This is a genomic window from Pseudomonas sp. c313, from assembly GCF_055407145.1.
In genome coordinates, this window is sequence record NZ_JBUZRD010000005.1 from 1 (window position 1) to 57,671 (window position 57,671).

Sequence of the window (57,671 nt, forward strand, 5' to 3'; positions counted from 1 at the left end):
ACGCATCGTGTGTAGCGGTGAAGCGCTGGCGGTGGATATCCAGCAACAGGTGTTCGCCAAGCTGCCGAATGCCGGCCTGTACAACCTGTACGGCCCGACTGAAGCGGCCATCGACGTGACCTACTGGACTTGCACCGACGAAGGCCGCGACAGCGTGCCCATCGGCCAACCCATTGCCAACCTGACCACCTACATCCTCGACAGCAGCCTTGAACCGCTGCCAGTCGGTGTCGTGGGTGAGCTTTACCTGGGCGGCATCGGCCTGGCGCGGGGTTACCACCGCCGCCCAAGCCTGACCGCCGAACGTTTTATCGCCAGCCCATTTGTGGCCGGTGAGCGCCTGTATCGCAGCGGCGACCTGGCCCGCTACCGCGCCGATGGCGTGATCGAATACGTCGGGCGTATCGACCATCAAGTGAAGATCCGCGGCCTGCGTATCGAGCTGGGGGAAATCGAAGCGCGGCTGCTGGAACACGAGGCGGTGCGCGAAGCCGTGGTGCTGGCCCGCGACGGCAAGCAACTGGTGGGTTACGTGGTACTGGAACCATCGGTTGACGCTGATTGGCGTCAAATCCTCACCGAGCATCTGCACGCCTGCCTGCCTGACTACATGGTGCCGAGCCAATGGGTAGCGCTGGAGCATCTGCCGCTGTCGGCCAATGGCAAGCTGGATCGCAAGGCCTTGCCGGCACCAGATCAGGTCCAGGAGGCCTATGTAGCGCCGAGTACCGCTGCCGAGCAGGCGCTGGCGGCTATCTGGCAAGCCGTGCTGGGTCTGGAAAAAGTGGGTGTCACCGATAACTTCTTCGCCTTGGGCGGTGATTCGATTGTGTCGATTCAGGTGGTCAGCCGCGCCCGGGAAGTGGGTCTGGGCTTGAGCCCGAAGGATTTGTTCCAGCACCCGAATATTCGGACTTTGGCCCTGCGGGTGGTGAGTCTGGACGGCGCCGAGTCCGCGCACGTTACGAGTCAGGTACTGCACAGCCTCAGCCCCGAGCAGGTGCAGGCGTTGCCAATCCCGATGGCACAGGTGCAAAGCCTTTACCCGCTGTCGCCGATGCAGCAGGGCATGCTGTTCCTGGGCCTCAATGCCCCGGATGCCGAACTGTACGTCAACCAACTGAGCCTGCCGGTCAAGGGCTTGCAGGTGGAGCGCTTCAAGCGGGCCTGGGAAGTGGCGTTCGCCCGCCATCCAATCCTGCGCACCGGCTTCGTCTGGCAAGACCTTGAGCAGCCGCTGCAATTTGTCATGGATCATCTGGACGTGCCGCTGCGCGAGCTCGACTGGCGCGACGAAGTTGAGCCTGAGCGACGTGTGCAGGCATTGGCTGCGAGTGAACGAGTCCAGGGTTTTGACCTCAATCAGCCACCGCTGCAACGGATTATCCTGGTGCGCCTGGACGACCAGCGCCATCAGTTGATCTGGACCTATCATCACATCCTCATCGATGGCTGGAGCATCTCCCAGTTGATCGGTGAAGTGCTGGCCGAGTATTCCGGGCAGGCATTGGCACCGGCATTGCCGTACGAAAACTACATCAGCTGGCTGCAACGCCAGGATGCCCAGGCGGGCGAGCAGTTCTGGCGCCAACAGTTGGCGGTGCTGGATCAGCCGACCTACCTGGCCGATACGGTTGCGGCGGTTCGTCAGGGCAAGGGCCACAAGGCGCTTTACAGCCGTTTCGACAGCGCCACCACCGAAGGCTTCAAGGGCTTTGCCCAAAGCCAGCAAGTGACGTTGAACACTCTGGTGCAGGCGGCCTGGTTATTGCTGTTGAGCCGTTACAGTGGTCAGCGCAGCGTGGCATTTGGTGCCACGGTGTCAGGGCGGGCGGCCAGCCTGCCGGGTTCCGAGCGAATTTTGGGGCTGTTCATCAATACCTTGCCCGTGATCCAGGAAATCACCCCGCACCACAGCGTCGGTGATTGGCTGCGCCAGTTGCAGGCCTACAACCTGGACATGCGCGAGCGCGAATACACCCCGCTGGCCGATATCCAGCGTTGGGCTGGCAAGGCCGGGCAGGCGTTGTTCGACAGCATTATCGTCTTCGAGAACCAGCCAATCGACCAGGCCCTGCGCCAATGGCAGGACGACAGCCTGGAGTTCGGCGACAGCGCCAGTGCCGGGTTGACGGACTTCCCGATGGACTTGATGGTCACCCTCGAAGACGGTCTGGTGATCGAATACATGTACCTGCAGGAACACTTCAGTGATGCCGTGGTGGAAGGCATTCGCGCCAATATGGAAGGACTGATCCAGCGCCTGGCCAGCGACGCCGGGCAACGTCTGGGCGCCATCGGCCTGCCTGCCACACCGTCAGCGGTGCAGGCTGCGGCAGCGGTGCGTGAGTCGGGCTGGGTGCATGAACAGATCAGCCAGTTGGCGGCGGCCCAGGGCGATGCCCCGGCGGTGCTGTTTGCCGAGCGGCGCCTGTCATTTGCCGCGCTGGAAACCCGCGCTAACCGTTTGGCCCGGGCCCTGATCGCCGAAGGCGTGGGTCCGGATGTACGGGTCGGCGTGGCCTTGCCGCGCAGCGAAACCATGATCGTCGCGCTGTTGGCGGTGCTCAAGGCCGGTGGCGCGTATGTGCCGCTGGATGCCAGTTATCCACGCGAACGCCTGGCCTACATGATGCAGGACTCGGGGATTGCGCTGCTGTTGACCGACAGCTTGTTACGTGGGCAGTTGCCGATTCCGGCCAACGTTCATGTACTGGAACTCGACCAACTGACACTCGATGGTTTGCCAGCTACCGCGCCTGCGGTGACGGTGCACGGGGAAAATCTTGCGTACGTGATCTACACCTCCGGTTCCACCGGGCAGCCCAAGGGTGTGGCGGTCAGTCACGGTCCGCTGGCCATGCACTGCCAGGCCATCGGCGAACGCTATGAGATGAGCCCGGATGACTGTGAGTTGCACTTTATGTCGTTCGCCTTCGACGGTGCTCACGAGCGCTGGCTGACCACCTTGACCCATGGTGGGCGGCTGTTGATTCGCGATGACAGCCTGTGGACCCCGGAGCAGACCTACGCGGCCATGCATGAGCATGGCGTGACGGTGGCGGCGTTCCCTCCGGTGTACCTGCAACAGCTGGCCGAACAGGCCGAGCGCGATGGCAACCCGCCGCCGGTGCGCATCTACTGCTTCGGTGGCGATGCGGTGCCCCAGGCCAGTTTCGACCTGGCCCAGCGCGCCTTGCGCCCGCAGTTCATCATCAATGGCTATGGCCCGACGGAGACGGTGGTGACGCCGTTGATCTGGAAAGCCGGGCCACAGGACGTTTGCGGCGCCGCCTATGCGCCGATTGGCAGCCATATCGGCAATCGCAGCGCCCATGTGCTGGACATGGACCTCAACCTGTTGCCGAGCGGTCTTGCCGGTGAGTTGTATCTGGGGGGCGAGGGGCTGGCCCGAGGGTATCTGAACCGGCCGGCGATGACCGCCGAGCGCTTTGTTCCCGATCCTTACAGCCTCGACGGCGCACGCCTGTACCGTTCCGGCGACCTGGTTCGCCAGCGGGCAGACGGTACGACCGATTACCTGGGGCGTATTGACCAGCAAGTGAAGATCCGTGGCTTCCGTATCGAGTTGGGCGAAGTCGAGGCACGCCTCAAAGACAGCGCCGAGGTGCGTGAAGCAGTGGTCATTGCCCGTGACGCGGGTAGTGGCAAGCAATTGCTGGGTTATGTGATTGCCGCCGACAGCGCGGTTGATCAAGGCCTCGTCCAGCGCCTGCGGGAGCAGTTGCAGCAGACGCTTCCCGACTACATGGTGCCGACCCACTTGATCCGCCTGGAGCAGTTGCCACTGACACCGAACGGCAAGCTGGATCGCAAGGCGTTGCCGGAGCCGTCCGCCAATCTCGCCACCGGCGGCTACGTCGCGCCGGTGACCGAGGTGCAAAAGGCCCTGGCGCAACTGTGGCAGACCTTGCTCAAGGTGGAGCGTGTCGGCTTGGATGACAACTTCTTCGAACTGGGCGGCGACTCGATTCTCAGCCTGCAACTGGTGGCCCGCTCCCGTGTGCTGAAAAACCAGGGGTTCAGCCTCAAGCTGCGGGACCTGATGCAGAAGCCGACCATTGGCGAGTTGACCGCCGATGCCTCAGCCGCTGTGCAACGTTCACCGCTGCTGGCCCTCAGCCCTGCGGTGGCCGGGCGCTCGCCGCTGTTCTGTGTACATGCGGGCTTTGGCACGGTGTTCGATTACGAGCCGCTGGCACGGGCACTGTCCGGCCAGCGACAGGTGATCGCCATTCAGTCGCGGATGCTGCTTGATCCGCTCTGGCAGGACGAGTCGCTGCACAGCATGGCCCGCGACTACGTCGATTATCTGCGTCAGCAGCAAGCCGAGGGGCCTTACCACCTGATCGGCTGGTCCTTGGGCGGCACGCTGGCGTCGTTGATGAGCGCAGAGTTGCAACGCCAGGGCCAGACAGTGGAACTGCTGGGCTTGCTGGATGCGTATGTGCCTGGCGAGCCGTCGGTGCCGGTGGATGACTGGCAGGCGGATCTGCGCGAGTTCATCGAAGTGACTCGCTTCGACCTTTCCCGACACCTGCAGCTGTCTGGCACTGAAACTGCGCAAAACCTGCGCCAGCTGTTGGCCGACGCCCTGGCCCGGGAGGGTAGCGATGCGACCCGCCCAGGCTTCGGCGCCGACGAGTTGGCCCAGGTGTTCACCGTGGCACGACACCTCAAGCAGCGCTCGCTGCAACTGGCAGCGTGCGAGCCGCTTAAGGTTCGTCCCCAGTGTTGGTGGACGGCAGGTCGCGGTGAAGAGGCGATACGCTTGGCCGGGCAGCTTGAACAGCCCACCGCCGGTTATCTGCTCGATTGTGGTCACTTTGAAGTGCCGCGCTCCGAACAATTGTTGGCGTGGCTGGTGGACGCCCTGGCGGAACCGGTCGCAGTCCTTTGAAACCCTGAATACACACCGGGCGAGACCTCCGGTCCGCCCGGCACTACAGAGTGCCTTGTATGTCATTGAATCCTGATATTGCTGCCTTTCTTGAACTGGTGGGCAGCGGCCGGGCCACGGGGAAAAACCTGGCCATGCATCAATTGTCGCCGCAGCAGGCTCGCGAACAATTTGACCTGTCGTCGCAAATGATGGACGCCGGCGCCGCCGACCTGGAACAGGTGGACAGCCTCGATATCCTGAGCCGCGACGGCCAGCCACTGCCGGCCCGTCTGTACAGCGCCAGCCGCCTTGATCTTGCCGCGCCGGCCCCGGCGTTGTTGTACTTGCATGGCGGCGGCTATGTGGTGGGCAGCCTCAACTCCCATGATTCGTTGTGCCGGGCCTTGGCCGAAAGTGCCGGCTGCGCGGTGTTGTCGGTGGCGTATCGACTGGCGCCGCAGTGGCGTTTTCCCACGGCGGCCGAGGACGCCGAAGATGCCTGGCACTGGCTGGTGGAAGAGGGCACCGGGCTGGGTATCGATACGCAGCGATTGGCGCTGGCTGGCGACAGCGTGGGCGGCAGCCTGGTGGCAGTGTTGGCGGCGCAACTGGCCCGTAATAGTGCGCCGGTTCAGCCGCGTTTGCAGGTGCTGATCTATCCGGTGACGGATGCCAGCCGCAGCACTGCTTCCCTGAAGCGGTATGCCACCGGGTATTTGCTGGAGAAGGACACTTTGGAATGGTTCTACGGGTTGTATCAGCGGGAGCTGGCTGACCGTCAGGACCCTCGTTTTTCGCCGCTGTTGGGCGCGGTGCCCGAGGGGCTGGCGCCGACCTTGATGATCCTTGGCGAATGCGATCCCTTGCATGACGAGTGTTTGGCGTATGTGGTGCATTTGCGTGAGGCGGGGACGACGGTGAACGTAACGGTTTACCCCGGCATGACCCATGACTTTTTGCGCATGGGCGCGATCATTGATGAGGCTGAAGAGGCTCAGCAGGAGATTGGAGGGGCTTTGCGCCGGGTGTTTGGTTTGGTTTGACTTTTGGCGGCCGTTTAGCACAAACAAAAAAAGCGCATCAGCCAGGCTGATGCGCTTTTTTCATGGGCGCTCGTTCCACAAGGAACGAGGCCCGAGGATGGATCAGTAGGTGTACTTGAACGATGTCATGAAGTTACGCGGAGCGCCCCAGACGCCACCGGTGGTGGTAGTGGAATACTCTTGGTCGAACACGTTGTTCAGGTTTACCGAGGCCGACAGGTTTTCCGAGATGTCGTAGCGCGCCATCAGGTTGGCGACGGTGTAGGGCTTCTGCTCGTTGGTTTTGAGGTCAAAGCCCGCTTTGCTCTGCCAGTTGAAACCACCACCGACTGTGACCTTGTCCAGAGGCCCTGTCAGGCGGTAGCTGGTGAATGCCTTGAGGCTGTGACGCGGGATCTGGGTGGCAATCCGCTTGTCATCCTGATCGGTGCTGACGCTATAGGTATAGCCACCCGCCGCTTGCCAACCTTGGGCGAGTTCGCCGTTGAACTCCCATTCCACGCCCTGGGAGGTCGTGCCCTTGGTGGCTTTGTAGGCTTGCGAGTTGGAAGGCGTCAAGTTGGTGCCGTCGTAGACACCCAGGTTGTCCTGCTCAACCTTGAACAAGGCGAGGCTGGTATTGAGCTTGCCGTCGTTGAGGGCCGCCTTGACCCCGGCTTCGTAGCCAGTGCCTTCCAGAGGGTCCAGGTAGGCGCCGCTGACCGACTCCAGGGACTGTGGGTTGAAAATCTTGGTGTAGCTGGCATACACCGACCAGATTTCGCTCAGGTCATACACCAGGCCGGCGTAGGGAATCACGACCCCGGTTTCCGTGCGCTTGTTCTGGCTGACGTCGCCGGAGTAATAGCGGGTTTCATCGTCCTGCTTCCAGTCGATCACCCGGCCGCCGACGATCAGGGTGGTATCGTCGTTGAGGTGAAAGCGCGAGGTCATGTAGGCCGCGTACTGGTTTTCCTTGAAGTTCTGCTCGCCTTGCTTGACGAAGTCCGGCTTGGCGACGTTGCCGTTCCAGTCGTTGATCGGGCCAATGGTCCCGTTGTAGCCGGCAGAGTTGCCGGGGCGTATCCAGCCGCCGTAGTCCGGGGCATCTTCGTTACGGATCTGCGACAGGGTGACGCCAGTAATCAGCTCGTGTTCGCGACCAAACAACTGGAAAGGACCGGTGAGGTACGCGTCGACGGCGTTCTGTACAGGGTTGCCCTTGAACTTGTTCGGCATCACGTAGCCACCCAGGCCGGTGTTCTGGTCGATGCTGCCGGCGAGGAAGACGATCTCCGAGTCGTACTTGTTTTCGTTGCGGCTGTATTCGGCCTTGCCGCTCCAACCGTTATCGAACTGTTGTTCGATGGAGGTGAAGAAGGTGGTCTGTTCGTGATCGAAGTAGGACCAATCGGCAGAGGTGTTGAAGGCGCGTTTGAGGTCGGTTTTGTTACCGTTGCTGTAGGTCAGTGGGAAGCCGCTGCGCGGAGGCTGGTTGGAGTGTACGGTCAGGTAGCTGAAGCCTGCGGTGAGCAGGGTGCTTTCGCTCAGGTCGAACTCGGTGATGCCGTAGACCAGGTTGCGGTCCTGCTTGAAACGGTCGACCCAGGCGCCCTGGGTCTTGTAGTCCATGACCAGGCGGCCGCGGATGTTACCGGTTTCGGTCAGCGGGCCAGACACGTCGACGCTGGTGCCGTAGCGATCCCAACTACCGGCTTCACCGCCGATGACCAGTTGCGGGGTAAAAGTGGGGCGTTTGCGGATCATGTTGATGGTCGCGGACGGATCGCCCATGCCGCTGATCAAGCCGGTAGAGCCACGGACCACTTCAATGCGGTCATACATGGCGGTGTTCTGGGTGTAGTTATCCAGGCGCGAGGAAGTAGGCACACCGTCGATTTCATAGTTGTTGATCTGGAAGCCGCGGGAGTAGTAGGCGTCCGAGTCGGCACCCAGGCCTTCACGCACCACGGTGATGCCCGAGACGGCCTCAAGGGTATCGGTGAGGTTGGTCAGGTGCTGATCCTGGATTCGTTGCTGGGTAATGACCGTGATCGACTGTGGCGTTTCCTTCAGGGGGATATTCAGCCGCGTCGAACTGCTGGACGAGTCCGTGGTGTAGGAACCGGTGCCTTCGGTGGTCGAACCGGGAGCTTTGCCGGAGATGCTGATGGCGTTCAGTTGCAGCGCTGCGTCGGTGCTGGCCGGGGTCAGCGAAATGGTATTACCCGTCTGCGAATAGTTGATGCCGCTGCCCTGCAACAGGGTTTCCAGTGCCTGTGCTGGCTCCAGCGTGCCATTCACCGGTTTGGATTGAAGCCCGATAACCGTGTCCTGCCCGTACAGAATCTGCACGTTGGCTTGCTGACCCAGTGACTGCAAGGCGCTGGACAGCGGTTGTGCAGGGATATTCAACGGCACTGGAGCGGCCTGGGACTGGGTAGCGGCCATGGCCATGCTCAGTACGGCGCAGGACAGCAGGGTCCGCTTGAAGATCGGGCTCCGGGCTTGGGTCGCCAGGACGGGACGGCGCAGGATTGAGGTGTTCATCGCGTGAAGGGGCTCCAGAGAAGTGTGGTCAGAATTTTTGTTAATAAGAATTATTATTAGACGCATCGCGGGCGCAAAACCGGATGGAAAGTTCTCCAAAAAAAAACAAAGCAGGGGATAAATGTTGAAAGCCGCGGGTGAAGGCGCCGGTATGTTTCTGTGCTGCTGTAAAGACGAACCGGGCCTTCAGCAATTTAGTCGGCACATAAAAAAGCCCCTGGAACACTTGTTTTCAGGGGCTTCGGTCGATCCGCAGGGCTGGGGTCAGGCCACTTCTGCCTCGACCATGACGCGCCCGGATTCCATTCTTACCAGTTGGTCCGCGACGTCGAAGTAACGGTCATCGTGAGAAATGACGATGATGGTCTTGCCCAGGCGCTTGAGGTCCGGCAACAACTCGGTATAGAAAATCCGCCGGAAGGTCGGGTCCTGGTCCGCCGCCCATTCATCGAACACCAGCACCGGGCGCTCTTCCAGCCAGGCGTTGACCAGGGCGAGGCGTTTACGCTGGCCGGTGGACAGGTCGGTGGTGGTGAAATTGCCGTCCTTGACGCTGACCTTGTGGGCGATCTCCAGGCGTTCCAGGTATTTATTGGCGTCTTCGGGAATCTGCTGGTCACCCTGGACCACGTCATCGAACAGGTAGTAGTCGGCAAATACCGTGGTGAACAGTTGGCGGTAGTCGTCGCGGTTCGCGGCGTCGATGGCCTGGCCGTTGAGGCGGATTTCCCCCTGCTGCGGCGCATACAGCCCCAATAGCAACTTGATAAGGGTGGTTTTGCCACAACCGTTTTCACCGACGATGAACACGATATCGCCCTGACGAATGCTCAGGTTGACCGGCCCCAGGCGGAATGGATCGCTGCCCGGTACTTCAGGGAACGCATAACTGACGTTGTTCAGCTCCAGGCTATGCACCGGGCTGGCCTTGTCGCCCTGGTCGTTGAGCAGCAGGTGCGGCTCCGGCGAGGAAAACTGTTCTGACAGCTCGGCGATGCGGCGAAAGGCAATCTGCGCACGACTGACAATGGGCAGGGTGCCGATCAGGTGCTCCAGCGGGCCTTTCATGTACAGCAGCACCAGCACGAAACCGCTCATCACGCTTTTATCAGCGCTGGGCCAGAGAGTTTGCAGGGCCAGGGCCAGGCCGATGACCACGAAGAACAGCATCGAGCCGAAGGTCTTGGCGATGACAAAGGTGTTGATCGAGCGCACCTGGGTCTTGCAGATGAAGTCGGCGGTGGACTGGATGCCCGAGACAAACATGCGCTGGCGACGTGGGCGGTGGATGCGCAGTTCCTTGGCGCCTTCGGCTATGGCGTTGTAGTGCTTTTGCAGATCGTCTTCGGCATCCCGCGCCGCCATGAAACCCTTGATTCCCGCGCCTTGTGCCAGGTACTGAACCACGGTGCCGATGACGATGGCCACCACCATCAGCAGGAACATTGGCCACGACAACATCGCCAGATAGCCCATGCAGCCGAGGGTGACCGTCAGGGAAATGGCCAGCGGTGCGAAGGCAAAGGCGAAGTCGCTGATGGTGTCGACGTCGTGGGTCAGCACCGGGATCAACCGGTGGCTGCGATAGCGTTCGATCTGTTCGATGGGCGCCGACAGCACTTTCTCGCCCAGCTCTTTGCGCAGCTTGGCGATGATGTGCTGGCCGACGTAGTTGGTGCCGATGTCCGAGCAGATCGCGCTGATCAAGGCCAGTACGCACAGGCTGACAAACAGTGCCACGACCCCTTGGGTCAGGCCTGTTTGTGAGTGCAGGGCGTTGTTGATCGTTGCCAGCAGCACCGTCACGCTCAGGCCGCCGACCATGCCCAGCGCGATGGACAGGGCAACCACCAGTCGAAAGGGTTTCAGAAGGGTGAACAATTCATGAATTGCACCGCGCTTGGGCTGGGTCATGAGAGGTGAGTTCCTTGGGGATCGAGGCAGATACCCAGTAGAACGTCTGGCCAGGGATTTAATTTAACCGGCCGCCGACGGGTGGCGACCGGTTTTTCCAAAGCCTGCGGGGGCGTTTCAGAGATCGCGCACGACGCGAAAACCGATCCAGTCGCCACGGGTTTGCGGGTAGATGTTGTTGCGGTTGCCGGAGCGAGAAAAGATCGGTGCTTCGCCCCAGTCATTGCCGCGAATCTGCAGGGACTCGCAGCCCGGCTCTACCCAGGCGCTGCCGTCGGTGGGGGCGCCGATGTAGTTGGGATGTTCGCAGTCGGCTACCCACTCGTAGACGTTGCCGTGCATGTCGTACATGCCGAATGCATTGGGCGGGTAGCTGCCCACGGGCGCGCTGTAGCTGTAGCCATCTGCCGGGCCGTAGGTGTTGGCATGTTTGGCGATGCTGTATTCCTTGCCTTCATCGAACGGGAATGGAAACGGCCCGGTGGAGCCCGCGCGGGCGGCGTATTCGCGCTGGGCCTCGCTGACCAGGTGGTAGCGTTGCCCGGTGGTTTTCGACAGCCAGGTGACGTAGTTCTTCACGTCGTCAAAGTCCATGCACACCGCCGGCTGGCGCGGGCCTTGAGGGTAGCGTGGCTTGCTGGCGATGCATTCGCGGCCGGGACGCTCATCGCCATTGGCGATCTTGACCCCGGTCTGGCGCACATAACTGTCCCACTCGGCAGCGGTGATCTGGAACCGGCTCATGGCGAAGGGCTTGGCGAAGGTCACCTCGTGCATCGGTCCTTCATCGGGCTCGCGGCCGACTTCATCTTCCGGCGTGCCCATGGTGAAGGTGCCGGCCGGCAGCACGACCATTTCCGGGCAATCCTTGCAGTCCTTGAACACCTTGCCCGGTGCCGGGGTGGCGGCCTGGGCGATACCGGGCAGCAGCGCGCCGCACAGCGCAGTCAGGGCCAGGGCTGCCAGTGGTTTAAGGCGTTGGCGATGGAGGCTTGGGATATCACTGTTCATGGGAGATCTCGATCAATTGAAAAAGGGCAGGCGTCAACGATTGGCCACTGGCTTGGCGGCTTTCTGCACCTGGTCCCAGACCCGCAGGAAGTTGGCGCCCCACAGCTTGGCGATGTCCGCTTCGGAGTAGCCGCGCTGGATCAACTCGGCGGTCACGTTGCGCACCTCGCTGACGTTTTCCCAGCCCTTGACGCCGCCGCCTTCGTTGAAGTCCGAGGCGATGCCGACGTGGTCGATACCGATTTTGCCCACGGTGTAGTCGATAGCGTCGCCCAGGTCCTTGAGGGTGGCCTTGGGTTCTTCTTCGAGAATGGCGTAGAGCCCTTGGGCGTATTGGCCGAACTTCTGTTCGGGCCAGGCCGCAATGATCGGGTCGCCAGGCATCAACGCCATGGCCAGGTTGGGCAGTGGTGGCAGATCAAAGCGGGCGCGCAGGGCGTTGAGCTTGTCCTGAGTAGGCTGGCTGAGGGGTCTCAGATAGGCCGGGAAACCCACCACCTGGACCACGCCGCCACTGTTTTTGATCAGTTGCATTTCCTTGTCGCTGAGATTACGCGGGATGTCCACGGCGGCGCGCGGTGCCGAGTGGGAGGCGACCATCGGTGTGCGGCTCAGGTGTGCGACCTGTTCCAGGGCCTTGGTCGACATTTGTGAAACATCGATAATCACCCCCAGGTCATTGAGGCGATGAACTGCCTGTTTGCCGATGTCCGAGAGCCCGTCGAGAGCGTCCGGCGAGTCATTGAAAAACGGCAGTGGGCGCGATGAGTCCGACCAGGCGTTGTTGCCGATATAGCTGAAGCCGAACATGCGCATGCCCCGCGCCGTCCACAGGTCCAGCAGGTTCAGGTCATTGCCCAGCGGGTAGGCGTTGAGCATGCTGATAAAGACCGCGAACTTGCCTTCGCCATGCAGGCGCCGAAAGTCATCCGGGGTGTAGGCAATACCGACCTGATTGGGGAAGTCGCGGACCATGCCGGAGATGATCTGGTAGCGAACCTCCTGCTGATGGCGCGCTTCTTCGACAAAACCTTCGGTGGGTTTGTGCGGGGCGTTGGGGCCGTTCCACATTTCCGGCCAGCCGAAGATGGTCAGTGCCGCCCCGGAGAGGCGTCCGCGGTTGGCCTTGGCCAGGTCAAACTGGCCGCTGCCATCCTTGTCGGCTTCATTGCCCGCGGTACCGAAGTCCAGGGGCACGGTGATATGGCTGTCGAAAGACAGCAGCCGATCGTGCAGTTCATCCGCCTGCTTGATTACTTCCAACGGATACCCGGCGTTGCCCTTGAACCAGTAATCCCAGACCAGAAAACCTGCCCCGGCGCCAATGGCCAGGGCCAGCGGCAGGCCGATATATATAGCCTTTTTCGAACGTGGTTTTGTCATTGCCATCTCAGTCGGTTCGCTGTCGAGGTGCAGGCACAAGGGCCCTTTGCTATCTGGGAAGAACGAGCGGTGGGCTTGGAAATTTAGGCGGGCCGCCAAGGCTAATGCCGATCAGTTAAGCGAACGAGCCCCCCTGTAGGAGCGAGCTTGCTCGCGATGGTCGTTAACGATGACGCGGGTTTCCTGGATGAATGCGGTGCCCTCAGGTTCTTCGCGAGCAAGAACTAGGCGTCCCCCTCGCTCCTACAGTAGTTGGCTTAACTGATCGGCATTAGGCACCAGGGCTGGTAAATTTCCCGTCGATGCAAACGTTCTAGCTTGGATAAAGCCTGCTTCAGGGCTGACACAGGTAGGACAATGACGATTTCTCGACGAGGGTTCATCGCAGGCCTGGCGCTGACGGGCGCCGCAGTGCCCGCAGCCTTTTATGCCCATCGCGAGTTGACGCGTGAAGAGTTCCCGATCACTCCGGGGGAGGCCACGGTGGATCTGGCGGACACCGCCGGCCAGCAATTGGCCGATACCCTGCGTGGCGTCTGGAGCCTGCATTTGGAAGGGCGCGACGCCGGCCTGAAAGGCCTGCCCGTCAATGGCCTGGAGTTGTTTCTCGATATTGCCCCGCGGGGTCGAGGCTTGCGCGGTTACCTGGACACCGCCGAGCAACTGCGCTCTGACGGTGAGCCGCGTTATCAGGTATTGGGTGATCTGGCGCCGGGCAATGCGGCCCTGCTGTATTGGCGCCTGATTGACCGGGAGTCGCCAGATGGCTCGCCCACCTACGAATTCAAGATGACCCTCGATGAGGTCTGGGCTGAATTTGGCAACGCCGGCAGTGGCACCCTCAGCGGGCAAATCCTGCCACTGGACCGGCCACTGGCCTTGCCCGAGCGGGACAGTCGTTTTATCGCCACCAAGCAACTGTTTCCCGAGGCTCGGGAACGTATCGGCTTGAACTCGACGTTGCTGGCCTGGCTGATTTCACCCGAACACCGCCTGTTTCATCAGCTCTGGCACGCCTCGCGGGACCAGTGGCACAACCTGTCCGAAGACAAGCGCAACGCGTTGCGAGGGATCGGCTGGCAGCCCGGCCCGCGGGACGAAGAGCGCGATGCCCGTGGCCCGCGCAAGGATCGCAACGGCTCGGGGATCGACTTTTTCTTCATGCACCGGCACATGCTCGGCGCGGCGCGCTCGATGCAGGACCTGCCATCCTGGCCGCGCTTCCCCGAGCCCCAGCCCACCCTTGAGCGTGACCGCCGGGGATTTGCCCGGTATTTCGACAACCACGACGGTTTCGCCTTGCCGCCGACCTGGCTGGCTGCCGATGACAGCGAATACACGCAGTGGGTCAGTGACATCAAGGCGGCCGAGACTTATCACGGCAACTTTCAAGTCTGGGAGTCGCAGTACCGCGACCCGCGTTATTTGGCCCGGTTGACCTTGGGGCAGTTTGGTTCAGAGGTTGAGTTGGGTCTGCATGACTGGCTGCACATGCGCTGGGCGTCGGTGCCGCGAGATCCATCCAATGGCGCGCCGGTGCCTTTCGCCCGTGATCCGGCGGACTTTGCCGCGCGTTGGTATACGGCGCAGAACGACTTTCTCGGTGATCCGTTTTCTTCCCATGTAAATCCGGTGTTCTGGCATTTTCATGGCTGGATTGATGATCGGCTTGAGGATTGGTTTCGGGCTCATGAACGGTTTCATCCGGGGGAGGTGAGTCGTCTTGAGCTCAACGGGGTGCAGTGGTTTGCACCGGGACGTTGGGTCGAGGTGGGGGACCCCTGGCTGGGGCCGGTGACTCATGGTTGCAGTACTACGCCGGGGTTGCAGATGGGCAAGTCGGTGGAGATGGACCCGGAGACTATGAAGTTGGCGTTGCGGATTACCTTTGGGGCTGAGGATAAGCTTGAGGATTTGTTTCGCAAGGTGCCCAAACGGCCTTGGTATGCGCGGCATTTGAAGGTTAAGGAACGGGTGCCTTGATGGCTGGGGTGTTGGCTACCAGGCCGCCAATGTTCCACATTCAACCCTCCCGCCACCCCCCGCCCAGCGCCTTATACAACGCAATACTCGCCCCAATCCGCGCCTGGCGCAGTTGCACATTGAGGTCCTGCGCCGCATACAGCGTGCGCTGGGTTTCCAACACGGTAAGCAAGTCTTCAGCCCCCGCCTCATAGCGACTCTGGGCGATCTGGAACGCGGTTTGCGCCTGCGTCAATTCCTCATGCTGCCACTGACGCTGTTCATCCAGGCGCCGAATGCTGCTCAGGGCTTTTTCCACATCGGCAAAACCATTGATGATCGCCCCGCGATAGGTTTGCAGTAGCTCTTCCTGACGTGCCGTGGCCTTGTCCCGCTCGGCACTGAGGCGTCCGTTATTGAAGATTGGCGCGATCAGCCCGCCTGTGAGGTTGTAGAACGGGCTGCGCAGGATGTCCGAAGCCTGGTTGGCGCCAGACCCCAGGTTCGCGGTCAACGTGACGCTGGGCAGCATGGCTGCGCGCGCGACGATGATGTCGGCCTGGGCAGCGGCCAGTTGCGCTTCGACACTGGCGATGTCCGGGCGGCGGCTGAGCAGGTTGCTGGGAATGCCGGCGGCGATGTTCGCAAAGCGCAGTTCATCGAACGACTGCGGGCTCAGGCGCAGTGCCTGTACTGGTTGGCCGAGCAGGGCGGCCAGGGTGATCAGGGCTTCTTCGGCCCGTTGCTGGACTTCAGGTAATTGTCGTTGTTGGGCCGCCACCAGGCTTTTCTGTTGCGCCAGTTCCAGGCGGGTGGCCGACCCTGCGTCGTGACGAGTCTGTACCAGCTTGAGGACGCTTTGGGCATTGGCCAGGTTCAGCTCGGCAATGCGCTGCTGTTCGCCCAGGGACAGCCGTTGGGTATAGGCCGTCGCCACGCCGCTGAGCAGGGTAAGTTCCACGGTCGCCTGGTCGAACTCACTGGCGCGAACCGCTTGTTCGGCGCTGTCCCGCGCCGCCTGTTTGCCACCCCAGAAATCGATTTCGTAAGTGGCGGTCAGGCTCGCATCGAAATAGTCCACCGCCTTGTTGTCGCTGTCAGCATCCAGTTGGCTGTAGCCGTTGCCCCGCAGCAGTTTCTGGCGGTTGGCGTTGAGCCCTCCCTTGAGTTCAGGCAGCAACGGTGCGCCGGCGATGATGGCACTGGCCTGGGCCTGGCGTACCCGGGCGACCGCACTGGCCAGGTCGTAACTGCCACTGCGGGCCTGCTCGATCAGGTGGTTGAGCTGCGGGCTGGCAAAGGTCGTCCACCATTGCTGGTTGTCCTGCAGGGCGCCGGCTTTGCTTGACATCTGCCAGGCGGGTGGCGCTTGCAGGCCGCTGTCCGGGCGCGGAGGGGGGCTGGCGCAGGCGGCCAGCAGCAGACTGGCGGCGAGGAGGGTCAGGTGCGCTTTCATAGGGCGATCATTCACTGGTAAGGGCCGTGACGGGGTCGAGCCGGGCAGCTTTTCGGGCGGGCATGAAGCCGAAGATGACTCCGGTGACGAGGGCGCAGGCAAAGGCACCGATAGCCGCCGACAACGAGAAGGCCACTGCGACGCTGCTGAGGATCAGCGCGCCGCCCACCAGCAGCGCCAGGGCGATCCCGGTGATTCCGCCGACCACCGAGAGCATCACCGCTTCGGTCAGGAACTGACGCAGGATGTCCCGCTGACGTGCGCCGGTGGCCATGCGGATGCCGATTTCCCGAGTGCGTTCGCGCACTGTCATCAGCATGATGTTCATCACGCCAATACCGCCCACCAGCAGTGAGATCGCGGCGATGGAACCGAGCATCAGCGACAGGGTGTTCTGGGTCCGGGCTTCGGCCTGTATCATCGCGGCGTTGTTGGTCAGCTCATAGTCGCGCTTGCCGTTGTGCAGGCGCAGCAGCAACTGGTCGATGGCCTGTTCGGCATCGTGCACCTTGCTCGCATCGGCGGCGGCGATCACCACGTATTCGGGGTTGTAGTTGCCGAACAGGCGAATGCTGGCGGCGTTGTAGGGGATGGCAATGCGGTTGTCGCTGTCCTTGTCGCCGGAGCTGGCGCCTTTTTCCGCCAGCACGCCGATCACCTGGAAGGGTACGTTTTCGATCAGGATGTATTGGCCGATGGGGTTGGGAATGTCTTTGAACAACTTGTCGCGAATCTTTTTGCCGATCACTGCCACGGTGGCGCCAGCACGCTCATCGGCTTCGGTGAAGTAACTGCCTTCGACCACTGGCCAATTGAAGATCGTCGGGAAATTGGTGTCGTTGCCACCGACATAGGCGGTGTGGTCGACGTTGCCGAAGCGTATGCCAGCATCGGCGCCATTGACCGGCATGATGCGCTTGACCTGGGGCAGGGCGGCGATGGCGGCGACATCGCTGAGGGTGATCACACCAGGAGGTGTGCGCGGGTTGGGCGCCGACCCGCTGACGTAGAGGATATTGGAGCCAAAGGCGCCCATTTGTGCCATCACCTGGCGCTTGCTGCCTTCGCCCACGGCGAGCATGACCACCACCGAGGCGACGCCGATGATGATCCCCAGCAGGGTCAGCGCGGTACGGAAACGGTTGATCCACATGACCCGCCAGGCAGCTTGCACGGCGTCCAGCAGTTCGGCCTTCCAGGCGCCGTTGTGTTCGGCGCCGTCGGCCAGCCGCTGGCGCAGGTCCACGGCTTGCAAGGCTCCTGGATTGGCGTTGGTGAGTGTTTTACCGGCGGTGTTGGGTGTGTCGCTGATGATCAGGCCGTCGCGGATTTCGATGATGCGCTTGGCCCGCGCCGCCACTTCCCGGTCATGGGTGATCAGGATCACCACATGGCCCTGGCTCGCCAGCTCGTCCAGCAGGCTCATCACCTCGGTACCGCTGTGGCTGTCGAGGGCGCCGGTGGGTTCGTCGGCGAGGATGATGTGGCCGCCGTTCATCAATGCACGGGCAATCGACACCCTTTGTTGCTGGCCGCCGGAAAGCTGGTGGGGGCGGTTTTCGGTGCGTCCGGCCAGCCCCAGGCGAGTAAGCAGGGCGGCGGCGCGGGCGTGGCGCTCGACGGCGGGCGTGCCGGCGTAGATCGCCGGCATCTCGACGTTTTCCTGGGCCGAGCCGGACGGGATCAGGTGATAGCCCTGGAACACGAAACCAAAGGCCTCGCGCCGCAGCCAGGCGAGTTCGTCGCTGTCCAGCTGGGCAACGTTTTCCCCGGCGAATAGGTACTCGCCCATCGTCGGGCGGTCGAGGCAGCCCAGAATGTTCATTAGGGTGGACTTGCCGGAGCCGGAGGCACCGACGATCGCCACGAATTCGCCCGCGTGGATCGACAGGTCGATGCCCCGCAGCACATCGACTTGCGGTGTATCACCGCCGCCGTAGGATTTGCGAATGTCCTTGAGTTCGATCAGCGGGGTCAACATTCAACCTCCGCTGCCGTCGGCCGGGCCAATGAGCAGGTGATCGCCTTCATTGAGGCCATCGAGGACCTGGACCCGCAGGCGGTCACTGATACCGACCCGTACTTCGCGGTCTTCGATGCGGCCGTCCTGGGTCACAACCCTGGCAATCTGGGTGTCGGCGCGGTTGCTGCCTTGCAAGGCTGCAACCGGAGCCGTCAGTACACCGGTGACCTGGTTGGCGACAAAAAACACTTGGGCGGTCATTTCTGCCATCAGTGCGTTGTCGGCGTTATCCACGTCCAGCAGCACGGTGTAGAGCACCACGCGGCCGCTGCCGCTCTTGCCGGAACTGCTGGGGCTACCGCCGCCCTGGCTGGCTTCGTTGAGGGGCTTGGGCGGTACCGGCAGGATCTGGCGTACGGTGCTGGTCCAGCGCCGATTGCCGCCGCTGAGGGTGGTGAAATAGGCCTGCATGCCGGGTTTGACGTGGCCGATATCAGCTTCCGAGACTTCCGCCCAAACGGTCATCGGCGACAGATTGGCGATGCGCAGGATCAGCGGCGTCTGTTGTTGGGTGTTGAGGGTCTGGCCTTCACGGGCGTCGAGGGCGACCACGGTGCCGGAGATGGGCGCATAGATGCGCGTGTAGCCCAGTTCGGCCTGGTCAACCCGCAGGCTGGCCTGGGCCTGGCTGATCTGGGCCTTGAACATGTCGATGCGGGCCTGTGTGGCGTCCAGTTCGGCGTGGGCCGTTTGTACGTCTTCGTCACGGGTGGCGCCGCCGGCAGCCAGGCGTTGCTGACGCTGGTATTTCTGCCGGGCCAACTGGTTCTGCGCACGTTGCTCCTGCAGTTGGGCTTGCAGGTTGGCGATGGAAAAACGCGTGGCGTCGAGCTTGGCCTGTTGGGTGGAAGGGTCGATCTCCACCAGCAGGTCGCCTTCCTTGACCTGGTCGCCCGCTTCGACATGGATCTTGCGGATCTGCCCGGAGGCTTGTGAGCCCACGTCGACGTAACGCCGCGGTTGCAGGGTGCCGAGCGCGGTAACGCTGCTTTCTATATCGCCTCGCTGCACTTGCAGGGTGGCAAATTTATCCCGTCCTGGGGGGATGAGCTGCCAGGCCGCGAAGGCTGCAACGGGGATCAGGCAAAGTGCTGCAAGCAGGGCGCGACGGGTGTGTCGAGGACGTTTCATGCACGGGTTCCAGCCAGGGAAGATCGGGCCGCGGCTCAAACGGGTAGATTTGAGTGCTGTCGAGAGGGCGACAGGCGCGGGAAGCTGTCAGGTAAACGAGAAATTCGCCCTGAAATTTAGTTGCTTACATATGCAGTTACAGCTCTGGGGAAACAATTTTGACTGTTAGTGCAAGTCTTCTTTAAATCTATATGAGAATTACTATAAATTACGCATGTTCAAACTGCCATCACTGCATTGCATTGACAGTGGTCTTCACGCTTAAAGGGTCATAAGCCGCCATCAATGCGGTCGGGAGTCATGTTGGAAAGCTACTATCGCGAGCTGATATGTTTCCTCAACGCCAAGCTGGGCAACCGTCAGGTGGCCGAGGATGTGGTGCATGACGCCTATGTCCGGGTACTTGAGCGCGCCAGCGATACACCGATCGAGCAACCCCGCGCCTTCCTTTATCGCACCGCCCTGAACCTGGTGATCGACGGCCATCGGCGCAACACCCTGCGCCAGGCAGAGCCTTTGGAGGTGCTGGACAGTGACGAGCGCTTTTTCAGCCCCTCTCCACAAGTCAGCCTCGACCACCGTCAACGCCTGGACATGCTCGGCAGCGCCCTGGCCGAGTTGTCGCCGCCGTGTCGCGACAGCTTCCTTTTGCGCAAGCTTGAGGGCTTGTCCCATCTGCAAATCGCCGAACGCCTCAACCTTTCCCGCAGCGTGGTGGAAAAACATATCGTCAACGCCATGAAGCATTGCCGGGTACGGATGCGCGAGTGGGACAGCCACTGAACCGTCGCTGTTAAATTTCTTTTCATTGTCCTCGTTTCCTATCAACACACGACCTGTTGTTCTGCCTACAGGTCTCTGAGGTTTTCCCGCCCCACTGCTCCGGGGCTTATCCAGAGGACACTGGAATGACACAGGCAATTGCATCGCCCGCGGTTCACGACCTGATCGGTATCGGTTTTGGCCCTTCGAACCTGGCGCTGGCCATCGCCCTGCAAGAGCGAGAGAAGGCCCAGGGCAAGCTGGACGTGCTGTTTCTCGACAAGCAGGCCGACTACCGCTGGCACGGCAATACCCTGGTAAGCCAGAGTGAACTGCAGATTTCCTTCCTCAAGGACTTGGTCACCCTGCGCAATCCCACCAGCCCCTATTCCTTCGTCAACTACCTCAAGGCTCACGGCCGCTTGGTGGACTTTATCAACCTGGGCACGTTTTACCCATGCCGCATGGAGTACAACGACTACCTGCGCTGGGTCTCCGGGCAGTTTGGCGAACAAAGCCGCTATGGCGAGGAAGTGCTGGCCATCGAGCCGATCCTGCACCAACAGCAGGTTGAAGCACTGCGAGTGATCTCCCGTGATGCCCAGGGCGAACAGCTGGTTCGCACCGCTCGCTCGGTGGTGGTCAGTGCCGGCGGTACCCCGCGAATTCCCGAGGCGTTCAGGTCGCTCAAGGATGACGGGCGGGTGTTCCATCATTCCCAATACCTGGCGCGTATGGCCCAGCAGCCGTGTGTCGACGGCAAGCCGATGCGCATTGCGATCATCGGCGGCGGGCAGAGCGCGGCCGAGGCCTTTATCGACCTCAATGACAGTTTTCCGTCGGTGCAGGTCGACATAATCCTGCGCGGCTCGGCGTTGAAACCGGCGGATGACAGCCCGTTCGTCAACGAGGTGTTTTCCCCGGAGTTCACCGACCTGGTATTCCAGCAGGCCAGCAGCGAGCGTGAGCGCCTGGTCAATGAGTACCACAACACCAACTATTCAGTGGTGGACCTGGACTTGATCGAGCGGATCTACGGGATTTTCTATCGCCAAAAAGTCTCTGGCATTGCCCGCCATGCGTTCCGTACCCTCACCACCGTGGAAAAAACCAGCGCCGGGCCTTTGGGTGTCGAGTTGGTGTTGCGTCATAACGCGACCGGGGAAACCAGCCTGAATCACTATGATGCGGTGGTGTTGGCGACCGGGTATGAGCGGCAGATGCATCGCCAGTTGCTGGCGCCGCTTGAGACGTACATGGGTGACTTTGAGGTCAGCCGCGATTACCGGGTGGTGACCGATGAACGGTGCAAGGCGGGGATCTATATGCAGGGGTTTAGCCAGGCCAGTCATGGCTTGAGTGATACGTTGCTGTCGATATTGCCGATTCGGGCGGATGAGATTGCGGCTTCGTTGTATGAGCATGATCGTAGTCGCGGGCAGGGGCGGTCGATGCGGGATTTGTTGCTCGCGACGGCCAGCTGATAGCGAAAACTGTAGGAACCAGGAGGGCGCCTGGTTCCTGCAGACGTGCTACCTGAACCCTTCCTGAAGAATCTTCTTATTCCCCATACGGAAACTTTCCTACGGTTTACTCTCCAGAAAACGGGGCGTAAGCTTCGCGCGTTTTTATCAATAGCGGAGACCCTCAGTGGGTACTTGTTCGAGTGACAGTTGTCGGCCGGTCTCGGTAACCGGCACATTCTCGGCAAGATAACGCGCATATCCCATGCCGTTGTCTCGCCGAATAAGCGAGCAGCGGCATCCCGGTAGCGGCCATTCCAGGCCTGCACCCCGACGTCCCTCTCATCGACGCTGAACAGTCCGTGACTCATCTCACGGGACTACGGACGCGCCTGTCGTTTGCGACAGGCGGGCCAAGCCTGCCGTGCCCGTGTTCCTGCCGCTGATTCTGTTGGCCTACATGGCGCTGACCCTGGCGGTGAAAGGCTTTTACATCCGCCGGTTTGGCTGGCAATAAATGGAGATTTCTGATGCAAGCCATCAACAACATTAACCTCAATTCCTTGATCGATACTCTGGTCAGCCTCAGCGCCGCGTTCATCCTCGGCGGGCTGATCGGTTTTGAGCGTCAGTACCGCCAGCGCACAGCGGGCCTGCGCACCAACGTGCTGGTGGCGGTGGGGGCGGCAATTTTCGTCGACATGGCCAACCGCCTGGGCGGTGCCGAAGGCGCTGTGCGGGTGGTCGCCTACGTGGTGTCCGGCATCGGCTTTCTTGGCGCCGGGGTCATCATGCGCGAGGAAGGCAATGTGCGTGGGCTCAATACCGCAGCCACGCTGTGGGCCTCGGCGGCCGTGGGGGCTTGCGCCGGTGCCGACCTGATCCTTGAAGCGTTGCTCGGCACGTTGTTTGTACTGGCGGCCAATACCTTGTTGCGGCCGATCGTCAACAATATCAACCGCCAGCCGCTGGATGTGGTGTCTGCCGAGGTCACCAACGTCCTTTACGTGATCGCCCGGCGTACTCAGCAAAAGGCCGTGCTGGCGTTGCTGGAGGCGGAACTGGCGCGCTGTAACTACCCGGCCAGTGATGTCGACGTGCGGCCATTTGGTAGTGATGAGGTGGAAATCGAAGCCACCCTGGCGGTGACGTCGGTAGATGGGGATGAACTGGATGCGCTGGTAGCGCGCATTTCCACGTCGACACTGGTAGTTCAAGCGTTCTGGAGCCCCAGCACTACCGAGTAGCCTTCGTCCCTCAACCCCACCCCACCCAACAGCAGTTTTTTACCATGTCGCGGGGCCACGCGCCCTGCCTCCCACCTGGTGAGTCAGCAACGTTGACTATATTTTTGTGAGGAGAAGTCCTACAAGCCACTAGGACTTGCCCTTCAGTTGAAGCGTCCCTTCATTGCTAATGTTGCGCCCTTGCACCTAGTCGGGATTGAAGGTGCTGTCTTTTCAAGAACCGGGGCCAGGCGTATCTGAGTTGTTCCTGTTTATACAGCGCCGCTCGTCGGAACTGTGATTTCTCACAGGTAGATAGGCCCCGCGTGATGTGCAAGGGTACTGGCACCTTGATGAAATGATCGAGTCGTCGGTAATGGAATCAATCAGGGTGGTGTCTTCCCAGGGGAGTCGCATGAGCAAAGCGTTAATAGTGGATGATCATCCGTTCATTCGTGCAACCGTTAAGTATCTGTTGAAGCAGGAAGGCTTCGACAAGATTTTTGAGGCGGGCAATGGCGCTGACGCCATGCAGATCGCCAGGGAGGAGCGGCCGGACCTGGTCATCCTCGACTTGGCCATGCCCAAGCTGGGTGGGCTGGAGGTGATCAGCCGGATCAAGGCGCTGGGCCTGCCGTGCAAAATCCTGGTGTTGACCTCCTACCTGGCAGTGTTTTTCTCAACGCGCTGCATGCGTGCTGGTGCGATGGGCTTTGTCGCAAAAACCGGCGAGTTGGATGAGCTGCAAAAAGCCATCAAGGCCGTCATGTCCAACTACAGTTGCTTTCCCAGCCTGCCCACAAGCTCTGTGCGCCGGGATGACTTGCAATCCACCGAGCAACAACTGGTGGCTGCATTGTCGGACCGTGAGTTGACGGTGTTGCAGAAACTGGCCCTTGGCCTGGGCAACAAGGATATCGCTGAGGATATGCTGTTGAGCCACAAGACCATCAGCACCTATAAAACCCGATTGAAGGAGAAACTGCGCATGTCGTCGGTGGTGCACTTGTCCAAGTTCGCCCAGCGCAACCATCTGATCTGAAATGTCAGTTTCCTTGGGCCGGTGGTTCACAGCATTCTTGTTGATGAGCCTGTTATCCACCGCGGGCTTGGCCTTTGGCGAACCACGGTCCCTGCATTTACTGGGGCACTCCTACTTTGACGGTCAGCCGGTGACCCTGGGTGAGTCGCACTGGCGTTGGTTGCGAGAGCGGCGCACGTTGGTGATGGGGGTCTCCGGCCCTGATTATGCGCCGTTTGATTTGACTAACAATAATGGTGACCTAGAGGGCATTACTGCCGATTACGCAGGGCTGATCGCCCAGGCCTTGAACGTCACGGTCCTGGTTCGGTGCTACGACAGTCGCAATGAGGTGATCGCGGCGCTCAAGCGCGGCGAGGTGGACTTTCTGGGATCGGCTAACGGTTATGAGGCGGCGGACCCGCAGCTTGTATTATCGCGTTCGTATGCCAACGACCAACCGACGCTAGTGACGCGCATGGATGACAGCCAGGCCCTGAGCCCCGACTTGGCGGGCAAGCGCTTGGCGATGCTCTATCACTACATGCAACCGGCGGCGGTAGAGGCGTTTTACCCCAACGCTAGGTTGCAACTTTTCCCGTCGACCTTCGAAGCCATTGGCGCTGTTGCGTTCGGCCAGGCGGATGTCTACCTGGGGGATGCGATCAGCACCAATTACCTGATCATTAAAAACCACCTCAATAACGTACGCATGGCCGACTTTTCTACACTGGAGGTCAATCCTTTCGCTTTCGCATTCTCGCGCGACAACACCCGACTGCTGGGCATCGTCAATGCGGCGCTGCAAGTGATCCCGGTCAGCGAGCAAATGGAGATCCTGCGCCGCTGGAGCGCTGGCAATCTCGGTTTTATCGGCAAGGCCCGCCTGCGCCTGAGTGCCAGTGAACAGCGCTGGCTGGACAAGCATCCGCGGGTAAAGGTGGCGGTGCTCGACGAGTTTGTGCCGATTTCATTTTTCAACGAACAGGGCCAGTTTCAGGGCTTGAGTGCGGAGGTCCTGGCCCAGGTCAGCTTGCGTACCGGGCTGAAGTTCGATGTGGTGCGCGGCGGCTCGCTTCCCTGGCAAGTTGATCAGGTCAACGCTGGCGCTGTCGAGATGATGGGGGTTATCACCCCCAGCATGGAGCGCGAAGAGAAGATACGTTTTACCCGCCCGTACCTGACCAACCCCTTCGTGCTGGTCAGTCGCAGCGGCACAGGCAATCCGCTCACACTGGAGGACATGCCGAGCAAGCGCCTTGCGATGATTGGTGGCAACGTCCTGCGTGAAAGAATTACCCAGGATTATCCCGGCATAAAGTTCGTGGAGGTGCAGAGCCCCGTGCAGGCCATGGAGCTGGTGGCCAGCGGCGAGGCTGATGCGGCGCTCAGCTCGCTAATCAGCGCCCGCTACGTAATTGCCCGTCAGTACCGTGACCGTTTGCGTGTGACCAGCACGGTTGGCTCGCAGCCTGCCCGCATCACTTTTGGGGTCAACCGCAGCCAACTGGAGCTGTACTCGATCCTTGACAAGGCGCTATTGAGCATTACACCTCAGGAAATGGATGAGTTGACCAATCGCTGGCGCACTGAAGTAGTCATCGAAGACGGCTACTGGTCACAGCACCGTAATACGATCATCCAGGTTTTTTCCCTGGCTGCACTGCTCTTGCTGGTGACGTTGGGCTGGGTGATCTACCTGCGCAGCCTGATTCGCAAGCGAGCCCAGGCCGAGCGAGCCCTGAGTGATCAGATGCGTTTTATGAGCGTACTGATCGACGGCACCCCGCATCCGATTTATGTTCGTGATCGCCTGGGGCGGCTGATGGCCTGTAACAGCGCTTACCTTGAGGTGTTCGGCTTCAAGCTTGAAAACGTGATCGGCAAGACGGTAGTTGAGACCGATACGGGCAACCCGCCCCAGGCCCAGTCCTATCATGAGGACTACCTGCGGCTGATGGAGCAGGGAGAGCCGCAGATACACGACCGTGTACTCAAGGCTCCAGGTGGCGCGACCTTGACCATTTACCACTGGATGCTGCCGTACCGTGACGGTGACGAAAAGGTGGTGGGCATGATTGCTGGCTGGGTGGATGTCAGCGAACGTCAGCGTTTGCTGGGGCAATTGCAGGAGGCCATGGAGGGCGCCGACGCCGCCAACCGGGCCAAGACCACCTTCCTGGCAACCATGAGCCACGAGATTCGCACCCCCATGAATGCGGTTATTGGCATGATCGAACTGGCCCTGAAAAACGCCGAACAGGGCCGGGTAGACCGCGATGCCCTGGAAGTGGCGTCCGATGCGTCGAGGGGCATGCTGGAGTTGATCGGCGATATTCTCGACATTGCACGCATCGAATCCGGGCACCTGTCCTTGACCCTGGAGCCCTCGAACTTGCATGAATTGCTGAAATCAACGGCGCGAATTTTCGAGGGCCTGGCGCGGGCCAAAGGCTTGTCGCTGCAGGTGGAGCTAGATCCGCTGATTGATCGTCCTGTGCTGATTGACCCGCAGCGTTTCAAACAGGTGGTATCCAACCTCTTGAGCAACGCCATCAAGTTCACCAGCAGCGGCCAGGTTCGGCTCAGTGCCCAGGGGGCGCCGGCCGTTGCCAGCGGTTACTTGAGCCTGAAGTTATGGGTGGAGGACACGGGGATTGGCATCAGCGCCGACGACCAGGCGCGGCTGTTCAACCCCTTTGTTCAGGGCCGCAACACCGAACAGGCGGCCCGCAGCGGTTCTGGCCTGGGACTGGTGATCAGCCGCAGCCTGTGCGAGATGATGGGCGGTCAACTACAACTGAGCAGTGTCGTTGGGCAGGGCACGCGGGTCGACGTGACGTTATCGTTGGCAGCTACTGTTTCACCGCCCACCCCGGCGGTATCGGCTACCCCGCAAACATCTGCGGCCCATGTATTGAATATTCTGGTGGTGGACGACTATCCCGCCAACCGCTTGCTGCTCGCCCGACAACTGAGCTTTCTCGGGCATAGGATCAGTACCGCCGAGGACGGTATTCAGGGCCTTGAGCGCTGGCAAGAGGAGTGCTTTGATGGCGTCATCACCGATTGCAACATGCCGTTTAAAAATGGCTACGAGTTGGCGCGGGATATTCGCAGGCAAGAGCAGGCCAAAGGTCTGGCCCCCTGTTTGTTATTGGGCTTTACCGCCAACGCTCAGCCTGAGGAAGTGGACCTGTGCCTGCAGGCCGGAATGGACGGTTGCCTGTTTAAACCCTCCGGCCTTGAGGACCTGCGCGCGGCGCTGGCTTCACGTACCGGGATGCCCTCGGTTGCCGAGCCCTTTGAGCCCGAGCCGCTAGCGAATATTGATTTGAGCCACCTGGTAAAGTTGACAGGCGCTGACACCCAGGCGCTTAAAGAGCTGCTGGCCCCATTGCTCGACAGTTTGCAGGTGGACCACGGGTTACTGCCGCAACTGCTGCGCACGCAGGATTTCCCCAGGTTGCATGACCTGGCCCACAGGGCCAAGGGCGGTGCTCGTATGGTCAACGCGCAGGCATTGACGCGCTGCTGTGAGGTATTGGAGAAGGCCTGTGAACAGCAGGATCGTGAGGCACTGGCGCCTGCGGTTGAAGGTGTATCTGAGGCTATCGACCACCTGCTTCACACTCTATTGACCTATTGCAATCAGCATTGACTGGTATGCGAACCTGGTTTTCAGTCGTTCAGAGAGTTGGGGATAACTCCTGGCGCATGTCCCTGAACTGCCGCGCCAGTCCCAGCACCACATTGGCGCTGCCAACCGTGGGTACCAGGTGGGTAAACGGGATATCGATCATGCGGTTTTCCCGAACCGCCCGCAGGCGCGACAACACTGGGTCTGTGGTCAGCAATTGGCGCTTGCGGCTGGCGGGGGACCACAGGGCATCGGCCAGCAGGATTACGTCCGGGTCGCTCATTAACAAGGTTTCACTGTTCACCGTCACCCGGTATTGGTTGATCCCGGCAAACAGATTACGCGCCCCGGCGGCGGCCAACAGGGCCGTGACGAAACCGCGCCGGCCTTCGCTGTCCAGGCCGTTAACTTCGCTGTCCAGGTAGAACACTGACAACGGTTTGCCAGGCCCGATCAACGCCTGGGCGCTGGCCAGGTCGGCGTCCATGGCGTCGCTCAGTACCTGGGCCCTTTGCTGTTTATGCAACAGGGCGCCGAGGGTCTGCAGGTCGTTGCGGATATGTTCGAAAAAATCCAGCGAGTGCCCGTCGCACGCCGACTCCAGCAGGTACGACGCCGCACCATTGCCGGCAAGGCCTGTGCGGGAGGTGACGCCATTGCCGAACGCGCTGGCGAAACCACCGACCACCAGATCGGGTTTTTGCGCGTACAACACTTCACTGGACGGGTACCTGCGAGCAATCACCGGCACGCCGAAATACTTACCGTGCGGGTTCGCCGTACCGTTGTCGTCCAGGTACGCCACACCCACCAGCGCCGGGCCTGCGTCCAACGCCAGCAGCATATCGGCGGCGTGCTGGTTGAGGGCCACGATACGCGATAGCGGCAAGTGGGGCAGGGGCCAGGCCTGGCCACAGTTGCGGTAACCATCGGCCAGGGAAGGCATCACCCAGAGCAGTGCACTCAGCAGCCACCACGTGCGCTTCATGGGCGCTCCTTGATCAGCAAGTCGTCGACGATCTCACCGCCCACCAGATGCACATCAACCAGGCGCAGCACGTCCGCTTCATTGCGCACGTGATACCAGCATGTGTCCGGGTATACCGTCAGCACCGGCCCCAGGTTACAGGGGAACTGGCAGTGAGTACGGGTCAGCAATACGCCGTCCGGCGTCTCGATGCGCTCGTGCTTAAGCAACCGCCGGCGCAGCGTTTTCCACAACTGCAAGGCCCCGCGCTTGACACAGCGCGGGCCGGTACACAAGAACACATGGTGGGCGTGCCTGGGTATGTGTGACCAGTCCGGGTGCGTCTCCACCTCGTCGTGAACACTGGGCTCAGTCTCGGTCATCAAAAGCGATACGTATAACGCACCTCCGAGGTAAACGGCCGACCGAGGTTGTCGACGTTGCTGGAGCGGCTGGTGACGTAGTCGCGGTCGAACAGGTTTTCCACCAACAGGCTCAGGCGATGCTGGTGCGCGCTATCCAGGTAACGATAGGCGTCGGCGTCCACCACCGAGTAGTGGCCATATTCGACTTTTTTCGAGCTAATAACATCGCGAATATAACGGATCGCACCTCCGGCCCCCCACAGTTTACTTTCCGATTCATAGCCAATGCGCGAACGGGCGAAGAAGCCTGGGATGTCATTGATAGTGACACCCGTGCGGGACTCGGTGAGGTTGCGGGTCATGTCTGCCTGCACGCTCCATTGATTGTTGAGTTGCAGCTTGGCATCCGCCTCGAAGCCGCGCATCTGAACCTGGCCCTGGACGTTGACCCACTGGATGTCGTCCATGCTGATCAGGTCGGTGATCTTGCGTCGGAACACCGTGGCGCTGGCGCTGAACTCGCGGCCCAGCAGGCTGCCCTTGTAGTCGATACCCAACTCGGCGTTGCGGCTTTTTTCCGGTTTGAGGTTGCGATTGCCCTTTTCGTCATCCTCGTTGGCGAACAGTTGCTCGGCATTGGGCAGTTTGTAGGCGCTGCCGTATTGGCCGCGCAATTGCCAGTTGTCGGTGAGGTCGTAGAGCGAGGTGAGCATGCCGACGGTGGCGCTGTCGCCACCGTCGATAGCTTCGTGACGAATGCCGATGCTGGGGTGCCAGTCGGGCAGGGCGTCGATCTTCGGCCGTAACTGGGTGTAGAGCGCGTGAGCTTGGGCCTTGTTGTTGTCGATGATCAGCACATCATCCTGGCCCTTGAACCATTGGTTATCGGAGCCGAACACCAGCACGTGGCCACCTTGCAACTCGGCCTTGCCTTCGGTTTGCACACCCCAGTCGGTAAAGCCCCAATAGTCGTTGTGGTTGCGCACCCAGCTGCCGCCGTTGGTTGTGTTGTTGACCCGCGAGTATCGCGTGTCCCAGTCATTGATATGCCCTTTGACGAAGTAACTCAGACGTTCGTTGATGCTTTGCTCGAAGGTCGCCGTGGCGATCTGTTGCACCCGGTCATTGGTGGTCTTGCGATTGTTGGTGGCCCTGGCGAAATCCAGGTTGGCATCGGCGTATTGGTAAAACAGTTCCAGCCGTGAATCGTCGCCAAAGGACTGGATCGCCTTGGCGCCGAAGGTGGTGACTTCGTAGGAGCGTTTCTTGTCGGTGACGTTGCTCATGTCGCTGTTGCGAAACGGCTGGTAGCCCTCGGAGATGTTGTGGCTGACGTAGGCCAGCAGGCCCAGGTCGCCGAAACCGTTGCTGAAAATCCGCTCGGTGCGGGCATCGCCGGTAGTCCCGCCGAAGGTGTCGACTCCCAGATTCACCTCACCGGAGGCGTCACGCGTCTGCGGGCTGCGGGTGACGATATTGATCACGCCCGCCACCGCCTGGGTGCCAAACAGCAAGCTTTGCCCGCCCTTGAGCACTTCGATGCGCTCCACGGCGTTGGCCGGCAAGGTGTCCAGGTACAGGCCGCCGTACAGGCGATTGTTCAGGCGTACGCCGTCCAGCAGGATCAAGGTGTCGTCATTGCGCCCACCCAGCAACGAGTAGGTGCCGTAGTCGAACGGGCCGTTTTTTGGCGCTATGTAGAAGCCGGGAATGAACATCTGCATGGCGCGGGTGATGTCGGCGCTGGGGCCGGCGCGTTCGATCTGTTCGCGAGTGACGATCTCGACCTTGCTGCCGTATTGCGCCATGTCGGCGACGGTAGTGGACTCTACCGAGGGGGCGGAAACGATCTGCTGCTTGAGTTCAAGGGCGTTGCCATCGGCGAGCAGCAGGGGGCTGAACAGGCAACCCAGGAGCAGGGTCGGGGTAGTCGCATAGGCGCGTTGAAAACAGGAGCATTGAAAAATCATAGTCTTCTCGAAAAGTTTCTTTCGCAGAAGCACGCAGGAGAAGGTACCGAGCACACGCCAATACCGGCCCATGCCCGCCCACCGCAGGATTTTGCCAAACAGATACTCCAGGCCGGTCTCCGGGCTCACGCGTCTGGAACCCTTCACCTTCCCATGGCGGTTTGGCCACAGTGGTGTGTCGAAGAGGTCACGCGTATACCGTTGCGGGGGCAGCACCGGACTTGCTCGGATGAGCGTACCGGTTTCCCGTTTCACCCCATGCACGGCGGCATGAGGCACCTGAAACAGGGCAGCATCTGAACATTCGCAAGTCCGCTCGTCAACTTGGCGGGGAAATTTGCGAACAATTGGCTTGTCAGGCAAGGGGCTGGCGCAGTATTGACTGCACACGTGATTCCCACACCAGAGGAGAAGGGGATGCAGGCCACACGTTTGACCCTTGTTTGCCACGCCACGACGCCGTATCAGAAACGCGGTCAATTCCCTATCGACCAGTCTCTGGAGATGGATTGGCGGCAGGTGCCGTTATCGCTGGCCGGGCGTTTCAAGAAAAACCTGCGCCTGCTCTGTGGTCCTGAAGCCCGAACCCGGCAAACGGCAACGTTGTTCGGCAACGGCGCAAAGGTCGATGAAGCCTTGCGCGATGGTGATTTCGGCAGTTGGCAGGGCCAGGACCTCGACGAGGTCGACCGCGACGAGTTGATGACCTGGCTTACCGACAGCACCAGCGCCCCTCATGGTGGCGAGTCGGTGCAACAGGTCTGCAAGCGGGTAGGGCAGTGGATGCAAACCCTCGAAGCTAATCCAGGACACGTGGTGGCGGTGACCCATCCCTTCATCATCCGTGCTGCCTTGCTGCACGTCATGCAATGTCCGATCGCGATGTTCTATCTGATCGACGTGGAGCCGCTGTCATCCACCGAGCTGCGTTTCAACGGTGTCTGGCGCCTGCGCCTGGAAACTCACGCCTCGTAGCCGGAACATGGCAAAATCGCCGCCCCGCATTGAGAACACCTCATGAAGACTTTCCCATGAAGAGCATCCTGATCATCGGCATTGGCGCCGGCAACCCCGACTACATCACCATGCAGGCGGTCAAGGCGCTCAACCGCACCGACGTGTTTTTCCTGATGGACAAGGGCCAGAGCAAGGACAAGCTGATCGACCTGCGTCGGGAAATCTGCGAGACCTATATCACCGATCACGACTACCGCTTTGTCGAGGCTGATTGCCCCGAGCGAGTACGCGGTGAAATCGACTACACCACCGCTGTGCAGGACCTGAATCGCGACAAGCAGCAGACCTTTGAGCGGATGATCAACGAACAAATGGCCGATGGTGAAGTGGGCGCATTCCTGGCGTGGGGCGACCCGGCGCTGTACGACAGCACCATCCGCATCCTCCAGGCAATCCTCGCCACTGGCCGCTGTGAATTCGAGTTCGAAGTCATCCCCGGCATCACCAGCGTCCAGGCCCTGGCGGCCCAGCACAAAGTGCCGCTGAACCGCATCGGCCGGTCCATCGAGATCACCACAGGTCGCCGGTTGGCGGCGGGGCAGGTCAGTGACGCCGATACGTTGGTGGTGATGCTCGATGCAGAGGACTCCTACCGCACCGTGGCGGACAAGGACATGGATATCTATTGGGGCGCCTACCTCGGTACGCCGGACGAGATCCTCATCAGCGGCAAGGTGGCTGAGGTTGCCGATGAAATTGAGCGTGTGCGCAAGGCGGCGCGCCAGGCCAACGGCTGGATCATGGACACTTATTTGCTGCGCAAGCCTTGAGGTTGATCCCCATGTTCAAACTGATCGTCTTGGCGCTGACGTTGTGTGCGGGTGCCGCCCACGGCCAATCTGCCCTGCACACGGATTTGCCGCTGTCGTACCTGGAGCAGACTCAAAGTGATTCACGCAACCAGCCCCTGGTGATTTTTCTCCATGGGTTTGGCAGCAATGAGCAGGACCTTTTCGGTCTCAGGGATGAACTGCCGTCGACCTGGAGCTACCTGTCAGTTCGAGCACCGGGAACGGTGGATGAGGATGGCTATCGCTGGTTTCGCAAGACGCCCGGCAATGGCGACTACGATGGCGAGACCGTCGATTTGCAGAGCAGCGCACGGCTGATCGAGGACTTTGTCGCCCAGGCCACGGCCAAGTATCACACCCAGAGCGACCGAGTATTCCTGGTGGGGTTCAGCCAGGGAGCGATCATGTCGTACGAGGTGGGCTTACGGCAGCCGCAAATGCTGCGGGGGATCGCGGCGTTGAGTGGCAGCGTGTTGCCGGTGCTCAAGGCTCAGCTCAAGACTCAGTTCAAGCCGGATGAGCAACTGGGCAAGCTGGCGATTTTTATCGGCCATGGCACGTTGGACCAAGCGTTGCCGTATGCCTCGGCCACGCGGGCCAATGAGGTGTTGTCGGGCCTGGGGCTGAAACCGGAGTTTCATGGTTATCCGGGCATGACCCATACCATCAGTAATGCCGAAGTGCAGGACCTGAAGAACTGGCTCCAAAAGAGCCTGCCCTAAACAAAGCGATAGCCGTGGAAATCGGCTTACTTGCCGCCCGTAATCTGCTTCACCAACACGCCATGTCCCTTGGCATCATCGGCCCGGGAAATCGCCTGGATTACCAGCAGGTGATTGCCGGAGCCGGCGAAGAATGTCGAGGTCAGGGTCTTGCCGCCCCCCATGGTCGCCGTGCTGTCAACCTGACGCATGCCCAAGCCCTTGAGGACCAGCTTTATTTCGCCCAGTTTCTTGAAGTCTGGCAGGGTGGCGCTTTGCTCCTTGACGAATCCAGTCACCGCGCCGTCGAGAAATTGCGGGTCGTTGTCCTTGATGGTGATGCCGTCATTACGCAGGGTCTCGGCCACGATCACCACGCTTTTGCCCGCCTGGTTGGTGTACATCGTGCCGCTGGCGCCCGCGGTGCCGTGGGCTTCATCGCCGGCCGGCAGTGCATCGGCGGTGTAGGCCTTGGGCAGGCCGAAGGTGAATTTGCCGTCCAGGGTGGAGATGGTCTGGCCGGCTGGCTTGTCGGCGGCGAACACTTGGCAGGCGCCCAAGCTTGCGGTCAGCGCGAGCGCCAAGAAGGCTGCGGTCTTGGTGAGGGTGGCCATGAAGCTCTCCAGGAAAGAACGAAGTTGCGCCGTATTCTGTCAGAAATTCGCAATGTCGTTCATGTCCATCCTCACGCCTTGTCGGACTCTTCCTCCAACCGATCCATCTCAAACAACCGCGCCAGTTCCGCGCGGGACTCCTGAGCGGACTGCATGACCTTGGCCGCGTCGTCGTACACCGCATGCTGGACGGCCAGCAGTTGCAGGTCGTGGTTCTTGAAGCGGTTGATCCGCGCATCGGCCTGGGTTTGGCTCAGGCCTAGTCCCACCAGGGTACGACGACTCATTTCCAGGCTGGAGTAGAACGTCTCGCGTACTGGTGACGCGTCCAGGTCCACCAGGCGATGGACGTGCTGGCGGTTACGGGCGCGGGCGATGATCTTCATGTGCGGGTACAGACTGCGCACCAGTTCGGCGGTCTTGATGTTGATCTCGGGATCATCCATGGCAATCACGAAAAACTCCGCCTGGTCGACCTTGGCCGCATGGAGGATTTCCGGGCGCTGTGGGTCGCCGTAGAACACCGGCATGCCGCCAAAACTGCGGGTCAGCTCGATAGTTTCCACCGAGGTGTCGAGGGCGATAAACGAAATGTTTTGTGCTCGCAGGATACGCGCCACGATCTGCCCCATGCGGCCCATGCCGGCGATCACCACCCGTGGCGCATCGCTCTCGATGGCGCGGTATTCCTCGGGTACTTTGACGGTTTTGCTCTTGGGTTTGAACAGTTTCGGGCACAGCAGCAACAGCAACGGGGTCAGGGCCATGGACAGGGTGATGGTCAGCACCAGGATGTCGTAGAGCCGCGGTTCGAACAGGCCCTGGTCGCGGCCGATCTTGAACACCACGAAGGCGAACTCACCGCCTGCGGCCAGCACCACGCCCAGGCGCAGTGCACTTTCGCGATTGAGACCACCCGCCAGTTGGCCGATGCAAAACAGCAGCGGCAGCTTGATGGCGATCAGCAGCAGGGTCAGCCCCAGCACGACGATCGGCGCGCTGAACAATAGGCTGATATTGGCGCCCATGCCGACGCTAATAAAAAACAGCCCCAGCAACAGCCCCTTGAACGGTTCGATCTGGGATTCCAGTTCGTGGCGGTATTCCGAGTCAGCCAGCAAGAGGCCTGCGAGGAACGCGCCCAAGGCCATGGACACGCCCACCAGCTCCATCAACCATGCCGTGCCGATCACCACCAGCAGGGCCGTTGCGGTGGACACTTCTCGCAGCCCGGTCTTGGCGACGATGCGAAACACCGGTCGCAACAGATAACGACCGCCAATGATCACCACGACGATGCTGCCCAATACCTGCAAGCCGTGGTTCAGGTCCTGGGCGGCGGTAGTGGTGTGATTGTTGCCAGCGAGCAGCGGCACCATGGCGATCAGCGGGATCGCCGCGATGTCCTGAAACAGCAGAATGGCAAACGCCAGGCGGCCATGGGGTTGGTTCAGTTCCTTGCGTTCGGCCAGGCTTTGCAGGCCGAAGGCAGTGGAGGACAAGGCCAGGCCCAGACCCAGTACAATGGCGCTGTTCCACGACTGGCCAAACACCCACAGCGCTAGCACGCCGATGACCGTCCCGGTGATCACCACCTGGGCCAGGCCGACGCCGAACACCGCCTTGCGCATCACCCATAAACGTTTGGGCGAAAGCTCCAGACCAATGATGAACAGCAGCAACACCACCCCTAACTCAGAAAACTGGCTGACACTTTGCGGGTTGCCCACCAGTCCCAGCACCGACGGGCCAATGATCACCCCGGCCAGCAGATAGCCCAGTACCGCGCCCAATTGCAGGCGCTTGGCCAAGGGTACGGTGAGCACCGCGGCGAACAGGAACACCACGGCCGCTTGTAACAGGTTGCCTTCATGGGGCATTGCTTACTCCAGGATCTTTTTCGAATCAACAGAGCGCTATTAGAACGCTTTTTTACATTTTGAAATCTGAATTTTTGCAGAGAAAAGACATGGGTTAGCCAGCGTTCGCTGGGGACAATCCTGCTCTGTTATCACTGCAAACACATCGCTGGCATCCTGAAGCACGCCCTGGCGACAGTGGTCCGGGGCAGATGAGCCAGAGGAGAGTCTGGCCAAGGTACTGAATATCAACCAAGCGGCTGTTTCAAAAATGGAACGACGCACCGACATGTACATCAGCACCCTGCGTAACTACATCCGTGCCATGGGTGGCGAGTTGGAGATTGTCGCGACCTTTCCTGACGGTCAGGTAAAGATCGAGAACTTTGCCAGTTGAGTCGTTCAGCGTTACCGGCGTCTCTCAGCATCAGTGGAGGATGCTAGAGAACTGAATATCGGAACAAAATCCCTGATTTATGGCATGCCTGCCCATGTGTATGGACAGAGGGTTCCTTAACCCACCGAGGTTTTCACATTGCCTCAACCCACCCTTTGCTACTATCGCCCTCCACCGTCATCAGGAGTTACCGCCCCATGCAACACCAGTGGGATGAAATGCACCGCACCCGCAAGCCCACGTTCGTCCTGTGCGGCGAGCCCCAAGGTGATGTGCTCAATCTCTACGTCCACGGTTACTCGGCCTTCTTCAATCAGCAACAGCTGGGCAACTTCAAGGCGCAACTGGCGACCATCGAAGGCTCGACCAACCTGATGCTGTTCTGGCCGGCGGGGCATTTCCTGGAAAACCTGTTTGCGCCGTTCAAGGACGTCATCGCTTCCATGCTCGGCGGCGGCACCCTGGGCGCGGCGACCATTGGCTTGGGCAAGGCGATTGCCTATTTTCTCGACCACTACAAAAGCGTCGAAGCCCGGGTTGATGAAGTCGCCAAAAGCCTGCTGCCCGAATTGGCCAACTACCTGCACGGCGAGTCTATCCAGGTGCAGAAAATCAACCTGATTGGCCATTCGCTGGGTGCGCGGTTGTTGGTCAAGAGTTTGTTGGCAAGCCCCGAACTGGCCCGTGAACTGCCGTTGAACAACCTCTTGTTGATGGGCGGGGCGATCTGCACTTCCAGCCCCTGGGACCAGGTGTCGGCGCCGCTGAAGGGCCGGGTGATCAACTGCCACTCCAGCAAGGACTGGGCGCTGGCGCTCAAGCCGGATGCCGAGCGGTGCATCGGCCGTTATGCGATCCCGTTGACCCCGGCCCTCAAGGACAAGGTGGCCAACGTGCACTTGACCACCTTTGATCACGCTGCCTACTGGCCACAATTGAAGACAGTGGTGCAATACACCGACCTGCTGCAGGAGCGCCGTGGCATGATCCGCGCCGATCAGCGTAGTAGCGAGGTGCGGTTTGCCGAGGAGGATGTCGACCTGTTCCCGCTGCTGGTGCAGGCGCGGCCGGATGAACTGAAGTTTCTTGCCGAATTAATGGCGCAAAAACACAGTGCGTCCATCGATGTCAGCGTGCGCGAGCCGCTGAAACTGGCCGTGGAGTTGCAGCGCATGGGTGGCGACAGTTTCATGAACCTGGCGCGGGGCCATGGCGTCAGCTATCGCGAAATGGCCCAGGACGTGGTCCAGCGAGTGGGGGTCAAGTTTGACCAGCCCCTCGACAGCGTGGCCCTCACGGCCCTTGAAGAGCGGGTCGCCGAAACCTTGATCGAGCAGTATAAGGACAAGCTCAGCCTGGCCGACCGCAAGGTCTTCGAGGCCGAACTCAAGGCGGCTGCGCAAAAGGAACAGGGTTTTTTCAATCGCTTCGATGTCGGGCGCTCGGCCACCACGGCCTTGAGTGGTACGGCGCTGGCCGGGTTGACCGGTTTTATCCTGCGCCGGGGCGCGGCTACGGCAATTCCGGTGGTGGGGCAGGCGCTGGCGGCAGCGATGTTGTTGGTGAGTGGGGTGCGGGCGTTTTCCGGGCCGGCGTATTCCATCACCACCCTGGCGGTGCTGGTGCTCGGGGTGATTCGTCAGCGCCTGGAGCGCGAGGCGCTGAATCAAGAGATGGACCTGGTGGTTAAGGTGGTGGAGGCGTTTGATCTGCCCAGGGAAACGGTGATGCGTACGGTCTCGTCTGACTGATAAGCTGCGCCCTTGTTCTGCGTGTTTACCGGGTACCCCGCGTGAAATTTAGCTTGCCGAAAATCGCTACTGCTCCGTTCTGCCCGCCGGAAGTCGCCGGCTCCATTGCAGTCGATCCCAGTGCCTCATTTTTCAAACGGTTGCTGAAATTCGCCGGCCCCGGCTTGCTGATCTCCATCGGCTACATGGACCCGGGCAACTGGGCGACGGCCATCGAGGCCGGCTCACGCTATGGTTACAACCTGTTGTTCGTGGTGTTGCTGGCCAGTTTGGCCGGGATGGCGGTGCAGTGTTTGTGTTCGCGGTTGGGCATCGCCACCGGCAAGGACCTGGCGCAGCTGTGCCGTGAGCGCTACAGCAAACGCTCGGCGCGCACACAATGGGTATTGGCGGAAATCTCGATCATCGCCACCGACCTCGCCGAAGTTCTCGGCTGCGCCTTGGCTTTTCACCTGCTGCTGGGGGTTTCCCTGACCACCGGCATCGTCATCACTGCCTTCGATACGCTGCTGATCCTGGCTCTGCAAAACCGTGGTTTTCGCCGCCTGGAAGCAATCATGCTGGCACTGGTGGCCACCATCGGCGTGTGTTTCTTTATCGAACTAGTGCTGATCAAACCCTACTGGCCGGACGTGCTCCGTGGCTTTACGCCGTCGTTGTCGGCCATCAGCGATGCCGCGCCGCTGTACCTGGCCATCGGCATTCTAGGGGCGACGGTGATGCCCCATAACCTGTATTTGCACACCTCCATCGTGCAAACCCGGTTGTTCGGCAAGGATTTGGCCAGCCGCCAGGACGCGGTCAAGCTGGCGCGTATCGACACCATTGGCTCCCTGGCCCTGGCCTTGTTGGTCAACGCGGCGATCCTGGTGCTGGCGGCGGCGGCCTTCCACCAGACCGGCCACTTCGAGGTCGTGCAAATCCAGGATGCCTACCACCTGCTGGACCCACTGGTGGGCGGTGCCTTCGCCAGTATCCTGTTCGGCATCGCCTTACTGGCCTCCGGGCAAAGCTCCACTTTTACCGGCACCATCGCCGGGCAAGTGATCATGGAGGGCTACCTCAACCTGCGGATTCCCTGCTGGCAGCGGCGCCTGATCACCCGTGGGCTGGCGCTGATCCCGGCATTCCTCGGGGTGTGGCTGATGGGGGACGATGCCATCGGCAAGTTGCTGATCCTCAGTCAAGTGGTGTTGAGCCTGCAGTTGCCGTTTGCCTTGTACCCGTTGATTCGCATGACTGGCGACAAACAGCTGATGGGGCCGTTCGTCAATCGCCTGCCCACGAAGCTGTTGGCCTGGACCCTATTTGCGGTGATCAGCGGCGCCAATGCCTGGTTGATCGGGCAATGGCTGTTCTAATCAGCGATCCCAGTACGGTATCGGCCCGAAGCATTCGACGAAGTAGTCGATTACCGTACGAACCTTCACCGACAGGCGTCGGCTTCCGGGCCACAGCGCCGCAATTTGTTGCGGCTCCAGAGTCGTGGCCACTTCATAGTCAGTCAGCACAGCCTGTAAGGTCCCGGCACGCAGGCCTTCGCCGATCAACCACGACGGAAATACCACCAGGCCCAGGCCTTGCTCGGCGGCGTGGGTCAGCGTATCGGCGTGGTTGCCGGTGATCGGGCCCTTGACGCTGTAGGGCGTCCAGTCGCCCTGGTCGCGGCGAAAGAACCAGCGCTGCTGGCCGGTGACGCCTTTGTAGGCCAGGCATTGGTGGTTCACCAGTTCATCGGGGTGTTGTGGCGTACCGTATTGCGCCAGATAGGCAGGGCTGGCGGCGATGCGGAAACGTTGCGGGGCGAAAATGCGCGCCTGCATGCCGGAATCGTTGAGTACGCCGATGCGAAACAGCAGGTCGGTACCGCCTTGCAGCGGGTCGACGTAGGTGTCGGTCTGCTGGATATCCAGTTGCAGCTTGGGATAGCGCCGGCACAGCTCACCCAACCATGGCGAGAGGTGCCGCTGGCCGAACACCATCGGCGCGTTGATCCGCACCAGGCCGCTGGGCTCGCTTTCCTGTTCCTGCAAGGCCTGTCCGGCTTCTTCCAGTTGCTCCAGCACCAAGCGCGCGTGATGGCCCAGCAAACGCCCGGCCTCGGTGGGGCTGACGGCACGAGTGTGGCGATACAGCAGTTGTTGGCCCAGGGCCTGCTCCATCAACTGAATTTGCCGGGAGATGGAGGAGGGTGCCAAGCCCTCACGGCGGGCGACTTCGGAGAAACTGCCGTAGTCCAGTACCGCGACAAACAGGCGAAGCGCCTTGAAACTCAACTCGCTCAAGCCCTGCATGATGACTCCCTGCTGTGCGCAATACGCAAAGGTGTTGTTGGTATGCTCCCATTTATCGCAAGGCACTGCCACCGGATAATGCACGCCATCGCTCCTCTCTAATGCGCAGGTGTTCTATGCAAACTTCCTCTCTTGACGGTGCGGGCCTGGCTCAAGCCAAGCCGAAAACCTTTCTTCGGCTACTGTTATTGCCGCTGGTGATTTTCGCCGGCATGGGCTTGTCGGTGGAAGCCGGTTTGCTGGGGCCGTTGGGCGTGCAGGTCGGGCACTTGTGGGCGACCTTGAGTATCTTCGGCGTAGGCTCCGCGATTCTGTTTTTACTATTGCTGTTCAGTGGCCCGCAAAAAGGCCCGGCCCTTACCGACCTGCCGCGCTGGCAGTTGATCGGCGGCTTCCTGGGCCCGATGTACGTGGTGGTGCTGACCCTGGCCACGCCGCATATCGGCATTGCCATGACCATGATCGCGATTCTCTCCGGCCAAGTGGGCAAGAGTGTGTTGATCGACCACTTCGGCTGGTTCGGCACCACGCGCAAACGGGTCAACGGTGAGCGCTGGATTGCGCTGCTGTTGATTGTGGCGGCACTTGTTTTGATTGCACGGGGTTAAGACGATGAATCTGATTGTGTTGTTGGTATTGGTGGTGGCCGCAGGTGCGGTGTTGAGTGTGCAGGCGGCGATCAATGGTCGGCTGGGGCAGACGGTGGGTGTATTGCGCAGCAGTCTACTGACCTTTGTGGTCGGGGCGATCAGCACCGGCCTGTTGGTTCTGTTCTTTGAGCCGGCTCACGCGGTTAGCCTGTTGGATGTGCCGAAATGGCAACTGACGGGGGCGTTGTTTGGGGTGGTGTACATGATGGTCATGGTCGGTGCTGTACCGATTGTTGGCACAGCGGTGGCGACTGTGGCGGTGATCGTTGGGCAATTGGGCATGGGCATGCTGATCGACAATTTCGGCTGGCTCGGCAACCCGGCCATCGAACTGTCCGGCAGCCGGATTGTGGCAATGCTCTGCCTGGCGCTGGCCCTGGTGTTCATGTATCGCAGCAGTACCCGCGCCGATTAACGACTTTGAACCAACGGTGGTGTCGGGCAGTCACTGCTTAAGGTGTCGGCGTTCGCCGCACCGGGACGACCATGACGAAGGAGTCTGATCATGCAAGAAAAAACCTGTGCCTGCCCTCACTGCAACTGCCTGGTGGGGCAAACGGCGGTGATGAAAGAAGGTAAGAGTTATTGCTGCCAGGGCTGTGCCGATCATCATGCCCATGGTGAGCCGTGCGCTTCGTCTACGGGGTGTGAGTGTGCCAAGTCGGCGCATGGCTAAATGTGAAACGCTTGTAGGGGCGAGCGGCCCCTACAGGGTTATTGCGGTTCCAGCGCCAGTCTAGGCTGTGCCTCCCTGACAGGTTCAAGAGCGCGCGTCCGAGCGGCGCCATTGCACATTTGCGATGCCAAACTTCTCGGCCTGGGGCTGGCTGGTCTTTTTCACCTGTTCCCGGGCAAATCGGCCGATGCGGCCTATGCCGGCATCGCAGCTTGCCCAATGCCAGGCTTCTGCGGTGTCGAGTTTTTCCAGGCGAATAATGAAAGACTTGGGCGTGCCATGCAGCGTGTAGTCGATCACGAAAAAATTTGCGTTGTTCATGGACCTGTTGACCCTCCTTGTGTCTTTAAGTGATCACTCAGGGCGGTAAAAATTCATTCGGATTGTCGGCTGCGGTTATTTTCTTAGAAAGAAAGCTGCATGGCCTGGGGCTGTGGGAGTTTGTCTGGTCATGGAAACGATGCCCAAATAAAGGTCATCAAGACAGTTGCTCCCACAGCAAGAGGGATTTACGCCTCGGGAACACCTTTCTCCCACGCCGACCAGTTCTTCAGAATCGCCTGCACCAATGGGTTGCCGGTGCGGTACAGGTTCTCCAGCGCTGGCACGAACCCGCCCTGGTCCGCGTACTTCAGCAGGTTGTCGACTTCGCTGTAACCCGGATACGGTCGGTCGAAATCGGAGCCTGCGCGTACCACGGCCAGGCGCTGGATATCCACCAGACCTTCACGACTGGCCCGCAGCAGCGCTTCGTAGGTGGAGTTGTCTTCCTGCTGGGTGGTGCAGTAAACGCCTTTATTGTCGGTAAGCAACTGGGTCCAGACTTCGGCGCGTTCGCTCAAACGCGTGCCGGAAAACCAGGTATTACCGGCTAGGGTGTCGCACTGGGTGACCTGCGGCGGCTGGTTGGCCGGGGCGTACGGGTAGTGTTTGCGCCACGCGGTGGATTCCTTGCTTTCACTGAGTTCGACCTTTTGCGACAGGGCAAATGCCTTGGCCTGAAGTTTCGGGTTCAGCTCGAATACTTCGGTCTTGTAGTCCAGCGGCGGTTTCTCATTCGGGCCTTTGGTGTTGATACCGATATAACCGGTCGGCCAGTCCTTGGGCGCATCCCGGGAATCTATTTCCCACTGGGTGCCGAACTCCACTAGGTAGTGGGCCCAGGCTGCGGTGCCGATGGTGCCGTGGTGCGGGTTGATACCGGCAATCCCGGCGACCAGGAAGTAGCTCTGGCGCAGGTCGAACTTGGGTGACAACGCCAGGGCCAGGGTGGAGGCGGCGGCGTTGGTTTGGCCCATGCCGGTCACCAGCAGGCACACGTCCTGGGTGTTGCAGCGGATTGCCGGGTACTCGGCCGACAGGCCTGGCACGCGGACTTCCTGCTTGAGTTCCAGGCGATCAATCCAGTGCTGTGCCTCGGGGGCGAACATGGTGATCAGCATCACTTTGGGTTTGATCGGTGCAGGCTGTGCAGCGAAGGTGTTGGAGGCTATCAGTGTGCCAAAGGCCAAACCAACGGCTACAGAAAGACGAGTCACTGCGTGCATAAAATCCCCCTACGAAATGAATAATGAGCGGCTTCCAGCTGTCCGCTCAAAACTGATAACCGACCCCAGCGTAGTAACCCCAGCCGTTGGAGCGGGCGCGGAAGTTGCCGTCACCGAAATTCAGCTCGCTGCCGTCCTGCCAGTTGCCGCCGTTATGAAAATAACGGCCCACCAGGGTGAAGCGCAGGTGCGTGAAGGAATACAACAGCACGTTGGTTGCAACCAGGGAGTTGGCAGTGCGCGCCGGGTTGTCCTTGTGCAAATCCGAGCCGAAATCGTAGTTGGTGAAACCGATATAGGTCAGCGAAGCGCCGTTGTCGAAGCTGCCGATGGGCACGATGTATTTCATTTGGGCGCGGTAGCCGTCCCAGGAATATTCATTGCTGGCGCCGTAGTTTTCCCACTGGTAACGCCCGTAGAAGTTGGCCGACAGGTTGACCCGCGAGTGGGTGTCGATGTCGGTACCCAGGCCGCTATATAACGTGTTGGCGCGGTTGGCCTTGTTGCTGCCGTGGTCGTAGACCCAGTCGAAGGCCACGTACCATTCCTTGAACGGCCCGACGGCCAGGCTGCGGCCGGCCAGGTAATCGATGGAGATGCGCGGTTCGTGTTCCATGAACACTGGCGAGCCATGGTCCCAGACGCCTTTGTCATTGCTGTTACCAATACCGAAGATCTTTGGCACATCTATATAACCGTATAGCTCGAACGGCCCCTTGCGGCCGAAGTACTCGTACTCCAGGTAAATGTCATCGGCAGGCTTGGGGCCGAAGCTGATGTCTTTGCTGCCAATGATCGTCAGGTCTTGGTTGAACCAGTCGGAGAGGTAAGGGCCTTCTTTCTTCGGGGCGGCCGCCGCGCTCAGGGTTTCGCCTTGTGCTGAATCATCGGTGACTTTTCCCTGCCCCAAAGTGGGGCCGCTGAGTACTCCCGTAACGGCTGCCAGTAGCAGAGAAACACCAAAGGTTGTGGCGGACGCGGGGCGTCTGGACGTCGATTGCATTGAAAATCCCTGTTCGTGTGCGGTTTAGACCCGGCTGGCCGGGAAAGGGCGAACGTGCCGGTAATTTGTCGTCAAGTCCGATCCGCAAACGTTTGCATAGGCTGTACCAACTTTGGTCAATGGCTTGAAATGGATAGAAAAATGTCGAATTAGCCGACCTTTTGGTCAGAAACGTGACTTCGCGTTTATGGCATCCTGTCGGGCAATGAACAGAGAGCCCGCAGATGTTCGATCACTGGCTACAACGCTGGAAACTGACCCCCGATGGTGACGCCATCATTACCCCCGGCAGCCACCTGCTGCCAGTGCGCTGGCAAGGCGAGCCCGCGATGCTGAAGATCGCCCATACGCCTGAAGAAAAACTCGGTGGCCTGCTGATGAGTTGGTGGGCGGGCGAGGGTGCGGCACGGGTGTTCGCCCATGACGGCAATGCGCTGGTGATGGAGCGCGCCACAGGTGCTGGGTCATTGATGCAGATGGCCCTCAATGGCCGGGACGACGAGGCCAGCCGCATCGCCTGCGCCACCGTTGCCCGGTTGCATGCACCCAGATCCTCTGCGCCCGAAGGGTTGCTGTCTCTGGAGCGATGGTTTCAGTCGTTATGGACTGCCGCCGAGCAAGAAGGTGGGCTGCTGCTCGATTGTGCTGTCACTGCACGCACGTTATTGACGATGCAACAAGAAATCGTGGTCTTGCACGGCGATGTGCACCACGACAACATCCTCGACTTCGGCCCACGGGGTTGGCTCGCCATCGACCCGAAGCGGGTGATGGGCGAGCGGGGTTACGACTACGCCAATCTGATCTGCAACCCTGACCTGCCCACCTGCACCGATCCCGTACGTTTCAACCGGCAGGTCGACATCATCACCCAGGCCGCCGGGCTTACGCGCCAGCGCCTGCTGCAATGGGTGGTGGCCCACGCCGGGTTGTCGGCAGCCTGGTTCCTGGAGGATGAGGCGCGGGATCAGGCGGATGTAAGCCTGCAAGTTGCACGACTGGCGCAACAGGCATTGGCTCAATGGGCCTTGGTAAACGGCAATGCCTGATCACCGTTGCGATTGAACAGATACATCGCCGTCTCCCGACGGTACTCGCTGGGCGTCTGGTCCATTTCGATGCGGAAATGCCGATTGAAGTTGGACAGGTTGGCGTAGCCCACTTCAAAACAGATGTCGGCGACGGACATCTCGCTTTGCAGCAGCAACCGGCAGGCGCGCTGGACCCTGAACTTGCGCATCAGGTCGATAAAACCGTGGCCGGTGATGCGCTTGAAGAACCGCGAGAAGCCCGGTTCGCTCATGTCCAGGCGCTGGGCGATCACCGACAGGCGCACGTCACCGGTCAACTCGCTCATCAGATAGTCGAAAGCCTTGTTGATACGCTCTGAGCTGCGGGCGTCCAGGGTTGGCGCGTAGCAGGTGCTGGCGAGGGCATGTACCTCCAGCGCCGGCGCTTTGATCAGGGTGTCGAGCAATTGCAGAAACAGGATCAAGCGCTTGAGCCCCAGGGCCGGGCCGATCTGTTCAAGCAGTTCGGCGGCCTGGAGGGCGGTGGCCCCGGTGAACTCGAGGCCACGACGGGCCAGGTCGAACATGTGCTGCAGGTCGCCCAGTTCCGGCAACGTCTTGCCCAGGGTGAGCAGGGTGGCACCGTCGAATTGCAGCACCACGTCGCGCCCGTGCAGGTGTTCGCCGGGGGCCAGGTCGCCGATCCAGTCATGGGGCAGGTCCGGCCCGATCAGCGCCACGTGGCCTGCACCAAAGGCGCCGATGTAGTCGCCCGCCACCAGCTTGCCGCTGCCCTGGCGAATCAGATGGATTTCGAATTCAGGGTGGTGATTCCAGCGCGCCAGCGCGTAGGGATAGTCATGTTCGTACCAGCGAAAGCCATGCTCTGCCTCGGGGAGAATGACCTCAAGTTCGGCGGGGCGCTGCTCGAACAAGGCTGCGCGGCTGTCTGGCATGTCTTGGCCCCTTAATGGGTTCTTGGAATACGATCAAAGTACGCCCTTTTCCTGGCAGGCGGCTACCTGGTGTTTTGCTTGCCACTGATACTTTTTTGACCCTGTAAGCGATAGTTAAAAAAGTACCAGTCGTGCATCCGCCATTCGTTTGTTCGGGCCTCTCCAAGCTGCTGTAATCGAGTGGTCAACAACAAAAACAAGAGCTCCCGTCGCCAATGGCGCGGGTGGAGAGCGCCATGACCCCTATCCCGAAGACGCTTTTGCTGGTGGCCGGCCTGTGTGTGGCGATGGCCAGCCATGCGGCAGAAACGGTGACCATCGCCACTGTCAACACACCACCGAGCGCGAGATGAAACGCGCTGGTTATCCGAAATAGCCCTTATAAGGATGAGCATCCAATGAAACGACTGGAAGGTAAAAGCGCCCTGGTCACCGGCTCCGCACGCGGTATCGGCCGATCCTTTGCCCAGGCCTATATTAATGAGGGCGCTACTGTCGCCATCGCTGACATCAACCTGCAGCGAGCCCAGGCTACGGCGTTAGAGCTGGGCCCCAACGCTTACGCGATAGAGATGGACGTGACCCGCCAGGTCTCCATAGATGCCGCGATTGCCGCCGTAGTGGTACAGACCGGCAAACTCGACATCCTGATCAACAACGCTGCGCTGTTCGATTTGGCGCCGATCACCGACATCACCCGCGAGAGCTTCGACCGGCTGTTTTCCATCAATGTCGCCGGTACGCTTTTTACCTTGCAGGCCGCCGCTCGACAGATGATCAGCCAGGGCCACGGCGGCAAGATCATCAACATGGCCAGCCAGGCCGGGCGCCGGGGCGAGGCGTTGGTGGCGGTGTACTGCGCCACCAAGGCGGCGGTAATCAGCCTGACGCAATCGGCGGGGCTGAACCTGATCAAGCACGGGATTAACGTGAATGCCATCGCGCCGGGTGTGGTGGATGGCGAGCATTGGGATGGGGTCGATGCCATGTTCGCCCGGCATGAGGGTCGGCCTTTGGGCGAGAAGAAACGACTGGTGGGGCAAGAGGTGCCGTTTGGGCGCATGGGCACGGCTGAGGATTTGACGGGGATGGCGATTTTCCTGGCGTCGAAGGACAGCGAGTATGTGGTGGCGCAGACGTATAACGTCGATGGTGGGAATTGGCTGAGCTAAAGGGTCAAGCGATGAGTTGCCGGTGGTCGGCGGCGATCAAATACTCCTGGGTCCGATGCTGTGAGTGTATGGTGATTTGAGTTTCCCCCTACTTATTGATTGGAGTCCTGTCGTGGCCAAAGCATCCTCTGCAATTGAAATCCCTGTGTCGGCCGAGCAGGTCTGGCAGTTGGTTGGCGGCTTCAGCTCGCTGCCCGACTGGCTGCCCTTGATCGCCAAGAGCGAACCGAGTGAAGGTGGCCGCGTGCGCCACCTGCAAACCGTCGATGGTGGCGTGGTGGTTGAACGTCTGCAGGCCTTTGATGAAGCAGCGCGCACCTACAGCTACTCCATCAGCGAGTCGCCGTTTCCGGTGGGTGAGTACCTGGCGACTTTGCGCGTTGAGGCGCTGACGGACAGCACCGCGAAAGTGACCTGGTCCGGGGTGTTTACCCCGGTGGTCGGGGTGACGGATGCGGCGGTGGAGGAGTTGTTTGCCGGTGTTTACAGCGGTGGGCTTGAAGCCTTGCGGGCTAACTTTCCTGCCTGAGAATATGGGGGGGCGGTGGTGCGACTGGGTTGGGTTGGGTGCAATCCGTTATTTTGGTCAGGGCGGATTAGGGTTACGCCCTTACGGCGTGTCACTTTGCAAAAGCGGCAAAGTAACCAAAGCGCTCTTGCCCCACCACTTGGTAACTCGCTGTGGCTCGGCATGCCTTCACTCCGGCATTGCCATCGTGGTTAACGGGGCGCCTTAGATCAAGATCAAGATCAAAAGCACGGCGGCCTGGTAGCCGACCTGAGTGGTGAGAAGCAAGAGCGGATCTACTGCCCACTGTCCACTGTAGGAGCGAGCTTGCTCGCGATGGTCGTTAACGATAACGCTGGCTTCCTGAATCACCGCGGTGCCCTCAGGTTCTTCGCGAGCACGCCCGGCTTGTTCTTTAGGCCTCGGGCATCAACTGCTGCCGACACTCCAGCACCAACCGCGCACCGCCACGTTCGCTGGTGCCCACTTCCAGCTTGAAACCATGCAGATTGATGATCGCCGCCACAATCGACAGGCCCAAGCCAAACCCGCCTTGCTGACTGCTTTCATCGACTCGGTAAAAACGCTGGAACACCGCTGCTCGTTCCGCCTCCGGGATACCGGGGCCGGAGTCGAGGACTTCGATTCGCGTGCTGCCGGCATCATTGACCGCCCGCAAAATCACTTCGCCGCCCGGCGGAGTGAATTTGATCGAGTTGCTCAACAAGTTGGCCAGGGCCTCGAACAGCAGCGCCCGATCGCCCGTGATCCACGGCAGCGATTCGGGAGTTTCCAGCAGCAAGTCCATCTGGCCTTCTTCGGCCAGGGGCAGGTAGAAATCGTGGAGTTCCTGCAGTAAGGGCAGGGGGTCGAGGACCAGGAAGCCGGAACGGCGCTGATGGTCTTCCAGTTCGGAAATGCGCAGCAAACCACGAAAACGGGCCATCAGCGTGTCGGTTTCACTGATCACTTCGTCCAGTTGCAAGGCATGAGCCGAGCCTTCGTCGGCTTGTTGCTTGATCCGGTATAACTGCGCCCGCAGTCGGGTCAGCGGGGTGCGCAGGTCGTGGGCGATGTTGTCGCACACACCCTTGACCTCGTTCATCAGCTTTTCGATGCGGTCGAGCATGGCGTTGACGATGGCGGCCAGCATGTCCAGCTCGTCGCGGCGGTTGGACAGGGGCAGGCGATGTGTCAGGTCGCCGGCGACAATTGCCTCGGCGCTGGCCTGGATTGCGCGAATGCGCCGCAGCGGCCGCCGGCGCAACAAGTGCCAGCCGGCAGCGCCGGGAATGATGGTCAGGGAAATGCCCCACAGCAAGGCATGCAGAATGATCCGGGTCACGCCGAACAGCGAGCCGTTATCGCGCACCAGGATCAGCCAGCGGCCATCCTGGGTGTGGGTTGCCACGGCGTCGCAACTGTCCTGGGGCAGTTTCGGGTCGTCGGAGTCGATGCAATTGGCCAGGGCGTGGATGTGCCCGTCCAGGGGCAAGTCAGGCGGGATCTGTCGGATCGGGCCGCTCAGGGGCTTATATTGCTCATCGAACAGGCCGTAGGCGTCGATGCCCTTCATGTCGAAGGTCATGCTGGTGGTCAGGGCTTCCACCAGTTGCTCGCCCTCAAAGCGCTGGAACAGGTGCTGGCGCTGCATCAACGAATGGCGCGAGAGGTTGCTCAGGTAACCGGAGACTTCGTAGTACAGCACCCCCATGAGGATGCAGCTCCAGGCCACGAACAACGTGCTATACAGCGCCAGCAAGCGGCTGCTGGAAGAGCGCCAGCCTTTAGAGGGGTTCAGCAATGACATAACCCGAACCTCGCACCGTGCGGATTAACGGCGTAAGGCCCGGCGAGTCTATTTTCTTGCGCAGGCGGCCGATGTGCACGTCGATCAGGTTAGTGCCAGGGTCGAAGTGATAACCCCAGACTTCCTCGAAAATCATCATCCGCGAGAGAATTTGCCCAGTGTTGCGCATCAAAAATTCCAGCAGCTTGTATTCGGTGGGCAACAGGCTCAGGGGCTGGTCGGCACGGCTGGCTTCGCGGCTGATCAGGTTCAGCTCAAGGTCTGCCACCCGCAGGGCGGTTTCGAATTCCTTGACGGTGTTCTTGCGGCGCAGCAGCACTTCGACCCGCGCGGCCATCTCGTCGGAGGCGAAGGGTTTGGTCAGGTAATCATCGCCACCGGCCCGCAGGCCGCGCACCCGCTCATCGACATCGGAGAGTGCGCTGATCATCAGGATCGGCGTCGACACACCGATGGTACGCAAGGTGGTGACGATGGCCAGGCCGTCCAGCTCGGGGAGCATGCGGTCGAGGGTGATCAGGTCGTAATCGCCGCTGACGGCCCGGACCAGGCCTTCGCGGCCGTTGTCTACCCAGTCTACTTCCAGTCCATGGCTACTCAGCTCGGCGACGATCTCGCGGGCCGTTACGGCGTCGTCTTCGATGGTCAAAATACGGGTCATAAGGAGTACCTGGTGAACAATTCACACTGAAGTCGGGAATTTTGCCAAGAAATGATAGCCGGCTTCCTAAATAAAAATTCATGTTGGTAAAAGCAACACGATTTTCCTGATGATTGTTCCCACTCCGAGCAAGGAACCCCGCCATGGCCCGTTAGCCGTCCCGCCAGACAGGGTCAGTCGTCAAACCCAACCTGCTCATGAATCTCATCGACCTTCAACTCCAGCCGATACGCCACGGCAATAAACAACGCCTGGCACAGGCATAACGTTGCACTCAATGACCTGAACGCAAACGACGACCCTTCATTGACCAGCAACACCGCATTCGCCCGCTTGGCCAGGGGTGAGAGGTTACTGTCGGTGATGATCAAGGTCTTGGCCTGATGATGCTGGGCAATGCGCAGGCAATGCTGCGTTTCCTTGCCATAGGGCGTGAAGCTGATGGCAATCACCAGGTCATTGGCCCGCACGCTGCGCATCTGTTCGCGGTAGCTGCCGCCCAGGCCGGACACCAGATGGATGCGCTTGTTGGTGTGCTGCAGGTTGTAGACCAGGTAGTCGGCGACGGCAAAGGAGCGCCGCACGCCGACCACATAGATATTGTCGGCATTGACCACCAGGTCCACGGCCTTGTCGAAGGCCACATCATCGAGTTCAAGGCCCAAGCGTTCGATACCCGACAACGTGGCGTTGACACATTCGCGAGCCAGGTCGCCGCCGCTGGCTTTCTGCGACTTGTTGGCGATCATGCTGCGGATGCGCTGCTGGTAGTTCTGTACCGGGGTGGTCTTGTGGGTGTAGGCCTCGCGGAACAACGCCTGCATCTCACTGAAGCCACTGAAACCGAAGCGCTGGGAAAACCGCACGATGGCCGAAGGGTGGACTTCGCATTCCCGGGCGATGTCGCTGATGCGGTCGACCATGATCCGGTCGCTTTGCTGGCTCATGTAGCTGGCAATGCGCTTGAGCTGGCGCGGCAAGCTCTCGTATTCGTCGGTGATCAGCTGCAACAGGCGCTCGGCATTGATCGGGGGGCTGGCAAGCGCTTCTTCTGGGGCGCTCTCTGGGTTAGCCGGCTGATCGGTGCGGGGCATAGGGAATCCTTCTGGCTTGTGCTTACGGGGAATGAGGCAGCCCCAGACAATAGGTCGATGGTCGCAAGTCTACAGGGTGGGCGTAAAAAAATACCCCGCATCATGGCGTGTGGCCGTTGCTGAAACGATGCACTGTTGCTGGATCAGTTCTATGATGGCGTATTGGAAAATATATTCCATAAAAAATATTTATAGAATAATTATTGATTGGTGCTGTCAGACGTTCTAGTCTGCATCCACCAAGAGCGTTTGCCGCCGCCACGACGACAGACGCAGGCTGATAAAAATAACAGGAGCCAGCATGGGCCAGACTCGTTTTGCCAGTGGGCGTCAATTGGATCTGATTTGCCTCGGACGCCTGGGCGTTGATCTCTACGCCCAACAAGTGGGCGCGCGGTTGGAGGACGTCACAAGCTTCGCCAAGTACCTGGGCGGTTCCTCCGCCAATATTGCGTTCGGTACCGCACGGTTGGGGCTCAAGTCGGCGATGTTGAGCCGGGTGGGGGACGACCACATGGGCCGCTTCCTGGTGGAGTCCCTGGCCCGTGAAGGCTGCGATGTCAGCGGTATCAAGGTTGATCCGCAACGCTTGACCGCCATGGTCTTGCTGGGGCTCAAGGACCGCGAAACATTCCCGCTGGTGTTCTACCGCGAGAACTGCGCCGACATGGCCCTGCGCGGCGAAGACATCAGCGAGGCCTTCATTGCCTCCAGCAAAGCGCTGCTGATCACCGGCACTCACTTCTCCACTGACGGCGTGTACCAGGCCAGTATCCAGGCCCTGGACTACGCCGAAAAACACAACGTCAAGCGTGTGCTGGACATCGACTATCGCCCGGTCCTCTGGGGGCTGGCCGGCAAGGCTGACGGTGAAACCCGCTTTGTCGCCGACCAGAACGTCAGCCAGCATGTGCAAAAAATCCTCCCGCGTTTTGACCTGATCGTCGGCACCGAAGAAGAATTCCTGATTGCCGGCGGCAGCGAAGACTTGCTGACGGCGTTGCGCACCGTGCGCCGCCTGGCGCCGGCAACCCTGGTGGTCAAGCTCGGCCCGCAAGGTTGCACGGTGATTCACGGCGACATTCCGGCGCGCCTGGAAGACGGTGCGATCTACCCCGGCGTACGCGTCGAAGTACTCAACGTGCTGGGCGCCGGCGATGCATTCATGTCGGGCTTCCTCAGCGGCTGGCTTGAAGACGCCAGCGACGAGCGCTGCTGCCAGTTGGCCAATGCCTGCGGCGGCCTGGTGGTCTCCCGCCATGCCTGCGCCCCGGCCATGCCGACTCGCGCCGAACTCGACTACCTCTTTAACAGCCCAGTGCCGATTACCCGGCCCGATCAGGACGCGGTGTTGCAACGCCTGCATCAGGTCAGCGTGCCGCGCAAAGCCTGGAAGCAGCTGTTCGTGTTCGCCTTCGACCATCGCTGGCAATTGGTGGAACTGGCGCAGAAGGGCGGCCAGGACCCAGCGCGCATCAGCGCCATCAAGCAACTGTTTATCAAGGCGGTGGAGCGGGTTGAAAGCAAACTGCGCGAGCAAGGCATCGACGCTGATGTAGGCCTGCTGGCTGACCAGCGCTTCGGCCAGGACGCCCTTAACGCCGCCACCGGTCGCGGCTGGTGGGTCGCGCGACCGGTGGAAGTCCAGGGCTCGCGGCCGCTGGCTTTCGAACACGGGCGCTCCATTGGCAGCAACCTGATTGCCTGGCCCCAGGAGCAAATCATCAAGTGCCTGGTGCAGTTTCATCCCGACGACGAACCGCTGCTGCGCCTGGAGCAGGAAGCGCAACTCAAGGGCCTGTACCAGGCCTCGCAAGTCAGCGGCCATGAACTGCTGCTGGAAATCATCCCCCCCAAGGATCACCCGTCCGTTCATCCCGACGTGCTCTACCGCAGCCTCAAGCGCCTGTACAACCTGGGCATCTACCCGGCCTGGTGGAAGATCGAGGCGCAGTCTGCCGAGGACTGGAAAAAACTCGACGAGCTGATTCAGGAGCGCGATCCCTACTGCCGGGGCGTGGTGCTGTTGGGGTTGAACGCCTCAGCCGAATGCCTGGCGGATGGCTTTCAAAAGGCCAGCCAGAGCCAAACCTGTCGTGGTTTTGCCGTGGGCCGCACGATCTTCCAGGAGCCGAGCCGGGCGTGGATGGCGGGGGAAATTGATGATGAGACATTGATCCGGCAGGTGCAGGGCACGTTCGAACAGTTGATCAATGCCTGGCGTAGTTCCCGCGGTTAATTGATTTCAACTGTAGGCGCGAGCTTGCTCGCGATGGTCGTTAATGATGACGCTGGCATCCTGAGTAAACGCGGCGTCTTTGAGTTTTTCGTGAGCAAGCTCGCTCCTACAAAGAGCCCGTTCTCAGGTTAATTTGAAAACAATAAAAGGTGCAGCCATGCCCGCTATCCGAATTGGCATCAACCCGATCTCCTGGAGCAACGACGACCTTCCGGCCCTGGGTGGCGAAACGCCCCTGAGCACCGCGTTGAGCGAAGGCAAGGAAATCGGCTACGAAGGTTTCGAACTCAACGGCAAATTCCCCAAGGACGCCAAGGGCGTCGGCGATGTATTACGCCCTTATGACCTGGCGCTGGTCTCCGGCTGGTATTCGAGCCGCCTGGCGCGGCGTTCGGTGGCTGAGGAAATTGACGCCATCGGCAGTCACGTCGAACTGCTGCGTGAGAATGGTGCCACAGTGCTGGTCTACGGCGAAGTCGCCGACTCGATCCAGGGTTCACCGATCCGCCTGATCGAGCGCCCGCGTTTTCACAGCGAACAGGCCTGGCAGGAATACGCCGATAAACTCACGCAATTGGCGCGTTTCACCCTGTCCCAAGGCGTGCGCCTGGCGTACCACCACCATATGGGCGCCTACGTCGAATCCCCTGAAGACATCGACAAACTGATGAGCCTCACCGGCCCCGAAGTCGGCCTGCTGTTTGATTCGGGTCACTGCTACATGGGCGGTGGCGAGCCCATCGAAGTGTTGCGCAAGCACATCGATCGCGTCTGCCACGTGCATTTCAAGGACGTGCGCAAACCGGTGGTGCAACTGGCCCGCAACAACATGTGGAGCTTCCCCGACTGCATCATCAACGGCACCTTTACCGTGCCGGGCGACGGCGATATCGACTTCGCCGCGCTGCTGGACGTACTGCTGGCAGCTAACTATCACGGTTGGCTGGTGGTGGAAGCCGAGCAAGACCCGGCGGTGGCGCCCAGCTACGCCTACGCAAAAAAGGGCTACGACACCCTGCGAGAACTGCTGAGCGCCGCTCTTGTGAAAGGGAGTGCCGGACAATGAGCCTGTTAGTCAAAAGCAACCAACGTGGGCAGACCATGGTTGAGCTGGAGCCGGGCCGCCTGGAGTACGTGGGTTTTGCCGCCTACCGCTTGAGCCTTGGCGAAACCCTGCCGGTCAGCGCTGGCGATAAAGAGCTGTGCCTGGTGCTGCTCAGCGGTCGCGTGAATATCCAGGGCGAAGGCTTCAACTGGGAAAACCTCGGTGATCGCCAATCGGTGTTCGAAGACAAGTCACCGTTCGCCGCTTACCTGCCGCCGGGCAGCACCGCTCAGGTGAGCGCCTTGAGCGACGTGCAAATCGCTGTCTGCGCGGCCCCAGGTTCCCCGGCTGCCGGTCTCGTTCCACGGCTGATCCGCCCCGAACAGTGCAAGCGCAGCGTGCGCGGCAAGGGAGCCAATACGCGCTACGTCTGCGACATCCTGCCAGACACCGAGCCGGCCCATTCCCTGCTGGTGGTGGAAGTGCGCACGCCGTCCGGTCACTCGTCGAGCTATCCGCCCCACAAACACGACACCGACGACTTGCCGCACCAGAGCTTTCTTGAAGAAACCTATTACCACCAGATCAACCCGCCACAGGGCTTTGTGTTCCAGCGGGTCTACACCGATGACCGCAGCATCGACCAGGCCATGGCCGTGGAAAACAGCGACCTGGTGGTGGTGCCCAAGGGTTACCACCCGGTCAGCGTGCCCTACGGCTACGAGTCGTATTACCTGAACGTGATGGCTGGGCCCAAGCGCGCCTGGCACTTCCATAACGACCCGCAGCACAGCTGGCTGCTGGACCTTTAACGACTTCGACGGAGAACAACAATGAGCAACGCCCAGGTGATCGGCCATTACATCAACGGCCAGGTGCAGGACAGCGGTAGCGAGCGCTTCAGCAATGTCTTCAACCCGGCCACCGGCGAGGTACAGGCGCGAGTCGGGCTAGCCAGCCAGAAGACTGTCGACGAAGCGGTGGCCTCGGCCTTGAAGGCATTCCCGGCCTGGTCCGAGCAATCGTCCCTGCGCCGCTCGCGGGTGCTGTTCAAGTTCAAGGAATTGCTCGACCAGCACCATGACCAGTTGGCCGAGATCATCAGCCGCGAACACGGCAAGGTGTTCTCCGACGCCAAGGGCGAAGTGACCCGTGGCATCGAGATTGTCGAGTACGCCTGCGGCGCGCCGAACCTGTTGAAAACCGATTTCAGCGACAACATTGGCGGTGGTATCGACAACTGGAACCTGCGCCAGCCCTTGGGTGTGTGCGCCGGCATCACGCCGTTCAACTTCCCGGTAATGGTGCCGCTGTGGATGATCCCGCTGGCCCTGGCCACCGGTAACTGTTTCATCCTCAAGCCCTCCGAGCGTGACCCGTCCGCCAGTTTGTTGATGGCGCAACTGCTGACCCAGGCCGGCTTGCCCGATGGCGTATTCAACGTGGTTCAGGGCGACAAGAGCGCGGTAGACGGCCTGTTGCAGCACCCCGATATCGAGGCGATTTCCTTTGTTGGCTCTACGCCCATTGCCGAGTACATCCACCAGCAGGCCACCCAGCGTGGCAAGCGCGTGCAGGCCTTGGGTGGCGCGAAGAATCATATGATCGTGATGCCCGACGCCGATCTGGACCAGGCAGCGGATGCCTTGATCGGCGCGGCGTACGGCTCGGCCGGCGAGCGTTGCATGGCGATCTCCATTGCCGTGGTGGTGGGCGATGTCGGTGACAAGCTGATTGACAAGTTGCTGCCGCGTATCGACCAGTTGAAGGTCGGCAACGGTATGCACAAGGACAGCGAAATGGGGCCGTTGGTCACCGCTGAGCACAAGGCCAAGGTGGAAGGCTTTATCGACCAGGGCGTGGCCCAGGGTGCGAAGCTGATTGTCGATGGCCGGGGCTTCAAGGTGCCGGGCGCGGAGGGTGGTTTTTTTGTCGGCGCGACCTTGTTCGATAACGTCACGACCGAGATGAGTATTTACCAGCAAGAGATTTTTGGCCCGGTGCTGGGCATTGTGCGAGTGGCGGATTTTGCCAGCGCCGTGGCTTTGATCAATGCCCATGAGTTCGGTAACGGTGTGTCCTGCTTTACCAGCGACGGCGGCATCGCCCGTGCCTTTGCCCGCAACATCAAGGTCGGTATGGTTGGCATCAATGTGCCGATCCCGGTGCCGATGGCCTGGCATTCGTTTGGTGGCTGGAAACGCTCGCTGTTTGGCGACCACCACGCCTATGGCGAAGAAGGCATTCGTTTCTACAGCCGCTATAAAAGCGTGATGCAGCGTTGGCCTGACAGCATCGCCAAGGGTCCTGAATTCAGCATGCCGACGGCCAAGTAATTTTTATCGAGTGTGGAGCACAACAACAATGAACTCGCCTCTACGTTTCGCCCTGAACCGCATGGTCGCCCCCAACCTTTCCCTGCCGGAGTTTATCGAGCTGGCGGTGACCTTGAAATGCGACGCCATTGAGATCCGTAACGACCTTGCGGGCATCGAGATTGAAGACGGCACGCCTGCCAGTCGCGTGCGCGAGTTGTGCGCGGTGCATGGCATCACCGTGCTGTCGATCAACGCCCTGTACCCCTTCGATGTATGGAATGACGAGCGCCGCGCCCAGACGGTGAAGCTGGCGACCTATGCCCGCGAATGCGGCGCACAGGGCCTGGTGATGTGCCCACTGAACGAGCGCGCTGATTCGCGCAATGAAGCCCAGCGCGCGGCGGGTTTGCGCACGGCGTTGAGCGAGCTGGCGCCGATCCTGCGCGAATACGGGATTCTGGGCTTCATCGAGCCTTTAGGCTTCGAGGAATGTTCCTTGCGGCGCAAACATACGGCGGTGGACGCGATCAAGTCCATGGGCGGCCTGGATGTGTTTCGCCTGGTGCATGACACCTTTCACCATCACCTGGCCAGCGAGCATGAGTTCTTCCCGGAATTGACCGGGTTGGTGCATATCTCCGGCGTGGAAGATGCCAAGGTACCGTTGGCAACCATTCGTGACGGCCATCGAGTGCTGGTAGGCGAGGGCGATATCCTCGGCAACGCGGCGCAGATCGACACCTTGCTCCGCACCGGCTATAGCGGCTATCTATCGTTTGAGCCGTTTGC

The 57,671-nt window shown here is 60.5% G+C and carries 43 protein-coding genes, 3 pseudogenes and 1 riboswitch (1 of these 47 running past the window's edge); of the genes and pseudogenes, 26 read left to right on the forward strand and 20 right to left on the reverse strand.

Annotated elements, in window-relative coordinates; translation table 11 throughout:
- The 3 genes and pseudogenes from ACZRKZ_RS16315 to ACZRKZ_RS16325 form a co-directional block, all read left to right on the forward strand.
- A pseudogene (locus ACZRKZ_RS16315) lies at nt 1–2,245 on the forward strand (condensation domain-containing protein); the annotation flags it as partial.
- A gap of 198 nt (nt 2,246–2,443) precedes the next feature.
- A pseudogene (locus tag ACZRKZ_RS16320) lies at nt 2,444–4,921 on the forward strand (amino acid adenylation domain-containing protein); the annotation flags it as partial.
- A gap of 59 nt (nt 4,922–4,980) precedes the next feature.
- Entirely contained in the window at nt 4,981–5,946 is a 966-nt protein-coding gene (locus tag ACZRKZ_RS16325; RefSeq protein ID WP_463982095.1) for an alpha/beta hydrolase, read from the forward strand.
- A gap of 102 nt (nt 5,947–6,048) precedes the next feature.
- On the opposite strand, the gene ACZRKZ_RS16330 is transcribed toward ACZRKZ_RS16325, so the two are convergent.
- From ACZRKZ_RS16330 to pvdM, 4 genes are all read right to left on the reverse strand, one after another.
- The gene (locus tag ACZRKZ_RS16330; RefSeq protein WP_463982096.1) at nt 6,049–8,475 is read right to left on the reverse strand and encodes a TonB-dependent siderophore receptor; all 2,427 of its coding nucleotides are present in this window, start codon (nt 8,473–8,475) and stop codon (nt 6,049–6,051) included.
- Between the two features lie 264 nt (nt 8,476–8,739).
- The gene (locus ACZRKZ_RS16335; protein WP_149413669.1) at nt 8,740–10,389 is read right to left on the reverse strand and encodes a cyclic peptide export ABC transporter; all 1,650 of its coding nucleotides are present in this window, start codon (nt 10,387–10,389) and stop codon (nt 8,740–8,742) included.
- A 117-nt stretch (nt 10,390–10,506) separates the two neighbouring features.
- On the reverse strand, nt 10,507–11,400 hold the full coding sequence (gene pvdO / locus ACZRKZ_RS16340) for a dihydropyoverdine dehydrogenase (RefSeq protein WP_463982097.1): 894 nt from the start codon (nt 11,398–11,400) through the stop codon (nt 10,507–10,509).
- A gap of 33 nt (nt 11,401–11,433) precedes the next feature.
- Nucleotides 11,434–12,783: a pyoverdine-tailoring dipeptidase-like protein PvdM gene (gene pvdM / locus ACZRKZ_RS16345; RefSeq protein WP_463982098.1), complete on the reverse strand. Its 1,350-nt coding sequence runs from the start codon at nt 12,781–12,783 to the stop codon at nt 11,434–11,436.
- A 357-nt stretch (nt 12,784–13,140) separates the two neighbouring features.
- Between pvdM and pvdP the strand changes: the two genes are divergently transcribed.
- The gene (pvdP, locus tag ACZRKZ_RS16350) at nt 13,141–14,766 is read left to right on the forward strand and encodes a pyoverdine maturation tyrosinase PvdP (protein WP_463982099.1); all 1,626 of its coding nucleotides are present in this window, start codon (nt 13,141–13,143) and stop codon (nt 14,764–14,766) included.
- Nucleotides 14,767–14,806: 40 nt separating this feature from the next.
- Here pvdP and ACZRKZ_RS16355 read toward each other — a convergent pair whose 3' ends face one another.
- From ACZRKZ_RS16355 to ACZRKZ_RS16365, 3 genes are read right to left on the reverse strand one after another with little or no spacing between them, the layout of a single operon-like run.
- Nucleotides 14,807–16,201: an efflux transporter outer membrane subunit gene (locus tag ACZRKZ_RS16355; protein WP_463982100.1), complete on the reverse strand. Its 1,395-nt coding sequence runs from the start codon at nt 16,199–16,201 to the stop codon at nt 14,807–14,809.
- Nucleotides 16,202–16,208: 7 nt separating this feature from the next.
- Nucleotides 16,209–18,182, reverse strand: coding sequence for a MacB family efflux pump subunit (locus ACZRKZ_RS16360; protein WP_463982101.1), 1,974 nt, complete (start codon nt 18,180–18,182; stop codon nt 16,209–16,211).
- Nucleotides 18,183–19,355, reverse strand: a complete 1,173-nt coding sequence (locus tag ACZRKZ_RS16365) for an efflux RND transporter periplasmic adaptor subunit (protein ID WP_463968834.1) — start codon at nt 19,353–19,355, stop codon at nt 18,183–18,185.
- Nucleotides 19,356–19,658: 303 nt separating this feature from the next.
- Between ACZRKZ_RS16365 and ACZRKZ_RS16370 the strand changes: the two genes are divergently transcribed.
- The 5 genes from ACZRKZ_RS16370 (at nt 19,659) to ACZRKZ_RS16390 (ending at nt 27,488) form a co-directional block, all read left to right on the forward strand.
- Entirely contained in the window at nt 19,659–20,138 is a 480-nt protein-coding gene (locus ACZRKZ_RS16370) for a sigma-70 family RNA polymerase sigma factor (RefSeq protein WP_133101235.1), read from the forward strand.
- Nucleotides 20,139–20,263: 125 nt separating this feature from the next.
- Nucleotides 20,264–21,601, forward strand: a complete 1,338-nt coding sequence (locus ACZRKZ_RS16375; protein ID WP_463982102.1) for a lysine N(6)-hydroxylase/L-ornithine N(5)-oxygenase family protein — start codon at nt 20,264–20,266, stop codon at nt 21,599–21,601.
- Nucleotides 21,602–22,110: 509 nt separating this feature from the next.
- Entirely contained in the window at nt 22,111–22,827 is a 717-nt protein-coding gene (locus ACZRKZ_RS16380; RefSeq protein ID WP_149413659.1) for an MgtC/SapB family protein, read from the forward strand.
- A 394-nt stretch (nt 22,828–23,221) separates the two neighbouring features.
- The gene (locus ACZRKZ_RS16385; protein ID WP_133101191.1) at nt 23,222–23,848 is read left to right on the forward strand and encodes a response regulator; all 627 of its coding nucleotides are present in this window, start codon (nt 23,222–23,224) and stop codon (nt 23,846–23,848) included.
- A gap of 43 nt (nt 23,849–23,891) precedes the next feature.
- Nucleotides 23,892–27,488, forward strand: coding sequence for a transporter substrate-binding domain-containing protein (locus ACZRKZ_RS16390; RefSeq protein ID WP_463982103.1), 3,597 nt, complete (start codon nt 23,892–23,894; stop codon nt 27,486–27,488).
- Between the two features lie 28 nt (nt 27,489–27,516).
- Here the strand turns inward: ACZRKZ_RS16390 and ACZRKZ_RS16395 are convergent, their stop codons facing one another.
- The 3 genes from ACZRKZ_RS16395 to ACZRKZ_RS16405 are packed head-to-tail and all read right to left on the reverse strand — an operon-like array spanning nt 27,517 to nt 30,769.
- Complete coding sequence (locus ACZRKZ_RS16395) at nt 27,517–28,455, reverse strand: ABC transporter substrate-binding protein (protein WP_463982104.1); 939 nt, start codon at nt 28,453–28,455, stop codon at nt 27,517–27,519.
- Nucleotides 28,452–28,817 carry a (2Fe-2S) ferredoxin domain-containing protein gene (locus tag ACZRKZ_RS16400; protein WP_463982105.1) on the reverse strand — a complete coding sequence of 122 codons (366 nt, stop codon included), beginning with the start codon at nt 28,815–28,817 and terminating at the stop codon, nt 28,452–28,454. Before ACZRKZ_RS16400 ends, ACZRKZ_RS16395 begins: the two co-directional genes overlap by 4 nt.
- Nucleotides 28,817–30,769, reverse strand: a complete 1,953-nt coding sequence (locus tag ACZRKZ_RS16405; protein ID WP_463982106.1) for a TonB-dependent receptor plug domain-containing protein — start codon at nt 30,767–30,769, stop codon at nt 28,817–28,819. Before ACZRKZ_RS16405 ends, ACZRKZ_RS16400 begins: the two co-directional genes overlap by 1 nt.
- A gap of 93 nt (nt 30,770–30,862) precedes the next feature.
- Nucleotides 30,863–31,067, reverse strand: a riboswitch (cobalamin riboswitch).
- A 119-nt stretch (nt 31,068–31,186) separates the two neighbouring features.
- On the opposite strand from ACZRKZ_RS16405, the gene ACZRKZ_RS16410 reads away from it, so the two are divergent.
- From ACZRKZ_RS16410 to ACZRKZ_RS16420, 3 genes are read left to right on the forward strand one after another with little or no spacing between them, the layout of a single operon-like run.
- The gene (locus ACZRKZ_RS16410; RefSeq protein WP_463982107.1) at nt 31,187–31,744 is read left to right on the forward strand and encodes a histidine phosphatase family protein; all 558 of its coding nucleotides are present in this window, start codon (nt 31,187–31,189) and stop codon (nt 31,742–31,744) included.
- Between the two features lie 56 nt (nt 31,745–31,800).
- Entirely contained in the window at nt 31,801–32,556 is a 756-nt protein-coding gene (gene cobF, locus ACZRKZ_RS16415) for a precorrin-6A synthase (deacetylating) (protein WP_463982108.1), read from the forward strand.
- Between the two features lie 11 nt (nt 32,557–32,567).
- Entirely contained in the window at nt 32,568–33,299 is a 732-nt protein-coding gene (locus tag ACZRKZ_RS16420) for an alpha/beta hydrolase (RefSeq protein ID WP_463982109.1), read from the forward strand.
- Nucleotides 33,300–33,325: 26 nt separating this feature from the next.
- On the opposite strand, the gene ACZRKZ_RS16425 is transcribed toward ACZRKZ_RS16420, so the two are convergent.
- Both ACZRKZ_RS16425 and ACZRKZ_RS16430 read right to left on the reverse strand, forming a co-directional pair.
- Entirely contained in the window at nt 33,326–33,892 is a 567-nt protein-coding gene (locus tag ACZRKZ_RS16425) for a DcrB/PsbP domain-containing protein (RefSeq protein WP_463968828.1), read from the reverse strand.
- A gap of 71 nt (nt 33,893–33,963) precedes the next feature.
- On the reverse strand, nt 33,964–35,772 hold the full coding sequence (locus ACZRKZ_RS16430) for a monovalent cation:proton antiporter-2 (CPA2) family protein (protein ID WP_463982110.1): 1,809 nt from the start codon (nt 35,770–35,772) through the stop codon (nt 33,964–33,966).
- 199 nt (nt 35,773–35,971) lie between these two features.
- Between ACZRKZ_RS16430 and ACZRKZ_RS16435 the strand changes: the two are divergent.
- The 3 genes and pseudogenes from ACZRKZ_RS16435 to ACZRKZ_RS16445 all read left to right on the forward strand — a co-directional run.
- A pseudogene (locus tag ACZRKZ_RS16435) lies at nt 35,972–36,148 on the forward strand (XRE family transcriptional regulator); the annotation flags it as partial.
- A 197-nt stretch (nt 36,149–36,345) separates the two neighbouring features.
- Nucleotides 36,346–37,899: a DUF726 domain-containing protein gene (locus ACZRKZ_RS16440; protein WP_463982111.1), complete on the forward strand. Its 1,554-nt coding sequence runs from the start codon at nt 36,346–36,348 to the stop codon at nt 37,897–37,899.
- A gap of 41 nt (nt 37,900–37,940) precedes the next feature.
- Nucleotides 37,941–39,260, forward strand: coding sequence for an Nramp family divalent metal transporter (locus ACZRKZ_RS16445; RefSeq protein ID WP_463968825.1), 1,320 nt, complete (start codon nt 37,941–37,943; stop codon nt 39,258–39,260).
- On the opposite strand, the gene ACZRKZ_RS16450 is transcribed toward ACZRKZ_RS16445, so the two are convergent.
- Nucleotides 39,261–40,193, reverse strand: coding sequence for a LysR family transcriptional regulator (locus ACZRKZ_RS16450; protein WP_463968824.1), 933 nt, complete (start codon nt 40,191–40,193; stop codon nt 39,261–39,263).
- Between the two features lie 116 nt (nt 40,194–40,309).
- Between ACZRKZ_RS16450 and ACZRKZ_RS16455 the strand changes: the two genes are divergently transcribed.
- From ACZRKZ_RS16455 to ACZRKZ_RS16465, 3 genes are all read left to right on the forward strand, one after another.
- A complete protein-coding gene (locus ACZRKZ_RS16455) occupies nt 40,310–40,801 on the forward strand; it encodes a DMT family transporter (protein ID WP_133101181.1) in 492 nt (163 codons plus the stop codon).
- 4 nt (nt 40,802–40,805) lie between these two features.
- Nucleotides 40,806–41,258 (forward strand): DMT family transporter, encoded by a 453-nt coding sequence (locus ACZRKZ_RS16460; protein WP_133101180.1) that lies wholly within the window; start codon nt 40,806–40,808, stop codon nt 41,256–41,258.
- Between the two features lie 90 nt (nt 41,259–41,348).
- Nucleotides 41,349–41,519 (forward strand): metallothionein, encoded by a 171-nt coding sequence (locus ACZRKZ_RS16465; RefSeq protein ID WP_149413646.1) that lies wholly within the window; start codon nt 41,349–41,351, stop codon nt 41,517–41,519.
- A gap of 84 nt (nt 41,520–41,603) precedes the next feature.
- On the opposite strand, the gene ACZRKZ_RS16470 is transcribed toward ACZRKZ_RS16465, so the two are convergent.
- The 3 genes from ACZRKZ_RS16470 to ACZRKZ_RS16480 all read right to left on the reverse strand — a co-directional run bounded on the left by ACZRKZ_RS16470 (nt 41,604) and on the right by ACZRKZ_RS16480 (nt 44,069).
- Nucleotides 41,604–41,840 carry a DUF6555 family protein gene (locus ACZRKZ_RS16470; RefSeq protein ID WP_463982112.1) on the reverse strand — a complete coding sequence of 79 codons (237 nt, stop codon included), beginning with the start codon at nt 41,838–41,840 and terminating at the stop codon, nt 41,604–41,606.
- Nucleotides 41,841–42,028: 188 nt separating this feature from the next.
- Nucleotides 42,029–43,066 carry a purine-nucleoside phosphorylase gene (locus tag ACZRKZ_RS16475; protein ID WP_463982113.1) on the reverse strand — a complete coding sequence of 346 codons (1,038 nt, stop codon included), beginning with the start codon at nt 43,064–43,066 and terminating at the stop codon, nt 42,029–42,031.
- Between the two features lie 46 nt (nt 43,067–43,112).
- A complete protein-coding gene (locus ACZRKZ_RS16480) occupies nt 43,113–44,069 on the reverse strand; it encodes a nucleoside-specific channel-forming protein Tsx (RefSeq protein ID WP_463982114.1) in 957 nt (318 codons plus the stop codon).
- Between the two features lie 224 nt (nt 44,070–44,293).
- On the opposite strand from ACZRKZ_RS16480, the gene ACZRKZ_RS16485 reads away from it, so the two are divergent.
- Nucleotides 44,294–45,118, forward strand: coding sequence for an aminoglycoside phosphotransferase family protein (locus ACZRKZ_RS16485; protein ID WP_463982115.1), 825 nt, complete (start codon nt 44,294–44,296; stop codon nt 45,116–45,118).
- On the opposite strand, the gene ACZRKZ_RS16490 is transcribed toward ACZRKZ_RS16485, so the two are convergent.
- Complete coding sequence (locus ACZRKZ_RS16490; RefSeq protein ID WP_463982116.1) at nt 45,088–46,035, reverse strand: AraC family transcriptional regulator; 948 nt, start codon at nt 46,033–46,035, stop codon at nt 45,088–45,090. The two genes, ACZRKZ_RS16485 and ACZRKZ_RS16490, sit on opposite strands and share 31 nt — an antisense overlap.
- Nucleotides 46,036–46,433: 398 nt before the next feature.
- Here ACZRKZ_RS16490 and ACZRKZ_RS16495 point away from each other — a divergent pair, with 398 nt between their 5' ends.
- Together ACZRKZ_RS16495 and ACZRKZ_RS16500 are read left to right on the forward strand one after the other, a co-directional pair.
- On the forward strand, nt 46,434–47,207 hold the full coding sequence (locus ACZRKZ_RS16495) for an L-iditol 2-dehydrogenase (protein WP_149413640.1): 774 nt from the start codon (nt 46,434–46,436) through the stop codon (nt 47,205–47,207).
- Nucleotides 47,208–47,319: 112 nt separating this feature from the next.
- Entirely contained in the window at nt 47,320–47,736 is a 417-nt protein-coding gene (locus ACZRKZ_RS16500; protein WP_463982117.1) for an SRPBCC family protein, read from the forward strand.
- A 394-nt stretch (nt 47,737–48,130) separates the two neighbouring features.
- Here ACZRKZ_RS16500 and ACZRKZ_RS16505 read toward each other — a convergent pair whose 3' ends face one another.
- From ACZRKZ_RS16505 to ACZRKZ_RS16515, 3 genes are all read right to left on the reverse strand, one after another.
- Nucleotides 48,131–49,525, reverse strand: coding sequence for a sensor histidine kinase (locus ACZRKZ_RS16505; RefSeq protein ID WP_350614903.1), 1,395 nt, complete (start codon nt 49,523–49,525; stop codon nt 48,131–48,133).
- A complete protein-coding gene (locus ACZRKZ_RS16510; protein ID WP_463968815.1) occupies nt 49,503–50,186 on the reverse strand; it encodes a response regulator transcription factor in 684 nt (227 codons plus the stop codon). Before ACZRKZ_RS16510 ends, ACZRKZ_RS16505 begins: the two co-directional genes overlap by 23 nt.
- A 173-nt stretch (nt 50,187–50,359) precedes the next feature.
- Entirely contained in the window at nt 50,360–51,280 is a 921-nt protein-coding gene (locus ACZRKZ_RS16515; RefSeq protein ID WP_149412715.1) for a MurR/RpiR family transcriptional regulator, read from the reverse strand.
- A 301-nt stretch (nt 51,281–51,581) separates the two neighbouring features.
- On the opposite strand from ACZRKZ_RS16515, the gene ACZRKZ_RS16520 reads away from it, so the two are divergent.
- The 5 genes from ACZRKZ_RS16520 to ACZRKZ_RS16540 all read left to right on the forward strand — a co-directional run.
- On the forward strand, nt 51,582–53,519 hold the full coding sequence (locus tag ACZRKZ_RS16520) for a bifunctional 5-dehydro-2-deoxygluconokinase/5-dehydro-2-deoxyphosphogluconate aldolase (protein ID WP_463982118.1): 1,938 nt from the start codon (nt 51,582–51,584) through the stop codon (nt 53,517–53,519).
- 157 nt (nt 53,520–53,676) lie between these two features.
- On the forward strand, nt 53,677–54,585 hold the full coding sequence (gene iolE, locus ACZRKZ_RS16525) for a myo-inosose-2 dehydratase (protein WP_463982119.1): 909 nt from the start codon (nt 53,677–53,679) through the stop codon (nt 54,583–54,585).
- The gene (gene iolB / locus ACZRKZ_RS16530) at nt 54,582–55,376 is read left to right on the forward strand and encodes a 5-deoxy-glucuronate isomerase (protein WP_463968812.1); all 795 of its coding nucleotides are present in this window, start codon (nt 54,582–54,584) and stop codon (nt 55,374–55,376) included. Before iolE ends, iolB begins: the two co-directional genes overlap by 4 nt.
- Before the next feature lie 21 nt (nt 55,377–55,397).
- Nucleotides 55,398–56,900 carry a CoA-acylating methylmalonate-semialdehyde dehydrogenase gene (locus tag ACZRKZ_RS16535; RefSeq protein WP_463982120.1) on the forward strand — a complete coding sequence of 501 codons (1,503 nt, stop codon included), beginning with the start codon at nt 55,398–55,400 and terminating at the stop codon, nt 56,898–56,900.
- A 28-nt stretch (nt 56,901–56,928) separates the two neighbouring features.
- Nucleotides 56,929–57,671: the 5' portion of a TIM barrel protein gene (locus tag ACZRKZ_RS16540; RefSeq protein ID WP_463982121.1), read on the forward strand. The gene runs 79 nt beyond the window's last position; 743 of the gene's 822 nt are visible here — the first part of the coding sequence; its start codon is at nt 56,929–56,931; the stop codon falls past the right edge of the window.

Bases quoted from the DNA above. Each gene is read 5' to 3' on its own strand.
- ACZRKZ_RS16535 (WP_463982120.1), top strand. From the start codon at position 55,398: ATGAGCAACGCCCAGGTGATCGGCCATTACATCAACGGCCAGGTGCAG.
- cobF (WP_463982108.1), top strand. From the start codon at position 31,801: ATGAAGAGCATCCTGATCATCGGCATTGGCGCCGGCAACCCCGACTAC.
- ACZRKZ_RS16495 (WP_149413640.1), top strand. From the start codon at position 46,434: ATGAAACGACTGGAAGGTAAAAGCGCCCTGGTCACCGGCTCCGCACGC.
- ACZRKZ_RS16360 (WP_463982101.1), bottom strand. From the start codon at position 18,182: ATGTTGACCCCGCTGATCGAACTCAAGGACATTCGCAAATCCTACGGC.
- ACZRKZ_RS16410 (WP_463982107.1), top strand. From the start codon at position 31,187: ATGCAGGCCACACGTTTGACCCTTGTTTGCCACGCCACGACGCCGTAT.
- ACZRKZ_RS16375 (WP_463982102.1), top strand. From the start codon at position 20,264: ATGACACAGGCAATTGCATCGCCCGCGGTTCACGACCTGATCGGTATC.
- ACZRKZ_RS16505 (WP_350614903.1), bottom strand. From the start codon at position 49,525: ATGTCATTGCTGAACCCCTCTAAAGGCTGGCGCTCTTCCAGCAGCCGC.
- ACZRKZ_RS16365 (WP_463968834.1), bottom strand. From the start codon at position 19,355: ATGAAACGTCCTCGACACACCCGTCGCGCCCTGCTTGCAGCACTTTGC.
- ACZRKZ_RS16380 (WP_149413659.1), top strand. From the start codon at position 22,111: ATGCAAGCCATCAACAACATTAACCTCAATTCCTTGATCGATACTCTG.
- ACZRKZ_RS16440 (WP_463982111.1), top strand. From the start codon at position 36,346: ATGCAACACCAGTGGGATGAAATGCACCGCACCCGCAAGCCCACGTTC.
- iolE (WP_463982119.1), top strand. From the start codon at position 53,677: ATGCCCGCTATCCGAATTGGCATCAACCCGATCTCCTGGAGCAACGAC.
- ACZRKZ_RS16455 (WP_133101181.1), top strand. From the start codon at position 40,310: ATGCAAACTTCCTCTCTTGACGGTGCGGGCCTGGCTCAAGCCAAGCCG.
- ACZRKZ_RS16515 (WP_149412715.1), bottom strand. From the start codon at position 51,280: ATGCCCCGCACCGATCAGCCGGCTAACCCAGAGAGCGCCCCAGAAGAA.
- ACZRKZ_RS16430 (WP_463982110.1), bottom strand. From the start codon at position 35,772: ATGCCCCATGAAGGCAACCTGTTACAAGCGGCCGTGGTGTTCCTGTTC.
- iolB (WP_463968812.1), top strand. From the start codon at position 54,582: ATGAGCCTGTTAGTCAAAAGCAACCAACGTGGGCAGACCATGGTTGAG.
- pvdO (WP_463982097.1), bottom strand. From the start codon at position 11,400: ATGAACAGTGATATCCCAAGCCTCCATCGCCAACGCCTTAAACCACTG.
- pvdM (WP_463982098.1), bottom strand. From the start codon at position 12,783: ATGACAAAACCACGTTCGAAAAAGGCTATATATATCGGCCTGCCGCTG.
- ACZRKZ_RS16520 (WP_463982118.1), top strand. From the start codon at position 51,582: ATGGGCCAGACTCGTTTTGCCAGTGGGCGTCAATTGGATCTGATTTGC.
- ACZRKZ_RS16390 (WP_463982103.1), top strand. From the start codon at position 23,892: ATGAGCCTGTTATCCACCGCGGGCTTGGCCTTTGGCGAACCACGGTCC.
- ACZRKZ_RS16425 (WP_463968828.1), bottom strand. From the start codon at position 33,892: ATGGCCACCCTCACCAAGACCGCAGCCTTCTTGGCGCTCGCGCTGACC.
- ACZRKZ_RS16385 (WP_133101191.1), top strand. From the start codon at position 23,222: ATGAGCAAAGCGTTAATAGTGGATGATCATCCGTTCATTCGTGCAACC.
- ACZRKZ_RS16330 (WP_463982096.1), bottom strand. From the start codon at position 8,475: ATGAACACCTCAATCCTGCGCCGTCCCGTCCTGGCGACCCAAGCCCGG.
- ACZRKZ_RS16335 (WP_149413669.1), bottom strand. From the start codon at position 10,389: ATGACCCAGCCCAAGCGCGGTGCAATTCATGAATTGTTCACCCTTCTG.
- pvdP (WP_463982099.1), top strand. From the start codon at position 13,141: ATGACGATTTCTCGACGAGGGTTCATCGCAGGCCTGGCGCTGACGGGC.
- ACZRKZ_RS16405 (WP_463982106.1), bottom strand. From the start codon at position 30,769: ATGATTTTTCAATGCTCCTGTTTTCAACGCGCCTATGCGACTACCCCG.
- ACZRKZ_RS16475 (WP_463982113.1), bottom strand. From the start codon at position 43,066: ATGCACGCAGTGACTCGTCTTTCTGTAGCCGTTGGTTTGGCCTTTGGC.
- ACZRKZ_RS16450 (WP_463968824.1), bottom strand. From the start codon at position 40,193: ATGCAGGGCTTGAGCGAGTTGAGTTTCAAGGCGCTTCGCCTGTTTGTC.
- ACZRKZ_RS16420 (WP_463982109.1), top strand. From the start codon at position 32,568: ATGTTCAAACTGATCGTCTTGGCGCTGACGTTGTGTGCGGGTGCCGCC.
- ACZRKZ_RS16400 (WP_463982105.1), bottom strand. From the start codon at position 28,817: ATGACCGAGACTGAGCCCAGTGTTCACGACGAGGTGGAGACGCACCCG.
- ACZRKZ_RS16465 (WP_149413646.1), top strand. From the start codon at position 41,349: ATGCAAGAAAAAACCTGTGCCTGCCCTCACTGCAACTGCCTGGTGGGG.
- ACZRKZ_RS16460 (WP_133101180.1), top strand. From the start codon at position 40,806: ATGAATCTGATTGTGTTGTTGGTATTGGTGGTGGCCGCAGGTGCGGTG.
- ACZRKZ_RS16325 (WP_463982095.1), top strand. From the start codon at position 4,981: ATGTCATTGAATCCTGATATTGCTGCCTTTCTTGAACTGGTGGGCAGC.
- ACZRKZ_RS16490 (WP_463982116.1), bottom strand. From the start codon at position 46,035: ATGCCAGACAGCCGCGCAGCCTTGTTCGAGCAGCGCCCCGCCGAACTT.
- ACZRKZ_RS16510 (WP_463968815.1), bottom strand. From the start codon at position 50,186: ATGACCCGTATTTTGACCATCGAAGACGACGCCGTAACGGCCCGCGAG.
- ACZRKZ_RS16485 (WP_463982115.1), top strand. From the start codon at position 44,294: ATGTTCGATCACTGGCTACAACGCTGGAAACTGACCCCCGATGGTGAC.
- ACZRKZ_RS16470 (WP_463982112.1), bottom strand. From the start codon at position 41,840: ATGAACAACGCAAATTTTTTCGTGATCGACTACACGCTGCATGGCACG.
- ACZRKZ_RS16480 (WP_463982114.1), bottom strand. From the start codon at position 44,069: ATGCAATCGACGTCCAGACGCCCCGCGTCCGCCACAACCTTTGGTGTT.
- ACZRKZ_RS16395 (WP_463982104.1), bottom strand. From the start codon at position 28,455: ATGAAGCGCACGTGGTGGCTGCTGAGTGCACTGCTCTGGGTGATGCCT.
- ACZRKZ_RS16355 (WP_463982100.1), bottom strand. From the start codon at position 16,201: ATGAAAGCGCACCTGACCCTCCTCGCCGCCAGTCTGCTGCTGGCCGCC.